This window comes from Kitasatospora sp. LaBMicrA B282, from assembly GCF_050325825.1.
Classification (GTDB): domain Bacteria; phylum Actinomycetota; class Actinomycetes; order Streptomycetales; family Streptomycetaceae; genus Kitasatospora.
In genome coordinates this window covers 1-55172 of sequence record NZ_JBNQTI010000039.1, presented here as the reverse complement: position 1 = coordinate 55172, position 55172 = coordinate 1, and the positions used below count along the sequence as shown (strand labels likewise).

The 55172-nt window shown below is 75.1% G+C and carries 54 protein-coding genes (1 of these 54 running past the window's edge); 29 read left to right on the top strand and 25 right to left on the bottom strand.

Translation table 11 applies throughout. The features are described from left to right. The 8 genes from ACQRUO_RS13975 to ACQRUO_RS13940 all read right to left on the bottom strand — a co-directional run. Positions 1–604, bottom strand: part of the annotated coding region (locus ACQRUO_RS13975; protein ID WP_428316188.1) for a protein kinase domain-containing protein (this coding region is incomplete at its 3' end). Its footprint begins 290 nt before the window's first position; 604 of its 894 annotated nt are in view. Positions 605–770: 166 nt separating this feature from the next. After that, positions 771–1850 (bottom strand): Zn-dependent alcohol dehydrogenase, encoded by a 1080-nt coding sequence (locus ACQRUO_RS13970; protein WP_428316189.1) that lies wholly within the window; start codon positions 1848–1850, stop codon positions 771–773. Positions 1851–1923: 73 nt separating this feature from the next. Next, positions 1924–3342 (bottom strand): aldehyde dehydrogenase family protein, encoded by a 1419-nt coding sequence (locus ACQRUO_RS13965; RefSeq protein WP_428316187.1) that lies wholly within the window; start codon positions 3340–3342, stop codon positions 1924–1926. A 93-nt stretch (positions 3343–3435) separates the two neighbouring features. Next, positions 3436–4203, bottom strand: a complete 768-nt coding sequence (locus ACQRUO_RS13960; RefSeq protein ID WP_428316186.1) for a 3-oxoacyl-ACP reductase — start codon at positions 4201–4203, stop codon at positions 3436–3438. Between the two features lie 2 nt (positions 4204–4205). Continuing rightward, positions 4206–5600 carry an aldehyde dehydrogenase family protein gene (locus tag ACQRUO_RS13955; protein ID WP_428316185.1) on the bottom strand — a complete coding sequence of 465 codons (1395 nt, stop codon included), beginning with the start codon at positions 5598–5600 and terminating at the stop codon, positions 4206–4208. Then, the gene (locus tag ACQRUO_RS13950; RefSeq protein WP_428316184.1) at positions 5597–6310 is read right to left on the bottom strand and encodes a gamma-glutamyl-gamma-aminobutyrate hydrolase family protein; all 714 of its coding nucleotides are present in this window, start codon (positions 6308–6310) and stop codon (positions 5597–5599) included. Before ACQRUO_RS13950 ends, ACQRUO_RS13955 begins: the two co-directional genes overlap by 4 nt. Further along, positions 6307–7668 carry a glutamine synthetase family protein gene (locus ACQRUO_RS13945; protein WP_428316183.1) on the bottom strand — a complete coding sequence of 454 codons (1362 nt, stop codon included), beginning with the start codon at positions 7666–7668 and terminating at the stop codon, positions 6307–6309. The genes ACQRUO_RS13950 and ACQRUO_RS13945 overlap by 4 nt, the downstream gene beginning before the upstream one ends. Then, positions 7665–9257, bottom strand: a complete 1593-nt coding sequence (locus ACQRUO_RS13940; RefSeq protein ID WP_428316182.1) for an amino acid permease — start codon at positions 9255–9257, stop codon at positions 7665–7667. Before ACQRUO_RS13940 ends, ACQRUO_RS13945 begins: the two co-directional genes overlap by 4 nt. A gap of 173 nt (positions 9258–9430) precedes the next feature. Between ACQRUO_RS13940 and ACQRUO_RS13935 the strand changes: the two genes are divergently transcribed. Continuing rightward, a complete protein-coding gene (locus ACQRUO_RS13935) occupies positions 9431–10177 on the top strand; it encodes a FadR/GntR family transcriptional regulator (RefSeq protein ID WP_428316181.1) in 747 nt (248 codons plus the stop codon). 29 nt (positions 10178–10206) lie between these two features. Here the strand turns inward: ACQRUO_RS13935 and ACQRUO_RS13930 are convergent, their stop codons facing one another. After that, on the bottom strand, positions 10207–11007 hold the full coding sequence (locus ACQRUO_RS13930) for a DUF4389 domain-containing protein (RefSeq protein ID WP_428316180.1): 801 nt from the start codon (positions 11005–11007) through the stop codon (positions 10207–10209). Positions 11008–11208: 201 nt separating this feature from the next. Between ACQRUO_RS13930 and ACQRUO_RS13925 the strand changes: the two genes are divergently transcribed. Both ACQRUO_RS13925 and ACQRUO_RS13920 read left to right on the top strand, forming a co-directional pair. After that, positions 11209–11649, top strand: coding sequence for an RrF2 family transcriptional regulator (locus ACQRUO_RS13925; RefSeq protein ID WP_428316179.1), 441 nt, complete (start codon positions 11209–11211; stop codon positions 11647–11649). Positions 11650–11775: 126 nt separating this feature from the next. Then, positions 11776–13005 carry a globin domain-containing protein gene (locus tag ACQRUO_RS13920; protein WP_428316178.1) on the top strand — a complete coding sequence of 410 codons (1230 nt, stop codon included), beginning with the start codon at positions 11776–11778 and terminating at the stop codon, positions 13003–13005. A 34-nt stretch (positions 13006–13039) separates the two neighbouring features. On the opposite strand, the gene ACQRUO_RS13915 is transcribed toward ACQRUO_RS13920, so the two are convergent. Further along, entirely contained in the window at positions 13040–13462 is a 423-nt protein-coding gene (locus tag ACQRUO_RS13915) for a (2Fe-2S) ferredoxin domain-containing protein (RefSeq protein WP_428316177.1), read from the bottom strand. A 93-nt stretch (positions 13463–13555) separates the two neighbouring features. Here ACQRUO_RS13915 and ACQRUO_RS13910 point away from each other — a divergent pair, with 93 nt between their 5' ends. Next, positions 13556–13939: an ArsR/SmtB family transcription factor gene (locus ACQRUO_RS13910; protein ID WP_428316176.1), complete on the top strand. Its 384-nt coding sequence runs from the start codon at positions 13556–13558 to the stop codon at positions 13937–13939. A 33-nt stretch (positions 13940–13972) separates the two neighbouring features. Here the strand turns inward: ACQRUO_RS13910 and ACQRUO_RS13905 are convergent, their stop codons facing one another. Further along, a complete protein-coding gene (locus ACQRUO_RS13905) occupies positions 13973–14230 on the bottom strand; it encodes a hypothetical protein (protein ID WP_428316175.1) in 258 nt (85 codons plus the stop codon). A 139-nt stretch (positions 14231–14369) separates the two neighbouring features. Between ACQRUO_RS13905 and ACQRUO_RS13900 the strand changes: the two genes are divergently transcribed. Then, positions 14370–14696: a nuclear transport factor 2 family protein gene (locus tag ACQRUO_RS13900; RefSeq protein ID WP_428316174.1), complete on the top strand. Its 327-nt coding sequence runs from the start codon at positions 14370–14372 to the stop codon at positions 14694–14696. 82 nt (positions 14697–14778) lie between these two features. On the opposite strand, the gene ACQRUO_RS13895 is transcribed toward ACQRUO_RS13900, so the two are convergent. Both ACQRUO_RS13895 and ACQRUO_RS13890 read right to left on the bottom strand, forming a co-directional pair. Continuing rightward, positions 14779–15183: a DUF4259 domain-containing protein gene (locus ACQRUO_RS13895; protein WP_428316173.1), complete on the bottom strand. Its 405-nt coding sequence runs from the start codon at positions 15181–15183 to the stop codon at positions 14779–14781. Between the two features lie 111 nt (positions 15184–15294). Next, positions 15295–16149: a LysR family transcriptional regulator gene (locus ACQRUO_RS13890; RefSeq protein WP_428316172.1), complete on the bottom strand. Its 855-nt coding sequence runs from the start codon at positions 16147–16149 to the stop codon at positions 15295–15297. A gap of 95 nt (positions 16150–16244) precedes the next feature. Here ACQRUO_RS13890 and ACQRUO_RS13885 point away from each other — a divergent pair, with 95 nt between their 5' ends. Further along, positions 16245–16976: an SDR family oxidoreductase gene (locus ACQRUO_RS13885; protein ID WP_428316171.1), complete on the top strand. Its 732-nt coding sequence runs from the start codon at positions 16245–16247 to the stop codon at positions 16974–16976. A gap of 56 nt (positions 16977–17032) precedes the next feature. Here the strand turns inward: ACQRUO_RS13885 and ACQRUO_RS13880 are convergent, their stop codons facing one another. Next, positions 17033–18340 carry a saccharopine dehydrogenase family protein gene (locus ACQRUO_RS13880; protein WP_428316170.1) on the bottom strand — a complete coding sequence of 436 codons (1308 nt, stop codon included), beginning with the start codon at positions 18338–18340 and terminating at the stop codon, positions 17033–17035. Between the two features lie 444 nt (positions 18341–18784). Here ACQRUO_RS13880 and ACQRUO_RS13875 point away from each other — a divergent pair, with 444 nt between their 5' ends. Continuing rightward, entirely contained in the window at positions 18785–19747 is a 963-nt protein-coding gene (locus ACQRUO_RS13875; RefSeq protein WP_428316169.1) for a hypothetical protein, read from the top strand. 210 nt (positions 19748–19957) lie between these two features. Here the strand turns inward: ACQRUO_RS13875 and ACQRUO_RS13870 are convergent, their stop codons facing one another. Then, positions 19958–21001 carry a PHP domain-containing protein gene (locus ACQRUO_RS13870; RefSeq protein WP_428316168.1) on the bottom strand — a complete coding sequence of 348 codons (1044 nt, stop codon included), beginning with the start codon at positions 20999–21001 and terminating at the stop codon, positions 19958–19960. Positions 21002–21071: 70 nt separating this feature from the next. On the opposite strand from ACQRUO_RS13870, the gene ligD (ACQRUO_RS13865) reads away from it, so the two are divergent. After that, positions 21072–21971, top strand: coding sequence for a non-homologous end-joining DNA ligase (gene ligD, locus ACQRUO_RS13865; RefSeq protein WP_428316167.1), 900 nt, complete (start codon positions 21072–21074; stop codon positions 21969–21971). A gap of 12 nt (positions 21972–21983) precedes the next feature. On the opposite strand, the gene ACQRUO_RS13860 is transcribed toward ligD (ACQRUO_RS13865), so the two are convergent. Continuing rightward, on the bottom strand, positions 21984–23042 hold the full coding sequence (locus tag ACQRUO_RS13860) for a Ku protein (RefSeq protein ID WP_428316166.1): 1059 nt from the start codon (positions 23040–23042) through the stop codon (positions 21984–21986). A gap of 123 nt (positions 23043–23165) precedes the next feature. Between ACQRUO_RS13860 and ACQRUO_RS13855 the strand changes: the two genes are divergently transcribed. Beyond that, positions 23166–24161 carry an acyltransferase domain-containing protein gene (locus ACQRUO_RS13855; protein WP_428316165.1) on the top strand — a complete coding sequence of 332 codons (996 nt, stop codon included), beginning with the start codon at positions 23166–23168 and terminating at the stop codon, positions 24159–24161. A gap of 22 nt (positions 24162–24183) precedes the next feature. Here ACQRUO_RS13855 and ACQRUO_RS13850 read toward each other — a convergent pair whose 3' ends face one another. Further along, on the bottom strand, positions 24184–25350 hold the full coding sequence (locus tag ACQRUO_RS13850) for an FAD-dependent monooxygenase (RefSeq protein ID WP_428316164.1): 1167 nt from the start codon (positions 25348–25350) through the stop codon (positions 24184–24186). A gap of 84 nt (positions 25351–25434) precedes the next feature. On the opposite strand from ACQRUO_RS13850, the gene ACQRUO_RS13845 reads away from it, so the two are divergent. The 3 genes from ACQRUO_RS13845 to ACQRUO_RS13835 all read left to right on the top strand — a co-directional run bounded on the left by ACQRUO_RS13845 (position 25435) and on the right by ACQRUO_RS13835 (position 27571). Further along, on the top strand, positions 25435–26010 hold the full coding sequence (locus tag ACQRUO_RS13845) for a TetR/AcrR family transcriptional regulator (RefSeq protein WP_428316163.1): 576 nt from the start codon (positions 25435–25437) through the stop codon (positions 26008–26010). Between the two features lie 68 nt (positions 26011–26078). Next, positions 26079–26792, top strand: coding sequence for a (2Fe-2S)-binding protein (locus ACQRUO_RS13840; protein WP_428316162.1), 714 nt, complete (start codon positions 26079–26081; stop codon positions 26790–26792). After that, positions 26789–27571: a helical backbone metal receptor gene (locus ACQRUO_RS13835; RefSeq protein ID WP_428316161.1), complete on the top strand. Its 783-nt coding sequence runs from the start codon at positions 26789–26791 to the stop codon at positions 27569–27571. The genes ACQRUO_RS13840 and ACQRUO_RS13835 overlap by 4 nt, the downstream gene beginning before the upstream one ends. Before the next feature lie 7 nt (positions 27572–27578). On the opposite strand, the gene ACQRUO_RS13830 is transcribed toward ACQRUO_RS13835, so the two are convergent. Continuing rightward, complete coding sequence (locus ACQRUO_RS13830; protein ID WP_428316160.1) at positions 27579–28322, bottom strand: (2Fe-2S)-binding protein; 744 nt, start codon at positions 28320–28322, stop codon at positions 27579–27581. Between the two features lie 143 nt (positions 28323–28465). Here ACQRUO_RS13830 and ACQRUO_RS13825 point away from each other — a divergent pair, with 143 nt between their 5' ends. The 10 genes from ACQRUO_RS13825 (at position 28466) to ACQRUO_RS13780 (ending at position 40379) form a co-directional block, all read left to right on the top strand. Further along, on the top strand, positions 28466–29515 hold the full coding sequence (locus ACQRUO_RS13825) for a FecCD family ABC transporter permease (protein WP_428316159.1): 1050 nt from the start codon (positions 28466–28468) through the stop codon (positions 29513–29515). After that, positions 29512–30546, top strand: coding sequence for a FecCD family ABC transporter permease (locus tag ACQRUO_RS13820; protein WP_428316158.1), 1035 nt, complete (start codon positions 29512–29514; stop codon positions 30544–30546). The genes ACQRUO_RS13825 and ACQRUO_RS13820 overlap by 4 nt, the downstream gene beginning before the upstream one ends. Next, positions 30543–31364: an ABC transporter ATP-binding protein gene (locus ACQRUO_RS13815; RefSeq protein ID WP_428316157.1), complete on the top strand. Its 822-nt coding sequence runs from the start codon at positions 30543–30545 to the stop codon at positions 31362–31364. The genes ACQRUO_RS13820 and ACQRUO_RS13815 overlap by 4 nt, the downstream gene beginning before the upstream one ends. A 43-nt stretch (positions 31365–31407) precedes the next feature. Beyond that, entirely contained in the window at positions 31408–32412 is a 1005-nt protein-coding gene (locus ACQRUO_RS13810; protein ID WP_428316156.1) for an ABC transporter substrate-binding protein, read from the top strand. A gap of 89 nt (positions 32413–32501) precedes the next feature. Beyond that, positions 32502–33713 carry an ATP-grasp domain-containing protein gene (locus tag ACQRUO_RS13805; protein ID WP_428316155.1) on the top strand — a complete coding sequence of 404 codons (1212 nt, stop codon included), beginning with the start codon at positions 32502–32504 and terminating at the stop codon, positions 33711–33713. Continuing rightward, positions 33710–35452: an IucA/IucC family protein gene (locus ACQRUO_RS13800; RefSeq protein ID WP_428316154.1), complete on the top strand. Its 1743-nt coding sequence runs from the start codon at positions 33710–33712 to the stop codon at positions 35450–35452. The genes ACQRUO_RS13805 and ACQRUO_RS13800 overlap by 4 nt, the downstream gene beginning before the upstream one ends. Further along, the gene (locus ACQRUO_RS13795) at positions 35449–36702 is read left to right on the top strand and encodes an MFS transporter (RefSeq protein WP_428316153.1); all 1254 of its coding nucleotides are present in this window, start codon (positions 35449–35451) and stop codon (positions 36700–36702) included. Before ACQRUO_RS13800 ends, ACQRUO_RS13795 begins: the two co-directional genes overlap by 4 nt. Then, positions 36702–38459 carry an IucA/IucC family protein gene (locus tag ACQRUO_RS13790; protein ID WP_428316152.1) on the top strand — a complete coding sequence of 586 codons (1758 nt, stop codon included), beginning with the start codon at positions 36702–36704 and terminating at the stop codon, positions 38457–38459. Before ACQRUO_RS13795 ends, ACQRUO_RS13790 begins: the two co-directional genes overlap by 1 nt. Continuing rightward, the gene (locus ACQRUO_RS13785; RefSeq protein ID WP_428316151.1) at positions 38456–39652 is read left to right on the top strand and encodes a type III PLP-dependent enzyme; all 1197 of its coding nucleotides are present in this window, start codon (positions 38456–38458) and stop codon (positions 39650–39652) included. Before ACQRUO_RS13790 ends, ACQRUO_RS13785 begins: the two co-directional genes overlap by 4 nt. Before the next feature lie 199 nt (positions 39653–39851). Further along, positions 39852–40379: a hypothetical protein gene (locus ACQRUO_RS13780; RefSeq protein ID WP_428316150.1), complete on the top strand. Its 528-nt coding sequence runs from the start codon at positions 39852–39854 to the stop codon at positions 40377–40379. A 125-nt stretch (positions 40380–40504) separates the two neighbouring features. Here ACQRUO_RS13780 and ACQRUO_RS13775 read toward each other — a convergent pair whose 3' ends face one another. Continuing rightward, positions 40505–41200 (bottom strand): hypothetical protein, encoded by a 696-nt coding sequence (locus ACQRUO_RS13775; protein WP_428316149.1) that lies wholly within the window; start codon positions 41198–41200, stop codon positions 40505–40507. Positions 41201–41250: 50 nt separating this feature from the next. Further along, complete coding sequence (locus ACQRUO_RS13770) at positions 41251–41754, bottom strand: hypothetical protein (RefSeq protein WP_428316148.1); 504 nt, start codon at positions 41752–41754, stop codon at positions 41251–41253. Between the two features lie 56 nt (positions 41755–41810). On the opposite strand from ACQRUO_RS13770, the gene ACQRUO_RS13765 reads away from it, so the two are divergent. Both ACQRUO_RS13765 and ACQRUO_RS13760 read left to right on the top strand, forming a co-directional pair. Continuing rightward, on the top strand, positions 41811–42482 hold the full coding sequence (locus ACQRUO_RS13765) for a CGNR zinc finger domain-containing protein (protein WP_428316147.1): 672 nt from the start codon (positions 41811–41813) through the stop codon (positions 42480–42482). Positions 42483–42733: 251 nt separating this feature from the next. Further along, positions 42734–44020, top strand: a complete 1287-nt coding sequence (locus ACQRUO_RS13760; RefSeq protein ID WP_428316146.1) for a recombinase family protein — start codon at positions 42734–42736, stop codon at positions 44018–44020. Positions 44021–44095: 75 nt separating this feature from the next. Here ACQRUO_RS13760 and ACQRUO_RS13755 read toward each other — a convergent pair whose 3' ends face one another. Beyond that, positions 44096–44440, bottom strand: a complete 345-nt coding sequence (locus ACQRUO_RS13755) for an SHOCT domain-containing protein (protein ID WP_428316145.1) — start codon at positions 44438–44440, stop codon at positions 44096–44098. 202 nt (positions 44441–44642) lie between these two features. Between ACQRUO_RS13755 and ACQRUO_RS13750 the strand changes: the two genes are divergently transcribed. Beyond that, entirely contained in the window at positions 44643–46418 is a 1776-nt protein-coding gene (locus ACQRUO_RS13750) for a SpoIIE family protein phosphatase (protein WP_428316144.1), read from the top strand. A 26-nt stretch (positions 46419–46444) separates the two neighbouring features. On the opposite strand, the gene ACQRUO_RS13745 is transcribed toward ACQRUO_RS13750, so the two are convergent. Next, entirely contained in the window at positions 46445–46675 is a 231-nt protein-coding gene (locus tag ACQRUO_RS13745; RefSeq protein ID WP_428316143.1) for a hypothetical protein, read from the bottom strand. Between the two features lie 414 nt (positions 46676–47089). Between ACQRUO_RS13745 and ACQRUO_RS13740 the strand changes: the two genes are divergently transcribed. Together ACQRUO_RS13740 and ACQRUO_RS13735 are read left to right on the top strand one after the other, a co-directional pair. Next, positions 47090–48019, top strand: a complete 930-nt coding sequence (locus tag ACQRUO_RS13740) for a pseudouridine-5'-phosphate glycosidase (protein ID WP_428316142.1) — start codon at positions 47090–47092, stop codon at positions 48017–48019. After that, positions 48016–48915, top strand: a complete 900-nt coding sequence (locus tag ACQRUO_RS13735; RefSeq protein WP_428316141.1) for a carbohydrate kinase family protein — start codon at positions 48016–48018, stop codon at positions 48913–48915. The genes ACQRUO_RS13740 and ACQRUO_RS13735 overlap by 4 nt, the downstream gene beginning before the upstream one ends. Before the next feature lie 7 nt (positions 48916–48922). On the opposite strand, the gene ACQRUO_RS13730 is transcribed toward ACQRUO_RS13735, so the two are convergent. Further along, on the bottom strand, positions 48923–50437 hold the full coding sequence (locus tag ACQRUO_RS13730; RefSeq protein ID WP_428316140.1) for a N,N-dimethylformamidase beta subunit family domain-containing protein: 1515 nt from the start codon (positions 50435–50437) through the stop codon (positions 48923–48925). Between the two features lie 102 nt (positions 50438–50539). Between ACQRUO_RS13730 and ACQRUO_RS13725 the strand changes: the two genes are divergently transcribed. After that, positions 50540–51319 carry a class I SAM-dependent methyltransferase gene (locus ACQRUO_RS13725; protein ID WP_428316139.1) on the top strand — a complete coding sequence of 260 codons (780 nt, stop codon included), beginning with the start codon at positions 50540–50542 and terminating at the stop codon, positions 51317–51319. Positions 51320–51426: 107 nt separating this feature from the next. Here the strand turns inward: ACQRUO_RS13725 and ACQRUO_RS13720 are convergent, their stop codons facing one another. After that, positions 51427–51936, bottom strand: coding sequence for a histidine kinase (locus ACQRUO_RS13720; protein ID WP_428316138.1), 510 nt, complete (start codon positions 51934–51936; stop codon positions 51427–51429). Positions 51937–52134: 198 nt separating this feature from the next. On the opposite strand from ACQRUO_RS13720, the gene lnt reads away from it, so the two are divergent. Next, a complete protein-coding gene (gene lnt / locus ACQRUO_RS13715; RefSeq protein ID WP_428316137.1) occupies positions 52135–53697 on the top strand; it encodes an apolipoprotein N-acyltransferase in 1563 nt (520 codons plus the stop codon). Positions 53698–53755: 58 nt separating this feature from the next. Here the strand turns inward: lnt and ligD (ACQRUO_RS13710) are convergent, their stop codons facing one another. Further along, positions 53756–54763, bottom strand: a complete 1008-nt coding sequence (ligD, locus tag ACQRUO_RS13710; protein ID WP_428316136.1) for a non-homologous end-joining DNA ligase — start codon at positions 54761–54763, stop codon at positions 53756–53758. Between the last annotated feature and the right edge of the window lie 409 nt (positions 54764–55172).

Below are 55172 nucleotides of genomic sequence, written 5' to 3'. Positions count from 1 at the left end.
TCGAGTAGAGGTCGGAGGCCGGTACCGAGGCCTTGCCCTCGGCCCGCTCGGGGGCCACGTAGAGCGCGGTGCCGAGCACCGCCTGGGAGGAGGTGAGCTTGGTCCCGGCCATCGCCCGGGCGATCCCGAAGTCGGTGACCACCACCCGGCCGTCGTCGCGCAGCATCAGGTTGGAGGGCTTGATGTCGCGGTGCACGACGCCGCGCCGGTGGGCGGTGTGCAGCGCGTCCAGCGCTTGGGCCAGGATGTCGAGGCCGCGCTCGACCGGCAGCGGGCCGCTCTCGGCCAGGGCCTCGTCCAGCGGCCGGCCGGTGATCAGCTCCATCACGATGTAGGCCAGCCGGGTGTCGGGGTCCGCCTCGCCCTCGCCGTAGTCGTGCACCTCGACGATGCCGGGGTGGCTGAGCGAGGCGAGCAGCTTGGCCTCGCGGCGGAACCGCTCCATGAAGGTGCGGTCCTCCAGCAGCGCCGGCAGCAGGATCTTGACCGCCACCGCGCGCTCCAGCACCTCGTCCTCGGCGCGCCAGACCTCGCCCATCGCGCCGCCGCCGAGCCGCTCGGCCAGCGTGTAGCGGCCCCCGAGGACCGTCCCCCGTCCCCACATGCCCCGTCTCCCCTGTCAGGCGCGCCGTTGACTGAACGTCAGTCAACGAAGCCAGTCTGCCAGAGCCCTCCCCACGGTCCAAGCTGGACTATGGCCAGATGTTCTACGGTCAGGCGTTCGATGGGGGACGCGGTCCATCCGCCCGGGACCCAGGACGCGACGACGATCAGAACACCACCAGCGACCGCGCCCCCCGCCCCGCGCGCATCTGCTCGAACGCGGCCGGGATCTCCTCCAACGTGATCCGGTCGCTGACCAGCGCCTCCAGGTCCAGCCGGCCGGCCCGGACGTGCTCGGCCAGCACCGGCAGGTCCTTCGCCGGGTCGCTGTTGCCGTAGACGCACGCGGTCAGGGTGCGGGCGAAGTGGAAGAGCTCCAGGGCGGAGAAGGAGACCTGGTCGTCCTTGCCGCCGATGCCGACCACCGTGGTCCGCCCGCCGCGCCGGGTGCTGGACCAGGCGGTGCGGATGGTGCTGCCCCGCCCGACGCACTCGATCGCGTGGTCGGCGCCGTGCCCGTCGGTCAGCTTCCGCACCGTGCGGGCCACCTGGTCGTCGGCCACCACGAAGTCGGTGGCGCCGTGGCGGCGGGCCAGCTCCTCCTTCTCCGGGCTGACGTCGACCGCGATGATCTGCCCCGCCCCGGCGATCCGGGCCGCCTGGAGCACCGCGAGGCCCACCCCGCCGAGCCCGACGACCAGCACCGACTCGCCGGCCCGGACCCCGGCGGCGTGGTGCACCGCGCCGTAGCCGGTGAGCACCGCGCAGCCGAGCAGCGCGGCCGAGGTGAGCGGGATGCCGGCCGGCAGCGGCAGCAGGGCGCGCTCGGGCACCACGGTCTCCTCGGCGAAGGCGGCCACGCCCAGGCCCGGGTGCACGGCGGTGCCGTCGGCCAGCGTGCCGTAGGGCTCCAGGTAGCCGTCGGCGGCCCGCTCGCACAGCCACGGTTCGCCCAGCCCGCACAGGTGGCAGCCGCCGCAGGCCGGTGCCCAGTTGAGCACCACCTGGTCGCCGACCCGGTAGCCGGTGACGCCCTCGCCGACCGCCGTCACGGTGCCCGCGCCCTCGTGGCCGAGCACCACCGGCACCGGCGCCCGCAGGATGCCGGTGGCCAGCGACAGGTCGGAGTGGCAGACGCCGGCCGCGGCGAGCTTGACCCGGACCCGGCCGGGGCCCGGCTCGGGCAGCTCGATCTCGGTCAGCTCCAGCGGAGCGCCCACGGCGGTGAGCAGGGCGGCGCGAACCATGGCCATGCCTTTCAGTGGTCGGAGCGGCCGTTCCGCTCGGTGGTCGGAGCGGCCGTTCGGCGGGCGGAAGGGATCAGAACTGGAGCGACTTGGTCTGCAGGAACTCCTCCAGGCCGTGTCGCCCGAGCTCCCGTCCGACCCCGGAGGACTTGTAGCCGCCGAACGGCGCCAGCGGGTTGAAGGCGCCGCCGTTGATGTGCACCTGGCCGGTGTCCATCCGGCGGGCGAAGGCCACCGCGGTCGCCTCGTCGGCCGCCCAGACCCCGCCGGCCAGGCCGTACTCGGTGCCGTTGGCGATCTCCAGGGCGTGCTCCTCGTCCCGGTAGGCGAGGATCGACAGCACCGGGCCGAAGATCTCCTCCTGGGCCACCGTCATCCCGGGGGTGACGTCGGCCAGCACGGTCGGCTGCACGTAGTAGCCAATGGGCAGGTCGGCGGGGGCCTCGGCGCCGCCGGCCGCCAGCCGGGCGCCCTGGGCCAGGCCGCTCTCGATGTAGCCGCGCACCCGGTCGCGCTGCTTGGCGTTGACCACCGGGCCCATCCGGGTCCCGACCGCGCCCGGGTCGCCCGGCCGGTACTTGGCGGCGGCCTTGGCGGCCAGCTCGACGGCCTCCTCGTACTGGTCCTGGTGCACCAGCAGCCGGGACCAGGCGGTGCAGGTCTGGCCCGAGTTGGTGAAGACGTTGGCGGCGTTGACGTTCACCGCGCGGGCCAGGTCGGCGCCGGGGAGCACCACGTTGGCGCTCTTGCCGCCCAGCTCCAGGGCGACCTTCTTGATCCCGCGCCCGGCCGCCTCGCCGATCGCCCGGCCGACCGCGGTGGAGCCGGTGAAGGAGACCAGGTCGACCTCCGGGTGCGCGGCCAGCGCCGCGCCGGCCACCGCGCCGACGCCGGTGACCAGGTTGAAGACGCCCGCCGGGAAGCCGGCGGCGGCCACCAGCTCGGCGAAGAGCCGGGCCACCAGCGGGGTGTCCTCGGCGGGCTTGAGCACCACCGTGCAGCCGGCCGCCAGTGCCGGCACCACCTTGGCGACGATCTGGTGCAGCGGGTAGTTCCACGGGGTGATCGCGGCGACCACACCGGCCGGCTCGGCGAGGACGGTGGAGTTGCCGACCGTCTCCTGGAACTCGTAGCCGGCCAACAGCTCCACGTAGGAGGAGGCGACGGCGACCGGCAGCCCGGCCTGCACGGTGCGCGCGAAGCCGATCGGGCTGCCCTGCTCGGCGCTGATCAGCGCGGCGATCTCCTCCTGCCGCTCGACCAGGCCGTCGCGCAGCCGGGTCAGCGGGGCCAGCCGCTGCTCGCGGGTGGTGGTGCCCCAGCCGCGGGCGGCGGCCCGGGCGGCGGCCACCGCCGCGTCGACGTCCGCGGCGGTGCCGGCCGGCACGGTGGCGATCGGCTGCTCCGTGGCGGGGTTGAACACCGTCAGCGCTTCGCCGCCCAGGCTGGGCCGCCAGCTGCCGTCGATGTACTGGTCCGCATGCTGCTGCACGGGATGGTCCTCTCTTCGCCGAGCTACCGGGGAGTTAACTACCACTGCTAGTCAACGCCCCGGCTGCCGTCCCGCGCAAGCATGCCACCCGGCCTACATCGGGGTGACGTAGGCCCCCGAGATGCCGCCGTCCACCAGGAAGGTGTTGGCCGTCATGAACGAGGAGTCGTCGCTGGCCAGGAAGGCGACCGCGGCGGCGATCTCGCTCGGCTCGGCGAACCGGCCCAGCGGGATGTGCACCAGCCGGCGGGCGGCCCGCTCCGGGTCCTTGGCGAACAGCTCCTGCAGCAGCGGGGTGTTCACCGGCCCCGGGCAGAGCGCGTTCACCCGGATCCCCTCCCGGGCGAACTGCACGCCCAGCTCGCGCGACATCGACAGCACCCCGCCCTTGGAGGCCGAGTAGGAGATCTGCGAGGTGGCCGCGCCCATCACCGCGACGAACGAGGCGGTGTTGATGATCGAGCCCTTGCCCTGCCGCTGCATGTGCGGGATGGCGTACTTGCAGCAGAGGTACACGCTGGTCAGGTTGACGTCCTGGACCCGCTTCCAGGCCTCCAGGCCGGTGGTGAGGATCGAGTCGTCGTCCGGCGGCGAGATGCCGGCGTTGTTGAAGGCGATGTCCAGGCGGCCGTACTCGGCCACCGCCGCCTCGAACATCCCCTGCACCGCGGCCTCGTCGGTGACGTCGGCGCGCACGAAGAGCCCGCCCACCTCCGCGGCGGCCGCCTTGCCCGTGGTCTCGTCCAGGTCGACGCAGACCACCTTGGCACCCTCGCTCGCCAGCCGCCGGGCGCTGGCCAGCCCGATGCCGCTGCCGGCTCCGGTGATCACGGCCACCCGGCCGTCCAGACGGTTGGTCATCGCTACTCCTCCGTGGAGATGAAGACGTTCTTGGTGTCGGTGAAGGCGGCCAGCGCGTCCGGGCCGAGCTCGCGGCCCAGGCCCGACTGCTTGAAGCCGCCGAAGGGCGTGGTGTAGCGGACCGAGGAGTGCGAGTTGACCGACAGGTTGCCGGCCTCCACGCCGCGCGCCACCCGCAGCGCGCGGCCCACGTCCCGGGTCCAGATCGAGCCGGACAGGCCGTACTCGGTGGCGTTGGCGATCCGCACCGCGTCCGCCTCGTCGGTGAACGGGACCACGGCCAGCACCGGCCCGAACACCTCCTCGGTGAACACCCGCGAGCGCGGGTCGACCGGGGCGACCACGGTGGGCGGGAACCAGAAGCCCTTGCCGCCGGGGACCTGGCCCTGCAGGTGGATGGAGACCTCGTCGGTCAGGTACCCGGCCACCCGGGCGTGCTGCGCGGCCGAGATCAGCGGTCCCATCTCGGTGGCCTCGTCCAGCGGGTCGCCCACCTTGACCCCGAGCACCGCCGGCTCCAGCAGCGCCAGGAACTCGTCCAGCACGCTCTCCTGCACCAGCAGCCGGGACCGTGCGCAGCAGTCCTGCCCGGCGTTGTCGAAGGCCGCGTACGGCGCGGTGGCGGCGGCCTTGGCCAGGTCGGCGTCGGCGAAGACGATGTTGGCGCTCTTGCCGCCGAGTTCCAGGGTGACCGGCTTGACCTGCTCGGCGCAGCCGGCCGCGATCTCCTTGCCCACCCGGGTGGAGCCGGTGAAGACCACCTTGCGCACGTCCGGGTGGGTGACGAAGCGCCGGCCGACCACCGGACCGCGCCCGGGCAGCACCTGGAAGACGCCCTCGGGCAGCCCGGCGGCCAGCGCGAGTTCGGCCAGCCGCAGCGCGGTGAGCGGGGTCAGCTCGGCCGGCTTGAGCACCACGGTGTTGCCGGCGGCCAGCGCCGGGGCCAGCGCCCAGGCGGCGATCGGCATCGGGAAGTTCCACGGCACGATCACCCCGACCACGCCGAGCGGCTCCTGGAAGGTGACGTCGATGCCGCCGGCCACCGGGATCTGCCGGCCGAACAGGCGCTCCGGCGCGGCGGCGTAGTACTCCAGCACGTCGCGCGCGTTGCCCGCCTCCCAGCGGGCGTTGCCGATGGTGTGGCCGGCGTTGGTCACCTCCAGCTGCGCCAGGTTCTCCCGGTCGGCGTCCACCGCGGCCGCGAAGGCGCGCAGCAGCCGGGCCCGGTCGGCGGGGGCGACGGCGCGCCACCGCTCGAAGGCGGCCCGGGCCCGGGCGATCGCGGCGTCGGTGGCGGCCGGGCCGGCCAGCTCGACGGTGTCGATCACTTCCTCGGTGGCCGGGTTGACCACCTCGAAGAGGTCGCCGTCCTCCTCGATCGTCGATGGTTGGGTCACGCGGGCTTCTCCTCGAGGGCGTTGACGAAGGATCGGAAGATTCTCGGGTCGGCCGGGTCGGCTTCGGGGTGCCACTGCAGGCCGATCGCGAAGCGCGCGCCCGGCACCTCTATCGCCTCCACCATCCCGTCGCTGCTGTGCGCCACCGCGCGCAGGCCCGCGCCGAGCTCGTCCACCGCCTGGTGGTGGTAGCAGAGCACCTCGGCGCGCGGGCCGAGGATCCTGCCGACCAGGCTGTCGGTGGCGATCCGCACCTCGCGGCGGTGGAAGGTGGCCCGGGCGATCTGGTGGGTCCGGTCGCCGGTGCGGTCCGGCAGGTGCTGCACCAGGGTGCCGCCGCGCAGCACGTTGAGCACCTGCAGGCCGCGGCAGATGCCGAGCACCGGCAGGTCGCGCACCAGCGCGGCCTCGGTCAGGGCGAGCTCCCAGGCGTCGCGCTGCGGGCGCGCGGTGCCGGTGTGCGGGTCCGGCGCGGCGGCGTAGCGGGCCGGCTCGATGTCCGGTCCGCCGGCCAGCACCAGGCCGTCCAGCCGGGCCAGCAGCGCGTGCGGGTCGCCGACCGGCTGCGGCGGGAGCAGCACCGGCACCGCACCCGCGGCGCTGACCGCGGTCACGTACAACGCCGGGAGCACCGCGGCCGGTTGGTCCCAGACCCCCCAGGCGCTCTGCTCCAGATAGGTGGTGATCCCCACCACCGGCCGCCCGGTCACAGCCGCTCGAATCCGCGCCGCCGCTCCCAGTCGGTCACCGCCGCCTCGAAGGCGGCCAGTTCGACCCGGCCGGCGTGGCTGTAGTGGCGCACCACGTCCTTGCCGAAGGCGAGCGCGGCCACCTCGCTGGCCTCGAAGGCGGCTACCGCGTCGCGCAGCGTGGCGGGCACCCGGGGCGCGTCGGAGGCGTACGCGTTGCCGGTGAACTCCGGTTCCAGCGGCAGCTGTTGTTCGATGCCGTGCAGTCCGGCGGCGATCAGCGCGGCGACCGCCAGGTAGGGGTTGACGTCGCCGCCGGGCACCCGGTTCTCGAACCGCAGCGAGGCGCCGTGGCCGACCACCCGCAGCGCGCAGGTGCGGTTGTCCCGGCCCCAGGCGATCGCGGTGGGCGCGAAGCTGCCCGGCACGTAGCGCTTGTAGGAGTTGACGGTGGGGGCGAGCAGCAGCGCGAAGTCGGACAGGCAGGCGAGTTGGCCGGCCAGGAAGTGCTCCATCACCCGGGAGAAGCCGTGCGGCCCCTCCCCCGCGAAGGCCGGGGCGCCGTCGGCCTCCCGCAGACTGAGGTGGATGTGGCAGGAGTTGCCCTCGCGCTCGTCGTACTTGGCCATGAAGGTGAGGCTGACGCCCTCCTGGGCGGCGATCTCCTTGGCGCCGGTCTTGTAGACCGCGTGGTCGTCGCAGGTGCGCAGCGCGGTGGCGTACTTGAAGGCGATCTCGTGCTGGCCGAGGTTGCACTCGCCCTTGGCCGACTCCACGGTCAGCCCGGCGCCGGCCATCTGGTTGCGCAGCCGGCGCAGCAGCGGCTCGATCCGCGCGGTGCCGAGCAGCGAGTAGTCGACGTTGTACTGGTTGGCCGGGGTCAGCTTCCGGTAGTCCTGGTCCCAGGCCTGCTCGTAGCTGTCCTTGAAGACGATGAACTCCAACTCGGTGCCCACGTGGGCCTGCCAGCCGTAGCCGGCCAGCCGGTCCAGCTGCCGTTGCAGCACCTGGCGCGGCGAGACCGCCACCGGGGTGCCGTCCGCGCGGGCCACGTCGCACTGCACCATCGCGGTGCCGGGGTGCCAGGGCAGCAGGCGCAACGTGTCCAGGTCGGGCACCAGCTCGAGGTCGCCGTAGCCGTTCTCCCAGGAGGAGACCTCGTAGCCGTCCACCGTGTTCATCTCGACGTCCACGGCCAGCAGGTAGCCGCAGCCCTCGGCGTGCCGGCCGAGCACGTCGGTCAGGAAGTAGTCGGCGGCCAGCCTCTTGCCCTGCAGGCGGCCCTGCATGTCGGTCATGGCGAGCACCACGGTGTCGATGCTGCCGTCGGCGACGCCGGCCTTGAGCTGGTCGACGGTCAGCCGGGCGCTGCTGCTCATCCGTTCTCCTCCCGGGGAGTTCCGTCCTGCAGGTCGTGGATGCGCGGGCCGGTGAACCAGCGCCGCGCCGAGGCGAACCACCAGAGGGCCGCGAAGCCGAGCACCACCGCGATGGCGACGCTGGTGTAGTTGAAGTTCTGGGCGGTGATCGGGTCGAGCGTGGGGAGCATGAAGAGCACGGTGATCAGCGCGGTCCAGCCGACCGCGATGCCCCCGATCACCCGGCTGTACCGGCCCAGGTGCCAGGGGCCGCGCTGGAACGCCTCGCCCTGGCGCAGCCGCAGGTAGACCGGGATCACGTAGGCGAGGTAGAGGCCGATCACCGAGACCGAGGTGACGGCGTTGAACGCGGTGGTGTTCCACAGGGCGGGCAGGCCGAGCAGGAAGGCGCCGCCGGTGGCCAGCCAGATCGCGTTGGTGGGGGTCTGGGTGCGGGCGTCGATCCGGTGCCAGAGCCGGGAGCCGGGCAGCGCGCCGTCGCGCGAGAAGGCGTAGATCATCCGGGAGTTGGCGGTGACCGAGGCCATGCCGCAGAAGAACTGCGCGCCGATCACGATGACCAGCAGGAACTCGGCGCCGTGCCGGCCGATCGCGTCGAGGAAGATCTGTGCGGGCGGCTCGCCGGTGCTGCTGTTCACCTCGCCGTTGTAGTCCTGGATCGCGAAGGTGAGGCCGATCAGCAGGATCCAGCCGGCCACCAGCGAGACCAGGATCGAGTTGACGATCCCGCGCGGGCCGGAGCGGGCGGCGTCCCGGGTCTCCTCGGTCATGTGGGCCGAGGCGTCGTACCCGGTGAGGGTGTACTGGGCGAGCAGCAGGCCGAGCAGGGCCACGTAGAAGGAGCTGTGGAAGCCGGTCTGGTTGACGAACTTCCCGAGCACGAAGGAGACCGAGGCGTGGTGCTGCGGCAGCACCGCGAGCGCACCGACGATGATCGCCACGCCGAGCAGGTGCCACCAGACGCTGACCGTGTTGAAGAGCGCGACCAGGCGCACCCCGAAGCTGTTCAGCACCCCGTGCAGCAGCAGGATCACCGCGAAGATCTCCACGGTGTGCACGGTGCTGGCCTGGAGGCCGAAGGTGAGGTCGAGCAGGGCGTTGGTGAAGGTGGCCGCGCCGTAGTCGACGCTCGCGGTGACCGCGACCTGGCCCATGAAGTTGCACCAGCCGGTGAACCAACTCGCCGCCGGGGCGTTGCCGCGGGCGAGTTTGGCGGCCCAGTAGTAGAGGCCGCCGGCGGTCGGGTAGGCGGAGCAGATCTCGGCCATCGCCAGGCCGACGCAGAGGGTCATGGCGCCGACCAGCGGCCAGCCCCAGGTGATCAGTGCGGGGCCGCCGGTCACCATGCCGAAGCCGTAGAGGGTCAGGCAGCCGGAGAGGATCGAGACGATCGAGAAGGAGACGGCGAAGTTGGAGAAGCCGGAGAGCGAGCGGGCCAGTTCCTGGGTGTAGCCGAGTTCACGCAGCCGCCGTTCGTCGTCGGTGAGCTCGGCGGAACCCGTGGTGGAGACCCTACTGGTAACACTGCCGGAAACGGACGGCAACGCAGGCGGGGGAACCTGGTCGACCGGGTACTGCTCGGAGGACATGCGCACCCCTTGGGGGTTCGGTGGGGGATCCGAAACGTGCGCCCACAGCACTGTGGCGGTCAATGGCCCGGAAACAGACCTTTGGCGTACCGCGCATGCTTCCGCCTCCGCCCGCACCACGTCAAGAGGGGCATGCCCGCCGGCGCCAGCTCGTACCTCGGTACGATTTCCGGATGGCACGAGTAGCCGAGGGCGACCCGCGGTTCGACTGGCAGGGCGGCGCGATCTTCCGCCCCGTCCGGACCGGCAACGCTTTCGAGGAGACCGTCGAGCGGATCCTGGAGGCGGTGAAGCTCGGCGTCTTCGGGTACGGGGACCGACTGCCGGCCGAGCGCGACCTGGCCGTCCGGCTCGGGATCAGCCGCGAGACGCTGCGCGAGGCGATCCGCTCGCTGCAGGAGGCCGGCTGCGTGGAGTCGCGCCGCGGGCGCTACGGCGGCACCTTCGTCACCTACCGGCTGCCGGCCCCCGACCTCGGTGAACTGCGCCGCGCGGTCCGGGACATGGGCGCCGAGCTGGAGGACGCCCTGACCTTCCGGATGGTGCTGGAGACCGGCGCCGCCGAGCAGGCCGCCCGGCGCGAGCTGACCGAGGAGCAGCGCAGCTACCTGGAGCACCGGCTGGCCGAACTGGAGGGCGCCGACACCGAGGAGTACCGCCGGCTGGACTCGCGCTTCCACCTGGCGATCGCCGAACTGACCGGCTCCCCCTCACTGGCGGCCGGGGTGGCCGAGAGCCGGATGCGGCTCAACGACCTGCTGAACGCGATACCCGTGCTGGACCGCAACATCGAGCACGCCTCGCACCAGCACCGGGCGATGGTGGCGGCGATCCTGGCCGGCGACGTGGCGGGCGCGCGGCGCTCCACCGAGGAGCACCTGGCGGCGACGGCGGCACTGCTGCGGGCCTTCCTCCGCTGATCCGACCCGTCCGGGCCGGCCCCCGACAGCTACCGCGGGGCGGTGTTGGTGGTGTCGCTCGAGGTGTGGCCGTCGGTGTTCACGTACTCGTTGGTCAGGTCGGCTGCCAGCCCCAGCACCAGGAAGGCCACCAGCAGCACCTTGCCCCAGGTGCCCAGCACCAGCGGCCGGCTGGCCGAGGCGGGCAGCTCGCCGCCGGGCACCGGCGGCTCCTCGCCGAACAGGCCCTTGGGGTAGGCGCTGGTGACCAGCAGCGCGTAGGCGCCGAACCGCATCCGGTACCGGACGAAGGCGGCCGTCGCCTCGAAGACCGGCCGCGGCAGCCGGCCGGTGACCAGCACCCAGAGCCAGAGGAAGAAGGCGAGCACGAACCAGCCGGAGCCGAGCAGGCTGTTGATCACCGCGGCCGGGATCAGCAGGACCAGCCGGAAGAAGACCGCCGCGCGGTTCAGCCGCCCCGGCCGGAGCTCCACCTGGACCGGGTAGTCCGGCCGCGGGCGCAGCGAGAACGGCGGGTAGCGGTCGACCAGCAGCGTGGCACTGGCCATCACCCGACTGTCGTAGCCCACGTAGTGGACCAGGTAGCGGGCGATCGGGCCGGGCAGCTGCGCGGTGAAGAGCGCCGCGAACCAGCCGATCACCACCGCGACGACGGCCCCGACGGAGAGCACCCAGAGCACGATCAGCTGCGGGACCAGCAGCAGCCAGCGGAACAGCACGGTCAGCCGCCGCTGGCGGCCGGGGGCGGGCAGGTCGAGGATCGGCAGGAACTCCGGCGGGCCGGGTTCCACCGGCATCGTCCACCCGCCCGGGACCGGCGTCTGCGCCATGACCTGCTCCTTCGGCTCGCTCTTCCCTGACGACGCTCGCAGGCGCACCGCGCTCCGGCATCTCCACGGGGTCCGGACGGGGCGGGGCCAGTGCGGTGGGGCCGCGGTAGGGCCACGGCGGCGCCCGACCGGCCGTCCGACTGCCGCACCAACTGCACCCCCTGAATTGGATTCCAAAATGCCAATTGCTAGAGTCGAGCCGTGCGCCTGACCAAGGGAACCGACATCGCCCTGCGGATCGCCATGCGACTGGCGGTCCTGGAGGGCCAGAGTCCGACCACCCGGGAGGTGGCCGCAGCGGTGGACGTCCCGTACACCCACGCGGCCAAGGTGGTCAGCCGGCTGCAGCACCTCGGCGTGGTGTCGGCCCGCCGCGGTGCCGGTGGCGGGCTGTCACTCACCACCGCCGGGCGGACCGGCTCGCTCGGCCAGCTCGTCCGCGACCTGGAAGGCGCGGGTGACGTGGTCGGCTGCGAGGACGATCCGCCCTGCCCGCTGCGGGCCGCCTGCCGGCTGCGCGGCGCGCTGCGCACCGCCCAGGAGGCCTTCTTCCAGGCGCTGGATCCGCTCTCGATCCAGGACCTGGTGGCCCCGCCGACCGGTCCGGTGCTGCTCGCACTGAGCGCCCGACCGGCCGACTGAGCGGAGCCACCCCGCCCCGCCCCGCTCCGCCCCACCCCGTCCCACCCGAAGCCCGCACGACCGTGGCCGTGCGGGCTCCCCCCCGGCGCGCAAATACGAATCTGATCTACCAGTTAGGAGTCCGACATGCTCTCGTCGCAGTCGGCAGTCCTCATCCGAGCCACCCTGCCCGCGGTCGGCGGCGCGATCGGGGAGATCACCCCGCTCTTCTACCGCAGGCTCTTCGCCGCCCACCCGGAGCTGCTGCGCGACCTGTTCAACCGGGGCAACCAGGCCACCGGCACCCAGCAGCAGGCGCTGGCCGGCTCGATCGCCGCCTTCGCCACCATGCTGGTCGAGCACCCCGAGCAGCGCCCGGACGCGATGCTGAGCCGGATAGCCCACAAGCACGCCTCACTGGGCATCCGGCGCGAGCAGTACCCGATCGTGCAGGAGCACCTGTTCGCCGCGATCGTCGAGGTGCTCGGCGCGGCGGTCACCCCCGAGGTGGCGGCGGCCTGGGACGAGGTCTACTGGCTGATGGCCAATGCACTCATCGCCCTCGAGGACCGGCTGCGCACGCAGGCGGAGGCGACGGCCGGCCCTGCGACGGGCGCGCAGGCGGCGGCCGGGCACTGGCGCAGCTGGCGGGTGATCGGGCGGCAGCAGGAGACGGCCGAGGTGGTCAGCTTCCTGGTCCGCCCGGTGGACGGCGGCCCGCTGCCCACGGTGCGGCCCGGCCAGTACGTCTCGGTGCAGGTCGAACTCCCGGACGGCGCCCGGCAGATCCGCCAGTACAGCCTCTCCGGACAGAGCGACGAGGCGCTCCGCTTCACCGTCAAGCGCGAGGCCGGCACGCCGGGCCCGGCGGGCGAGGTCTCCGCGTTCCTGCACCGGCACGCGCAGGTGGACAGCGAGCTGCGGCTGAGCCCGCCGTTCGGCGACGTGCACCTGGACGAGGCCGGCGAGGGCCCGGTGCTGCTGGTCTCGGCCGGGATCGGCTGCACCCCGATGATCGGCATGCTCGGTCACCTGGCCGCCACCGGGTCGACCCGCAAGGTGATCACCGCGCACGCCGACCGGACCGAGCAGAGCCACGCCTTCCGGAGCGAACTGGCCCAGCTGACCGAGAAGTTGGCCGCTGCCGAGGCGCACGTCTGGTACGAGCAGCCGGCCGATCCCGACTGGCCCGCCGAGCGCACCGGACTGATCGACCTCACCGCCCTGGAGCTGCCCGCCGGCACCACCGCCTACCTCTGCGGCCCGCTGCCCTTCCTCCGCGCCGCCCGCAGCCAGCTGCTGACCGCCGGCCTGCCGGCCTCGGCGATCCACTACGAGGTCTTCGGCCCCGACCTCTGGCTCGCCACCACGGTCTGAGCAGGGCCCGCCCCCGGGGGATCACCCCTGGGGATCAGCCGGGGCTCAGGGCCTCGCGGATCCGGCGGGACGGGCTGAAGGAGTACAGCTCCAGGATGTCCGGCGGGTCCACCAGGCCCGGGCCGCCGGCCGCGACCCAGGCGGTGATGTCGCGGGCCGCGTCCGCGTCGTTGACGAAGCCCAGCCAGACCGGCCGGCCGCCGGCCCGCCGGCCCTGCGGGGAGGGCTGGACCACGATCACGTTAGCCCGGTCGCAGGCGTCCAGGCAGTCGACCGGGCGCACCTCGGCGACGCCGGCCAGGCCGGCCCGCAGGTCGACGAGCTGGGCGGCGTGGTCGATGCCCGAGACCTTCGGGGTGCCGCAGCAGCAGCCCCGACAGACGCTCACCGTGCAGCGGCCCTCCCGCCGTTCGTCCGCCCGCCCGTCCTGCTTCGCCCCGCCACGCCCCTTGGTCACCGGGGCACCGTACCCCACCCGCGCCGGACCTGGTGACATGAACAGCTATTCATGCAGGCAGCCGTCCGACCAGTGATCAGTATGATGGTCCGCATGGGTCATGGAGGAGCCGCCGCAGCGGCCGCCGAGCGCACCACCCCGCGCGTCCGGCTGGACGCGGCCAACGCCGCCAAGGTGGCCGCCACCCTGCAGGCCCTGGCCACCCCGTCCCGGCTGCTGATCCTGGCCCGGCTGCGCGAAGGGCCGTGCCCGGCCACCGAGTTGGCAAAGGCGGTGGGGCTGGAGCAGTCCGCCTGCTCGCACCAGCTGCGCCTGCTGCGCAACCTCGGCCTGGTGGTCGGCGAGCGCAACGGCCGCTCGATCGTCTACGCGCTGCACGACGACCACGTCGCCGCCCTGCTCGACCAGGCCGTCTACCACGTCGAGCACCTGCGGCTCGGAATCACCGATGCGGAACGCGGTGAGCCGACGGGCTGAGGCCGGCGCACACCGCTCGCCACTCGGTGCCGGTCAGGGTCGACGACGCCAGCGACTGCGGCGCACCCGGCTCCAGAACCACCCCGCCGGCGGCCGGTCCGAACGCCACGGCTCCGGCTGCGGCGGCTCGCGCCGCCAGCGCGCGGCCAGCATCCGGGCCCGCCCCGAGGGCTCGACCACCGGCGCGGCCCGGACGAAGGCCTCGTCCAGCACCACCTGGTCCCAGTCGCCGCCCGACCCGCCGCCCGCCGCCGCGCCGAACCCGTCGGACGGCGCGTTCGCGCTGCTCATCGACCCACCACCCGTCCTGCCGACCGTCCCGTGCACCACCGCCGCCCCACCGGCCGCGGCTGCCCGGTACAACGCACACCGACGCGCCACCGTGCCCGGGCCGCTGGACGAACCCCAGCCCGCCCTGGATGATCAACCGATGATCATCCCCGAGCATGTCGTCGAAGCCCAGCTCACCGCCTACAACGGCCACGACCTCGAAGCCTTCGCGGCGACCTACGCACCCGACGTCCGCATCAACCGCCGGGACGGCAGCCACCTGGCCGGACGCGAGGCGCTGCGGGCGGCGTACGCCGACATGTTCGCGAAGGGCCGCTGCCGGGCCGAGATCGTCGGCCGGCTCACCGAGGGCGACTGGGTGGTGGACCACGAGATCGCCCACGGCATCGCGGACGACCCCGTCCGGGTCCTGGTCGCCTACCGGGTCCGCGACGGCCTGATCGACCGGGTCGACTTCCTGGGCTGACCGTCCGCGGGGGTGACCGAACTCCCCCAGCCGGCCGCCGCCGAACGGGCTCGCCAGCCGGCCGCCGGCCCGACCGGAGCGGTCAGGCCGCCGCCTTGAGCACCAGGCGCAGGCGCTCCAGCACGGCGACCCAGCGGGCCTGTTCGCCCGAGTCCGCCCAGAGCTCGGCCAGTTCGCTCTCCGCGCCGGCCACCCGGTCCAGCACGTCCAGCGCGAGGCCGGCGTACTCGGGACCGAGGAGCGGGATCGCGGATCGCGGCGCGTAGGCCGGATCGATCGGCTCGCCGCCCGGGCACTGCGCGGCGACCAGCGCGGCGGCGGCCACCGCCTGCGCACCGTCCTCGCCGTCCAGGTAGCCCCCGGCCAGGGCCCGGTCCAGTGCGGCCCGCAGCAGGGCGGGGCGCTGGTCGGGCGCGACCTCGTCCAACTGGCAGGAGAAGTCGGCGGCGGTGTCGTTGTCGAAGGGTCCGGCATCCCAGGTGCCCATGACGGCTCTCCTCGTCCGATCAAATGTTCGATTCGGATCCAGCCTTGCACCGATCACTGACAATCGCACGTTTGATCGAACGAGACGCCTGTCACCTGGGCGGGCAGACCGTCACGACGAGAGGCGGGTCGCGATCCGGACGAGGTCGGCGACGGCCCTGGAGCGGCTCTGCGGCGGCCAGGCGATCACGGTGGTGACCTTCGGCGCGTCCAGCACCGGCACGGCGGCGAGGTCGTCGTGCAGCTGGGAGCGGCACGACTCCGGCGCGACCGAGCAGGCCCGGCCGAGCGCGACGAGCTGCAACAACTGCGCGTGGTCGCGGACCCGGGGGCCGGGGCCGGGCGGGTAGCTGCCGTCGGGCCTGGGCCAACGGGGCAGGGGCAGCCCCGGGAGCCCGGCGAGGTCGGCCATCCGCACCTGGGCCCGGGCGGTCAGCGGATGCCCGGCCGGCAGGACCACCACCTGACCCTCGGTGCCGAGCTCCTCCACGTGGAGCCCGGCCGTCGAGTCGAACGGCCGGTGCAGCAGCGCCACGTCGGCCTGGCCCTGGCGCAGGAACCGCTCCTGCTCGCCCGGGCCGCACAGGATGACCTCCACGGGCACCGCGCCGGGTTCGGCGGCGTACGCGTCGAGCAGGTTCGCCAGCAGTTCACGGGACGTGCTGGCCTTGGTGACCAGGACCAGGCCGGGGCCGTCGGTCGTGGCGAGGGCCGCACGCCGGGTCCGGCGTTCGGCGGCCTCGACCGCTTCCAGGGCCGCCCGGCCCTCGACCAGCAGCACCGCGCCGGCCTCGGTCAGCGTGACGGTGCGGCTGGTCCGATCCAGAAGCGGTACCCCGAGCCGCCGTTCGAGCTGCTGGATCGCCCGTGACAGGGGCGGCTGGGCGATCCCGAGGCGCTGCGCGGCGCGCCCGAAGTGCAGTTCCTCGGCGACAGCGACGAAGTACCGCAGTTCCCGCGTCTCCATGCGGCCACGCTATCCCGGATCAATACCCGGACGGTATCGATGGCCACCCGATCGGTCTTGGACGACGACCCGGGGCCGGGAGCAGCATGATCCCCATGAGCGAACGAACGATCGCGCTGGTGACCGGCGCGAACAAGGGAATCGGCTACGAGATCGCCGCAGGCCTGGGGGCCCTCGGCTGGAGCGTCGGCGTCGGCGCCCGCGACACCGAGCGCCGCCAGGCCGCGGTGGAGCGACTGCGCGCGGCCGGCGTCGACGCGTTCGGCGTACCCCTGGACGTGACCGACGACGCGAGCGTGACCGCTGCCGCACGGCTGATCGAGGACCGGGCCGGACGCCTCGACGTGCTCGTCAACAACGCCGCCATCGCCGGCGGCGTGCCGCAGGAGCCCACCCGGGTCGATCCCGCCACCATCCGCACGGTCGTGGAGACCAACGTGATCGGCGTCATCCGCGTCACCAACGCGATGCTGCCACTGCTGCGCCGTTCCGCCGCACCGCGGATCGTGAACATGTCCAGCAGCGTCGGCTCCCTCACCCGGCAGTCCGGAGCCACCGGCGAGCAGGCAGCCGGTCCGGTGGCCGTGGCCTACGCGCCGTCGAAGACGTTCCTGAACGCCGTCACACTCCAGTACGCCCGGGAGCTGAGCGGGACGAACATCCTGATCAACCTCGGCTGCCCCGGCTACGTCGCGACCGACCTCAACGGCTTCACCGGGGTGCGCACCCCCGAACAGGGCGCGGCGATCGCCATCACCCTCGCAACACTGCCCGACGACGGCCCGACCGGTCAGTTCTTCGAGGACACCGGCGTCGTGCCCTGGTGATGGACACGGCGGCCGGCTGACTCAGCCACAGCACTCCGGCCCGCCCGCCGCCGGCGTCACACGGCGCGCCCGGGCGGGCCGGCCGGGCGGCCCTCCAGCACGGTGAACCGGATCCCCGCCGCCCGCAGCCGTTCGATCAGCGGCTCGCCCATCGCCACGGCGGGGGTCAGCTGGCCCGCGGTCGGTGGCAGGTCGTCGAAGGCCAGGCAGAGCGCGGACTCGGCGAGCATCTTCGCCGTCTCGCCGTACCCCGGATCGCCGCCGGAGACCTCCGTCCGGATCCGGGCGCCGCCGCTGCGCGCCACGAACCGCACGGTGAACCAGCTGCGCGCCCGGGCCGCCGCGTCCGGCCCCTGGCCCGGCTGCCAGATCCTGGACAGCGCCTTGCGCAGCACCGGGAGTTGGGCCGCGCCGAGCAGCACGGAAAGGCCGACGGTGGCCCCGAGGGCGACCGGCAGGCGCTTGACCGCGGCGTAGTGGCCGTAGCGGAAGTCGGGGCCGTACTCGGAGAGCGCCGCGGCCGAGCGGCCGACGATCTGCGGGTCGATGGTCGGCAGCGGCAGCGCCCAGGCCCGGGCCTCGCCGGACCAGCGCGGCCGGTCCGGCGAGAGCCGGATCCGCCGCCCGGCCGGCCGCTGCTCCACCGCGCGCCGCTCCCGACCCGCCCGCAGCGCCGCCCGCGGCCGGCCGACCGCGGTCAGCATGGTGGCGACGGTGCCGCCGGAGGGCCGGCCGCCGGCCCGCACGTAGCCGTGCACCTCGACCGGCTGCTCACGGTGCTCGGCCGGCAGCGCGCCGACGGTGAAGAGCACCCCGAGGTCGTGCGGGATCGAGTCGAAGCCGCAGGCGTGCACCAGCCGGGCGCCGGTGGCGCGGGCCCGCTCGTGGTGCAGCAGGTACATCCGGTCGACGAACTCGGGCTCACCGGTGAGGTCGACGTAGTCGGTGCCGGCCGCCGCGCAGGCACCCACCAGCGGCTCGCCGTAGCGCAGGTAGGGGCCGACGGTGGAGATCACCACCCGGGCCGCCCCGGCCACCTCGTGCAGTGCCGCGCGGTCGGCGGCGTCGGCGGTGAGCAGCGGGAGGTCGGCGAGGTGCGGGTGCTCGGCGGCCAGCGCCCGGCGCACCTCGGCCAACTTCGCCGGGTTGCGGCCGGCCAGCGCCCAGCGGCAGTCGGCGGGGGCGGTGCGGGCCAGGTACTCGGCGGTCAGCCGGCCGGTGAAGCCGGTGGCCCCGAAGAGCACGAGGTCGAACCGGCGCCCCTCGGCGGGGGCGGAGTCCGAGCCGGAGGCCGAGTCCGAGTCCGGGCCGGAGCCGGGGCCCGCGGGGTCGGTCGAGTCGTTGCTGCCGGGCGCGTCGTCCATGGTGATCCCTACTGGCCGGTACAAGGAGCGCCCACGCTAAGGAGCACACAACAGGGGTGTCAACGCCCCGCGCCTGCACACCTTTTCCGCCGCCGTCCCGGAACCTGCAGCGCCGCCCGGCCGCCGGTCAACTGTTCGCCAAATCTGCCAACTGTCGCTTCTCATGGTATTGCTGACGAACCCGGCGATGCGCTTTGATGAGCAGCGGTCAAACGGCCCTCCGGAAGCAGCCCCCCGGCAACCCCACGACGCCGGCCCCGGTACACCGGACCTGCCCCGACCACGCTCGTGCGCTGCCGCCCGGCACTGCGGCGCGGACACGCACCGGTGCACGCCCAGCACCTGCACCGGTCCACCCCGACTCGACGACCTCGGTCGGCCGGCGACCGGCTGTGCTGCCCCTTTTGTCCCCCACTGCACCAAAAGGAGCCAGGGATGCGCGACATGCGCGAAAACCGTACCCCCACCGCCCGCCGGTCCCGCCGGCTGCGGCACCTCGCCGTGGTGGCCGCACTCGGCCTCGGCGGCCTGGTCGGCACCGCCACCAGCAGCAGCGCCGCCACCACCGCCCCGCTCGACCCGAGCGTCCACCTGGTCCGCACCCACGGCCAGGTGATGAAGGTACAGACCCACGGCCGGCACGGTGTGGTCCCGATGCGCGGCGCGCACACCGCCATGCCGCAGAGCCGGACCACCCCCGCCGCTGCCGGCAACCTGGTCTACGGCGGTGGCCCGGTCCAGCACCAGGTCAGCGTCTACCTGGTCTTCTGGGGTAACCAGTGGGACAGTGACGGCAACGGCGTCCAGCAGTACGAGACCAACCTGTTCAGCGGCCTCGGCACCTCGCAGGACACCTGGTCCACCGTCACCTCGCAGTACACCGACAACAGCGGCGCCGGCCCCTCCTTCAACGGCGCGGTGCTCGGCGGCACCTGGGTGGACGACTCGGGCTCCGCCCCGGCCTCCGCCCAGCAGGCCGACATCGCCGCCGAGGCCAACGTCGGCGCCCAGCACTTCGGGGTCTCCGGCCCGGACGTGCAGATCGTGGTGATGAGCCCGAGCGGCACCTCGCCCGACGGCTTCCCCAACTCCGGCTTCTGCGCCTGGCACGACTACAACGGCAGCGTCTCCTACACCAACATGCCGTACGTGCTGGACGCCGGCTCGAGCTGCGGCGCCAGCTCGGTCGGCAACCAGCTCGACGGCTTCAGCATCGTCGAGGGCCACGAGTACGCCGAGTCGATGACCGACCCGCAGCCGTCCAGCGGCTGGGTGGCCTCGGACGGCGAGGAGGACGGCGACCTGTGCGCCTGGCAGAACCTGGGCGACATCTCGCTGCCCAGCGGCAGCTTCGCGATGCAGCCGACCTGGAGCAACGCGGCCGGCGGCTGCGCGATGTCGAGCTGAGCCGGAGCCGGAACCGCACTGACGTCGAGTCGACGTCCGGCCGGTGCCGGAGCGCGGGCCGCTGACCGACCTCCGGGCCGGTGGCGACCGGGCGGGCGGCGGCCGGGGCACAGCCGGGCCGGTGGTCGGGACCTTGGGGCCGGGGTCCCGCCCGCCGGCCCTTCGGCCTGCCCCTCGGCCCAGCTACCCGTCGACTGACCGCGCCCCCGGTCAGCCGGCCGTCCACGCCAGCAGCCGCTCCACCTCCCAGGTGGTCACCACCCGCTCGACCGGCACCCCCGCCTCGGCGGCCCGGGCGCAGCCGTAGTCCTGCCAGGTGAGCTGCCCCGGCGCGTGCGCATCGGTGTCGAGCGCGAACAGGCAGCCCGCCGCCACCGCCTCGCGCACCAGCGGGACCGGCGGATCCTGGCGGTCCAGCCGGGAGTTGATCTCGACCGCGGTGCCGTGCTCGGCGCAGGCCGCGAACACCGCGGCGGCGTCGAAGGCGGACTCCAGGCGCGGCTTCTCCCCCAGCCGCCGCCCGGTGCAGTGGCCGAGCACGTCCACCAGCGGATTGCGCACCGCCGCGAGCAGCCGCCGGGTCATCGGCCCGGCCGGCATCCGCAGCTTGCTGTGCACCGAGGCCACCACCACGTCCAACTCGGCCAGCAGCTCCTCCTCCTGGTCCAGCGAGCCGTCCTCCAGGATGTCGCACTCGATCCCGGTGAGCAGCCGGAACGGCGCCAGCTCGCGGTTGAGTGCGGCCACCACGCCCAGTTGCTCACGCAGCCGCTCGGCACTCAGTCCGCGGGCCACGGTCAGCCGCGGCGAGTGGTCGGTGAGCACCGCCCACTCGTGCCCGATCGCCCGGGCGGTGCGGGCCATCAGCTCGATCGGACTGCCGCCGTCCGACCAGTCGGAGTGCAGGTGGCAGTCGCCGCGCAGGGCGGCGCGCAGCGCGCGGCCGGCCGGGTCGAGTTCGGCCAGCGGCGCGGCGGCGCGCTGTTCCAGCTCGGCCAGGTAGTCGGGCACCCGGCCGTCGCGGGCCTCGGCGACGACCGCGGCGGTCACCGGTCCGAGCCCGGGCAGCGCGGCCAGGCCGGCGGTGGTGCGGGGCAGCTCGGTGCGGCCGCGCAGCGCGCCGGCCGCGGTGCGGAAGGCCTGCACCCGGTAGGTCGAGGCCTGCTCGCGCTCCAGCAGGAAGGCGATCCGCTCCAGCGCCTCGATCGGCGTCGGCGGGGCCGCCGCGCCCGACTGCTCCGGCGAGTCCGTCACCCGCCCATCATCGGGCAGCCGCCCGGGCGCGCCGCCCGCGACTCGCCGACCGGGCTGCGACCATCGGGGCATGCCCGACCCCACCGCCACCGTCACCGAGGTGGCCGGCCGCCGGCTGCGGCTCACCCACCTGGACCGGGTGCTCTACCCGGAGACCGGCTTCACCAAGGCCGCCGTGCTGCGCTACTACACGCTGGTGGCGCCCGCGATGCTGCCGCACCTGGCCGGGCGCCCGGCCAGCTTCCTGCGGCTGCCGGACGGGGTGACCGGGCAGCGGTTCTGGGCCAAGCGGGTGCCGCCGGGGGCGCCGGCCTGGGTCACCGGGCTTGATGTGACGCACCGTCAGGAGACCATGCGGCAGACCGTGGTGGCCGATCTGCCGACCCTGCTCTGGGCGGCCAACCTGGGCTGCCTGGAGTTCCACGTGCCGCAGTGGCGCGAGCGGCCGGAGCTGCACGACCGGCTGATCGTCGACCTCGACCCCGGCGAGGGCGCCGGGGTGGTGGAGTGCTGCGCGGTGGCCCTGGTGGCGCGCGAGCTGCTGGCCGCGGACGGGCTGCCCTGCTGGCCCAAGACCACCGGGAGCAAGGGCCTGCACCTGACCGTGCCGCTGCTGCCGGCCCCCGCGGAACGGGTCGCCGAGTACGCCCGACAGCTGGCCCGGCGCCTGCGGCAGCAGCTGCCGGAACTGGTGGTGGACCAGATGGCCAAGCAGCTGCGGCCGGGCCGGGTCTTCGTCGACTGGTCGCAGAACAACAGCGCCAAGACCACGGTGGCCGCCTACTCGCTGCGGGCCCGCCCGGAGCCGACCGCCTCGGCGCCGCTGGACTGGTCCGAGGTGGCCGGCTGCCGGCGGCCCGAGCAGCTGGTCTTCGACGCCGACGCGGTGGCCGAGCGGGTGCAGGCCGCCGGCGACCAACAGGCGGCCCTGGCCGACCCCGAGCAGGCCGCCGCACTGCCCGACAGCTGAATTGAGTCGGCGTCAGGAGACCGCCCGCAGCGAGCGCTTGCGGCCCGGCTTGGCCGGCGCCGGGCGCAGCGCGGCGAGCAGCTGCTCGCGGGTCATCGAGGAGCGTCCGCTGATGTCGCGCTCGGTGGCCAGCCGGTAGAGCTCGGCCTTGTTCAGCGCGTCGAGGTCCGCCGTCGGCTCCGGCGGCGCCGCCGGCTCCCGGTCCGGGTGCCTATCCGGTTGGGCGGCTGCCGCGGGTCGCGCGGCCCGCCGCTTGCCACCGCCGGCGCGGGCCGGCTCGTCGGCCCCCGCGCCGGCCTGCTGCAGGCTGCGCTCCAGCACCGCCATCAGGTCCACCACGTTGGTCGACTCCGGCGCGGGCGCGGCGCTGACCACCTCCTGGCCGTTCAGCTTCGCCTCGACCAGCTCGCGCACCTGCTCGGTGTAGGTGTCGTGGTAGGCCGCCGGGTCCCACTCGGCGCTCAGCATCTCGATCAGCTGCCGAGCCGCCGCCAGCTCCTTGGCCGAGGGCTCGACCGGCTGCTCGGGCAGGTTGTCGACCTCCTGCCGCGGGTCGCGCACCTCCTCGGCGTAGTGCATGGTCTGCAGCACCAGCACCTCGCCCTCCACCCGGACCGCCGCCAGGTACTGCTTGCCGCGCATCACGAAGCTGGCCAGCCCCGCCCGGTCGGTGTCCGCCAGCGCCCGGTGCAGCAGCCCGTAGACCTTGGCGTACTCCTTGCCGCGCGGACCCAGGTAGTAGGTCTTGTCGAAGTAGATCGGGTCGATCTCGCCCAGCTCGACGAAGCCGCTGATCTCGATCGACTTGGACCGTCCGGGCGAGATCTGCTCCAGCTCGGCGGGCTCCACCACCACGTACTCGCCCTCGGCCAGCTCGAAGCCCTTGACCAGGTCGCGGTACTCGACCTCCTCGCCGGTGCGCTCGTTCACCCGTTGGTTGCGCACCCGGTCGGAGGTGCCGCGCTGGAGCTGGCGGAAGTGCACGGAGTGGTCCTCCGTGGCCGAGTACAGGCCCACCGGCACGGCGACCAGCCCAAAACTCAGGGTGCCGGTCCAGATCGGTCGGGCCATCGCCACCACCTCCTCGCGGAGCTTTCAAGTATTTCACCGGGCGCCCCCAGCTGCCCGAGTAGCCTGTTCCGGGGCCGTGGGGCCCCGGGGTGCGGTGCCGGACGGGTAGAGGAGAGCGCGGCCGTGGGCGAGCTGAGCCGCTGGCTGGGGTCGGATGCGGGCCTGGGGGCCTGGTGGGACCGGCAGCAGCCGCTCGGCGGCAGCCCGGTGGCGCTGCCCGAGCCGACGCCGGAGGAGCTGCTGGAGCTCGCGGTGCCGCACGAGGACATCGGCCCGCTGCTCACCGCCGCCGCGGCGGCGGGTGCCGAGCCGGCGGCCGGCCGGCTGGTCGAACGCTGCGCCCGGCTGCTGCGCCGCGAGGTGGGCACGGTCGGCCGGCCGCCGCTCCAACTGCCGGTGCTGCCCGCCGCGCTCGGTCCGTTCGCGAGCTACTTCCCGGTGCTGGTGCACCTGGCGGTGCTGCCCGCCACCCGGGCCTTCCACGCCGAGCGGCGGATCCCGGCCGAGGTCACCCGGCTCACCCTGACCGACCTCGGCCGGACCATGGCGCTGCACCGCCGCCGGTACGGGCAGGGCGGCATGCTGCACCCGTACTGGCTGGCCCACCACGTGCGCGGCGAGCTCTACCAGCTGGGCCGGCTGCAGTTCCAGCGGGCCCGGCTGGGCAGCCGCACCGGGCTGGCGGTGGCCGGGGCCGGTGCGCCGTACGGGCCGGGCTCGCCCTGCCTCGGCGTGCACATCCCCGACTTCTGCGGGCCGCTCACCCCGGCGGCCTGCGACCGGTCGGTGGCCTGGGCCCGGGAGTTCTTCACCCGGCACTTCCCGGCCGAGTACCCGGCCGACCGGCCCACCGTGGCCACCTGCCACTCCTGGCTGCTCGACCCGCAGCTGCGCGAGTACCTGCCGGGCGACGCCAACCTGATCCGCTTCCAGCGGCGCTTCCGCCCCGGCTACCGGCCCGAGGAGCCGGAGGACACGGTCGCGGTGGACTTCGTCTTCGGGGACCCGACCCTCACGCTGACCGCGCTGCCCCGCCGCACCACGCTGGAGCGCGCCATCGGCGACCACCTGCGCGCGGGGCGGCACTGGTACGGCGGGAACGGCTGGTTCGAACTCTGACCGCCTGCCCGGGCGTGTCGCGTCACCCCACCCGCGGCGCCGTCCAGTCCGCGTGTCGCAGGATCGCCTGCACCGCCACGCCCGACGGTGCCAGCCGCAGCACCGCGTTGCGCACCGCCACCGCCGCCGGGTGCGCCAGCTGCTGGCCCAGCCGTCCCGCCTGCCGCGCCGCCCGGGCCACCGCCTGGGTGCGCGGGCGCCGCTCGGCGTCATAGCGCAGCAGCGCCCGCTCCACGCTCGGCGCGCCGGCCACGGCGGCGGCCAGCACGGCGGCGTCCTCCAGCGCCTGGCAGGCGCCCTGGCCCAGGTTGGGGGTCATCGCGTGCGCCGCGTCGCCGAGCAGTGCGACCCGCCCACGCACGTAACCGGGCAGCGGGGTGGCGAGTTCGTTGACGTCGTGGTGCAGCACGGCCTCCGGGGCGGTGGCCGCGAGCAGCGCCGGGATCGGGTGGTGCCAGTCGCGGAACCGGTGGCGCAGCTCGGCCAGCGGGTCGGGGTAGCGGTGCCCGGCCGGAGCGTTGAGCACGGCGTGCCACTCGGCGCGGCCGTCGGCGAACATGATGTGGCCGAACTCGGCGCCGCGGCCCCAGGTCAGCTCGAAGTCGCCGGCCGCCTCGACCGGGCGCTCGGTGATCGCCCGCAGCACGGTGGAACCGCTGTAGGCGGGCCCGGGATGGCTGGGGAAGAGCACCCGGCGGGTCCGGCTGTGCAGGCCGTCGGCGGCCACCACCAGGTCCGCGGGCAGCTCCCGGCCGCCCGCGCGCACCAGCAGCGGGCCGCCGCCGGAGCGGGCGGGTTCGACCGCGCTCGCCTCCACCCCGACCAGCAGGGCCGCCGCGGGCAGCTCGGCGCGCAGCAGCCGGTGCAGGTCGGCGCGCGGGATGCCGACGATCGGGGTGCCGAGCGCGCGTTCCAGTGCCGCGCCGTCCATCCGGGCCAGCCAGCGGCCGTCGGGGGTGCGGGTCCCACCGGTGTACTGGCCGCGGGCGGCGCCCCGGACCGCCGCGCCCACGCCGAGCGCGTCCAGCGCGCGCAGCCCGTTGGCGGCCAGCGAGATGCCGGCGCCGGCGTCGTCCAGCACCGGGGCCCGCTCCACCACGGTCACCGTCCACCCGATCCGCCGCAGGCCGATCGCCGCCGCCAGGCCGCCGATCCCGCCGCCGATGACCACCGCAGTACCGCTGTCCATACCCGTGCCCTCCCGACTCTCCTTCTACATCTGTAGAAGCCAGCGGCAGCTTAACCATCCCGGCTACAGGTGTAGAAAAGGGGGGTGACCTCCGACCGCCGCACCCTGCTCGCCGACACCGCGATCGACGTGCTCGCCGACGCCGGCCTGCGCGGGCTGACCCACCGCGCGGTGGACGCCGCGGCCCACCTCCCCACCGGCACCACCTCCGCCTACTTCCGCACCCGGGAAGCCCTGCTCGCGGCCCTGGTCCGGCGACTGGTCGAGCTCGACCAGGCCGAGCTGCAGGCCGCCGGCGAGCAGCTGCCGACGCCCCGCAGTGAGCGCGAACTGGCCGAGCGGCTCGCCGAGTTCATCGCCGCCCGGACCACCGGAGCGGCCCGCCGCCGGTCGCTGGCCCGGTTCGCCTGCGCCGTCGAGAGCACCCGGCACCCGGAGCTGCGCGAGATCCTGACGCCCCGTCAGAACGCCGCCCGGGCCGCCGTCGAGGCCTTCCTCGCCGAGCGCGGGACGGTCGACCCGGCCGGGCGCACCGTCACCCTGCTGGCCTGCGTCGACGGACTGGTCTTCGACCGGCTGGTGAACGGCGGCGAGGTGCCCCGGGCCGCGGTCCGCACCCTGGTCGCGGCGGCCCTGGGCTCCGCGACGGAGCCCGCGTGAGCACCACAGTTCCCGCCGCCTCACACGCCGCGGCCGCACACCCCGCCGCCGACCCCCGAGGACCCGCCATGACCGCCCCCGACCCGCTGCGCGCCGTCGGCAGCCTCGGCCCGTACTTCGCGCTGGCCGTCGGCGGCACGCCGGACAGCGCGCCGCCGCCCGGCTTCCGCCCGCTCGCCGAGCTGTACCGGACCGGACCGGACGCGCCGCTGGCGGAGCGGGTCCGCCAGGTCGCCGACCGACTGCACACCCGCGAGCCGCGGCTGGCCGCCTCGACCCTGCAGCTCGGCCTGGCCGCCCGGTTCTGGTCGGTGGCCATCGGCGCGGCCCTGCTCGGCGACGCGCTGCCGGACCTGGACCCGGACACCACCCACTGGTGGCAGCCCGCCGAGGGCCCGCTGGAGCTCTGGGTCCCGCACCCGGCCACCCGCCCGCCCAGGCCGGCGACCGCCGAGGAGCTGCACCGCCAGGTGGTCACGGGCGTCCTCGCCCCGCTCGGCGCCGCGCTGCGCACCGTGACACCGGTCGCCGAACCGCTGCTCTGGGGCAACGCCGCCTCGGCGCTGCTCGGCACCCTGCGCGTGCTGCCGACCCGGCTCGGGGCCCGCCGCGCGGTGGCCGCCGAGCTGGCCGGGCACCTGCTGGCCCGCGCGCCGCTGGCCGGCGCCCTCGAGGGCCCGCCCGGGTTCAAGCGCCGCAGCTGCTGCCTCTTCTACCGGATCCCGGGCGGCGGGCTGTGCGGCGACTGCACCTTCAGCACCCCGCCGGGGGCCCGCCGATGACCGCCCGCAGCGTGCTGGACGACCTCGGCCGCCCGGTCCGACTGGGCCCGGTCCGCCGGGTGGTCTCGCTGGTGCCCTCGCTCACCGAGGCGGTGGCAGCCACCGCCCCCGGGCTGCTGGTCGGCGCCACCGACTGGTGCAGCCACCCCGCCGACCTGGCGGTGCCCCGGGTCCGCGGCACCAAGAACCCCGACCTGACCGCGATCCGCGCCCTCGCCCCCGACCTGGTGATCGCCAACGAGGAGGAGAACCGGGCACCCGACCTCGCCGCACTGCGGGGGGCCGGCCTCCCGGTGTACGTCACCGAGGTCCGCACCCTGCCGCAGGCCCTCGCCTCACTGGACCGGCTGCTGACGGCGGCCTGCGGGCTGGACCGGCCGGCCTGGCTGGACGCGGCCCGGGAGGCCTGGCAGCAGTTGCCGCCGCCCGACCGACTGAAGCCCGCGGTGGTGCCGATCTGGCGCCGGCCGTGGATGGTGCTCGGCCGGGACACCTTCGCCGGCGACCTGCTGCGCCGCCTCGGCGTCCGGCAGCTCCACGCCGACCACGCCGAGCGCTACCCGGCGATTCCGCTCCCCGAGCTGCGGGCGAGCGGGGCGGAGCTGGTGGTGCTGCCGGACGAGCCGTACCGGTTCACCGCGACGGACGGGCCCGAGGCCTTCCCCGGCCTGCCGGCGGCCCTGCTGAGCGGCCGTCACCTCACCTGGTACGGCCCGTCGTTGGTCGAGGCACCGGCGGTGCTCGCGGCCCAGCTGGCCGCGGCGCGGAGCTTCGAGTAGGCGCCGGCTACTCGGACTCCAGTCGGCACACCCGCTCCGCGTCCGGGGTGCGCGGGCAGGTCAGGCAGGCCTCGGCCGGGCGGATCGCGTAGAAGAGGCAGCATCCGGCCCGGGTGCGGGTCAGGTGCTCGCGCCCTGCCGTCCCCGGTAGGCGGCGGAAGCCCGCGCCGCCGGGGAGCAGGCGCTCGGCGCGGGCCACCGCCGCCTCCTCCTGGTCCAGCATCCGGCCCAGGTACCAGAGGGCGGAGACCAGGTCGTCCGTCACCATCCCCCACAGCGCCCGCGCGCCGCGCTTGGCCACCGGGCGGAACGCCGCCAGCACCGGCGCCACGTGCGCCGCGACCACCTCGTACGGGTCGCCCCCCGCCGCACCCGCGCTCGAACCCGACTCCAGGGCCGGCCGGAAGGCGATCGACCCGCTGCGCGGCGCCAGCCAGACCTGCTCGCCGCCCAGCCGCGGCACCCGGCCCGTCAGGTACCACGGCCCGCCGACCAGCAGGCCGACCGACCAGAGGTAGTGGTGCAGCAGCCGCGCGGCCGCCACGTGCGGCGGCACCGCGCAGCCGTACCGCTCCCGGATCCGCGTCGTCTCCCCCGCGATCAGCTCGGGCATCCGCTGCTCGAACTGCGCGGGCGCGACCCACTCCTGAGGGTCGATCGCCTCGTCGGCCGCGAGCAGCCGCACGTCCAGCGCCGGGCAGCGGTCGACCAGCCGGCGGTAGGTCTCCGACAGCGGCGGCGGGTGTGACATCGCGCAAACTCCCCGTCAGGTCGTTCCCGAACAGCTAAGGTTAGGCTCACCTTATACGCGCGAGGATGATCCTCGCCAAAACACCATCAAACCGGCGCTCGCAACTTGACGAACTTAGGTTTGCCTAACCTAATATCGATCACGTGCTCACCACTGCCCACCCGACCGCCGACCCGCCGCCCACCGCCGCGGCGCGGCGCCCCCGCGCCGCCCGGCAGGCCCTGCTGCTCGGCCTCGGGCTCGCCCTGCTGCTGCTCTGCCTGGCACTGAGCCTGGCGCTCGGCTCCCGCTCCGTCCCGCTCCCGACCGTGCTCCGCGCGCTGCTCGGCACCGGCCGTCACGACGACCCGGGCGTCCAGGTGGTGACGGGCCTGCGGGTGCCGCGCACGGTGCTCGGCCTGGTGGTCGGCGCCGCGCTCGGCGCCGCCGGGGCCGTCGCCCAGGGCGCCACCCGCAACCCGCTGGCCTCGCCCACCACCCTCGGGGTCAACGCCGGCGCGAGCTTCGCCGTGGTCACCGCGATCTACGCGCTCCACCTCGACCAGCCAGTGCAGTACGTCTGGTTCGCGGTCGCCGGCGCCGCCCTGGCCGCCTGCGCCGCCCACGCGATGGCCCGGCGCACCGGCGACCTGGACCCGACCCGACTGGCCCTCGGCGGCACCGTGCTGGCCGCCGTGCTCACCTCCTGGACCTCCGCACTGATGCTGGCCAGCCGCCGCACCCTGGACGAGGCCCGGTTCTGGCTGGTCGGCTCGCTCGACGGGCGGGGGCTCGACGTCCTCACCCCCGTGCTCCCGCTGCTGCTGGTCGGCCTGCTGCTGGCCCTCGCCGTGGCGCCCGCGCTCAACGCGCTGGCGCTGGGCGACGAGGCGGCGCAGGCACTCGGCGTGCCGGTGGCGCGGATCCGGGTGGCCGCCGGGCTCGCCGTGGTGCTGCTGGCGGCGGCCGCGGTCGCGGTGGCCGGCCCGATCGCCTTCGTCGGCCTGGCCGCGCCGCACCTGTGCCGGGTGCTGCTCGGCGACGACCACCGGCTGTTGCTGCCCGGCTGCCTGATCGGCGGTCCGATCCTGCTGCTGACCGCCGACGTGCTGGGCCGTCTGGTGGTGCGGCCCGCCGAACTGGAGGTCGGCATCGTCACCGCCTTCCTCGGTGCCCCGCTGCTCGCGGTGCTGGCCCGGAGGGCGACCCGATGACGCTCGCGATCCACCCCGGCGGCCTGGCCCGGCGACGGCGCCGCACCCTGCTGCTCTGCCTGCTCGCCCTGGCCCTGCTGGTCGCGCTCACCGCCGCCGGCCTGAGCACCGGCGAGGTGTCGATCCCACCGCTGACCGCGCTGCGCGCGCTGTTCGGCGCCGGCGACGGCGGCGACGTGCTGGTGGTGCAGCAGTTCCGGGCGCCCCGGGTGCTGGCCGCGCTGATCGCCGGCGCCGGCCTGGCGGTCTCCGGCGCGCTGCTGCAGCGGCTCTTCCGCAACCCGCTGGCCTCGCCCGACGTGGTCGGGGTGACCGGCGGCGCCTCGTTCGGCGCGGTGCTGCTGCTCGCCCTCGGCGCCTCCCAACTGCTGGTGCCGCTGGCCGCGTTGGCCGGCGGACTGGTGGCCGCCGGGCTGCTCGGCGCCTTCGCCTGGCGGTCCCGGGCGGCGGTCGGACGGCTGGTGCTGGTCGGGCTGGCCGTGCAGTCCGGGCTGGCCGCGGCCGTCAACCTGATGATCGTGCGGTTCCCGGCCGAACTGGCCTCCTCCGCGCTGCAGTGGACCACCGGCTCGCTCTACGGCCGCAGTTGGACCGAGGTCCAGCTCGGCGGCGGGGCGATCGGCCTGGTGCTGGCCGTGGTGCTGCTGCTGGACCGCCGGGTGGCGGTGCTGGACCTGGGCGACGAGTCGGCCGGTGGGCTCGGCCTGCGCCCCGATCGGGACCGGCTGCGACTGCTGCTGCTCGCCATCGTGCTGGCCTCGCTGGCCGCCGCGCTGACCGGCCCGGTCGGGTTCGTGGCGCTGGCCGTGCCGCACCTGGTGCGCTTCCTGGCCGGGCCGCCCACGCCCGCCACCCTGGTGCTCTGCGCGCTGCTCGGCGGCGCACTGCTGCTGGCCGCCGACCTGACCGTGCTGCACCTGCTGCCGGTCCCCGGCCTGCCGGTCGGCGCGATGACCGCCACCCTCGGCGCCCCCTGGCTGCTGGTGCTGATGATCCGTCAGCACCGCCCGACGAACCGGAGTCCCCGATGACCGCGCCCGCCGCCGCGCGCACCGCGCAGCGCAACCGCCTGGCGACCCACGGCCTGCGCCTGGGCTACCGCGACCGGGCGATCGTCGAGGACCTCGACCTGGAACTGCCCGGCGGCGCGGTGACCGCCGTGGTCGGCCCGAACGCCTGCGGCAAGTCGACCCTGCTGCGCGGCCTGGCCCGGCTGCTCGACCCGGCCGCCGGCACCGTCACGCTGGACGGCGCCGACCTGCACCGGATCCCGGCCCGAGCACTGGCCAAGCGGCTCGGCCTGCTCCCGCAGCAGCCGGTCACCCCGGAGGCGATCACCGTGGAGGCCCTGGTCCGGCTCGGTCGCTACCCGCACCAGCGGCTGCTCAGCCCGTGGTCGGCCACCGACCAGGCGGCGGTGGAGGAGGCCCTGACCCGCACCGGCACCGCCGAGCTGCGCGACCGCCCGGTCGACCAGCTCTCCGGCGGCCAGCGCCAGCGCGCCTGGATCGCCCTCACCCTGGCCCAGCAGACCGACCTGCTGCTGCTCGACGAGCCCACCACCTTCCTGGACCTGCGCCACCAGCTCGACGTCCTCGACCTGGTCGCGGAGCTGCACCGGGAGCTCGGACGCACCGTGGTGATGGTGCTGCACGACCTGGGGCAGGCCGCCCGCTACGCCGACCACCTGGTGGTGCTGCACCAGGGCCGGCTGGCCGCCGCCGGGCCGCCCGCCGAGGTGCTGGACGCCGAGCTGGTCGAGCGGGTCTTCCAGGTGCCCTGCCGGGTGATCGCCGACCCGGAGACCGGCACCCCGCTGGTCATCCCCCGGGCCCGCCGCACTTCCTGACTGTTCATCAATTCCCTTTCACTGAGAGAAAGAAGCCCCACCCATGTCCAAGCTCCGCCGCCTGCCCGTCGCCGTCCTGGCCGTCGCCCTCGGCAGCACCCTGCTCGCCGGCTGCAACGACGGCGCGAGCAGCGACAGCGCCAAGCCCGCCGCCGCGAGCCCCGGCAGCAGCTCGGCCGCGAGCTTCCCGGTCACTGTCAAGCACGCCATGGGCAGCACCGTGATCAAGAGCCAGCCGAAGCGCGTGGTGGTGCTGGACAGCGGAGAGCTGGACGACGTGACGCTGCTCGGCATCACGCCGGTGGGCGCGGTCTCCCCCCACCTGAAGACCGAGGGCGGCTTCCCGACCTACCTGAAGAGCGAGATCCAGGGAACCAAGGACGTGGGCCCGATGGCCGAGCCCAACCTGGAGCTGATCGCCTCGCTCAAGCCGGACCTGATCCTCTCCTCCAAGGTCCGGCACGAGAAGATCTACGACAAGCTGAACGCGATCGCCCCGACCGTCTTCGCCGAGACCACCGGCGTGACCTGGAAGGACAACCTGGCGCTCTACGCCCAGGCGCTCGGCAAGGAGAGCGAGGCCAAGCAGGCGCTGGCCGACTACCAGGCGCGGGCGGCCAAGCTGGGCGCGGAGATCAAGGAGAAGAACGGCGGCACCGTGCCGACCGCCTCGGTGGTGCGCTTCGTGGCCGGCCCGACCCGGCTGTACCAGAAGGCCTCGTTCAGCGGCACCGTGCTGAAGGACGTCGGCCTGGGCCGCCCGGCCTCGCAGGACGTGGACGCCGCGATGCTGGATGTCAGCCCCGAGCAGATCGACAAGGCCGACGCCGACCTGGTCTTCGTCACGGTCGCCGACGACCCGAACAAGACCCAGCAGAGCCAGGTGCAGTCGACCCCGCTGTGGCAGAACCTCAAGGCGGTCAAGGCCGGCAAGGTCTTCAACGTGCCGGACGAGACCTGGATGTCGGGCATCGGTGTGCAGGCCGCCGACCAGATGCTGAACGACATCGCCAAGGCCACCGGGGTCGCGCCGGTCACCCAGGGCTGAGCCGCCCGCGGCCGCGTCCCCCGGCCTCGCGCCCCCCTGTACCGCCCCTGTACTGCCCCCGCACCGCCCCCGCACCGAGGAGTCCCGCCTTGCGGCTCTACCTGCTCGCCCACAACCCCACCGACTCGGTCACCCAGGGCTTCCTGCCCGCCGCCGCCCGGCTCGGCCTGGCCGTCACCGTGCTGACCGACCAGAGCGAGGCCCACCACCGCGCCTACGCCACGGCCGCCGGCCTGCCCGCGGACCTGCTGGTACTGGACTGCGCGGTGGCCGACTTCCGCGAGGTGATCGGCCTGATCGCCCGCCACCAGGTGCCCACCGCCGTGTTCAGCAACAGCGACCACCTCCAGGTCCAGACCGCGCTGGCCGCCGGGTACTTCGGCCTGCCGGCCAAGGACTGGCGGGCCGCCTTCCGGGCCAAGAACAAGGCCGAGCTGCGCCGCCACCTCGCCGCCACCGGCCTGGACACCGTGCGCAGCACCGAACTTCCCCCCGGCCAGCTGGACTTCGCCGCGCTGGAGCTGCCGCCCTTCCCCTGCGTGCTGAAGCCGCGCGAGGGGGTGGCCAGCGAGGACGTGGTGCTGGTCGCCGACGCCGCCGAGCTCGCCACCCGGTGCGCCGAGATCCGGCACCGCCGGCCGGGTGCGGTGCTGGTGGCCGAGGAGTTCCTGGCCGGCGAGCTGCACACGTTGGAGACCCTGGGCGACGGCGAACGGCGGCTGGTGCTCGGTGGCTTCCGCACCCGGCTGTCGCCGCCGCCGCACTTCGTCGAGGAGGTGCTGGAGTTCGTCCCGGCCCACCCGCAACCCGTCGTGGACCAGCTGCTGGCCCAACTGGACGCGCTCGGCGTGGGACTGGGCGCCTGCCACACCGAGTTCGTGCTCCAACCGGACGGCCGGGCGCGGATCATCGAGGTCAACTACCGGGCGATCGGCGACCAGTGCGACCTGATGCTGGCGCAGCTCCTGGAGATCCCGTACTTCGAGCACGTGCTGCGGGTGCACCTCGGCGAGCCGCTGCCCGCGGAGCTCGGCGCCCGCAGCGACCTGCGGGCCCGCAACGAGGTGGTCTGCGCCGACCGCGCCGGCACCCTGACCGCCGCGCCGCCGGCCTGCGACCTCCACCTGGACGGCGTCAGGCTCAGCTACCGCCCGCTGCGCGCCCTCGGCGAGCGGCACGAGCACTACCGCACCAACCGCGACTACCTGGGCGTGGTCTGGGCGATCGGCCCCGACCAGGCCGCCGTGGACCGCGAGGTCGCCGCCTTCCTCACCGCCAATCGCTGGGAGATCACCGGATGACCGCCACGACCACCGCGACCGCCGGGACCGCCACGACCGCCGCCGAGCAGCTGACCCTGCGGGTGCTCGACGCCCTGCTGCGCGAGGACGTCCTCGGCCTGCGCACCGGCTCGCGCCTCGAACGGCGGGAAGACGGCGACTGGTTGGCGGGCCGGATGTTCGCCCTGCCGGTCCGCCCGGACGGCTTCCAGTGCGAACTCGCGGCCAGGCTTCCCCTGCTGGAGGTGGCCGGCCGACCCGTGACCGAGCTGGCGGAGATCCTCGCCGCACTCGGTGCGCAGGCCGAGGCGCCGGACCGCGCGGGCTACCGGGCGTTCGCCGCCGAGTGCCGCCAGACGCTGGCCACCATGGAGTGGCACCAGGACGAACAGCCCCTCGCCCTCGCCGCGTTGCAGCAGGCCTACGGCGCCGACCCGGCCCACTGGGGCGGGGCCCGGGCCAGTGTCGGCTTCGACGCCCTGGCCGCCTACCAGGACCACCCCGTCTACCCGACCGCCCGTGGCCGCGCCGGGCTCGACACCGCACAGCTGCGGCAGTACGCGCCCGAGTGCCACCCGGCCTTCCTGTTGCGCTGGTTGGTGCTGCCGGCCGACGCGCTGACCGTGCACGGCACCGCCCCGCTGCCGTCCTGGTGGCCGACCCCGGCCGCGCTCGGTCTGCCGGAGCTGACGGAGGGTCACCTCACGCTGCCGGTCCACCCGTTGTCGGTCGGCGAGCCGCTGACCGCCGCGCTGCTCGAGCGGGGACTGGCCGATCGGGCGGTGCTCGCCGAGCGCCCGTACCTGGAGGTGGTGCCGACGCTGTCGATGCGCACCGTCGCAGTCGCCGTCGACCCTCGCCACCACCTCAAGCTGCCGCTGGCCACCGCCACCCTGGGCCTGCGCAACCGGCGCACCATCAAGCCGGGCACGCTGGCCGACGGCGCCGCCGGGCAGCGGCTGCTGGGCGAGGTGCTGGAGCACGAGCCCCGGTTCGCCGAGACGATCCTGCTGGCCGACGAGCAGTGCTACGCGCACGCCGGGCACGAGCTGCTGGCCGTCCTGCTGCGCCGCCTCCCGGCCGCCTGCGCGGACCGGGAGACCGTCACCGTCCCGCTGGCCGCCCTGCCGGCCACCGCCCCCGACGGCCGGCTGGTGCTGGACGCACTCGCCGACCGGTTCTTCGCCGGCGACCCGCTCGCGCTCTACGACGCGCTGCTCACCCTGCTGCTGGACTGGCAGGTCACCCTCTTCGGCCACGGCGTGGCGTTGGAGTCGCACCAGCAGAACACCTCGCTGCTGCTCGACCGCACCCCCACCGGCGCGCCCCGACTGCGCCTGCTCTACAAGGACAACGACGGCCCCCGGATCCACCGGGAACGCGCCGCGGCGACGATCGACCAGGAGACCCTGGCCGCCTTCGACGACCTGCGCACCTTCGCCCCGAGCGACCGGGCACTGACCGACCTGTTCAGCACCATCACCGGCCACCTGTGCACCGCCGCCCTCGCCTTCGCCCTGGCCGAACACGGTCGGGCCCCGCTCGCCGACGGCCTCGCCCTGCTGCGCAAGCGGCTCACCGAGGCGCTCGACCGGCTCGGCCCGGCCGGCGAACCGCTGCGCGCGGCGCTGCTGTCCGCCGAGCGGCTGCCGGTCAAGGCGATGGTCAGCGCCGGCACCCTGCTCAGCAAGGAGCGCTCCGGCGCGGCGGACGTCAACAAGCACTACACCAGCGGCCCCAACTACCTGGCGGGCGCGTGAGGACGGCAGCGGCGCCCCTGTCGCCACCGACCGCCCCCGCGCCGGCGGCCGGGCTGGCCCGCCGCCAGGTGCACGCGGTGGCCGGCTGCTACTTCGTCGCCTCCTTCGCCGCGCTCGGCCTGCCGCCCTACCTGACCGCGATCCTGCCCGGGCTCGGCGACCCGCACGGCCACTGGGCCGGCCTGCTCTACATTGTGCCGACCGTCTTCAGCGCGCTGGGCGCCCCGCTCTGGGGACGCCTGGCCGACCGCTTCGGCCGCAAGCGCCTGCTGCTGCGGGCCCAACTCGGGCTCAGCGTCTCCTTCCTCTGCGCCGGGCTGGCGGGCAGCCTGCCGCTGTTCACGCTCGCGCTGGTGCTCCAGGGCTTCCTCGGCGGCACCTTCGCCGCCACCAACGGCTACCTGGCCGCCGCCCTGGAGGGCCCCGGCCTCTCCCGCGCCCTCACCCTGATGCAGGGCAGCGCGCGGGCCGCCCTGGTGGCCGCGCCGATCCTGGTGGGAGCGCTCTCGCCGTGGCTCTCCCCGCACCGGCAGTACCTGGTGATGGCGGTGCTGCCGCTGGCCGCCGCCGCCCTGCTGAGCCGACTGCCCGAGCCGGGGAGCGCCACCCCGTCGGACGCCGCGGCAGCGGCGCCGGGCGGCCCGGTGGCCCCGCCCGCCGGCCTGCGCGCGCTCTACGCCTACGAGTTCACCTTCGTCTTCGCCACCATCGTCTCCTACCCGTACCTGATCACCCTGGTCGACCAGCGCGTCCCCGGGCTCGACGGCACCGTCTCCGGAGTCCTCTTCGCACTGCCGCACCTGGTCTACCTGGCGCTGGCCGGCCGCACGCACCGCGCGGTGCTGCACCGCCCGCGCAGGTGGCTGGCGCTCGGCTTCGCCCTGGTCGCGGCCGGGCTGGCCGGGCACGGCCCGGCGCACTCGGTGGCCGCCTTCGTCGCGGCCCGCCTGCTGCTCGGTGCCGGGATGACCCTGGGCCTGGTCTGCCTGTCGGTGCTGGCCGCCGACGCCGCCCGCGGCCGGCCGCCGGGCCGGATGTTCGGCACCCTCGAACTGGTCTCCAAGGGCGGCGCGGTGGTCGCCGGCCTGCTCGCCACCCTGGCCAACTCGGCCTACGGCGCGGGCTCACCGATCCTGCTCGGCACCGCCGCCGCGCTCGTCGCCGCCCTCGCCCTCTGCACCGTCCGCACCCGGACCCCTAGCCCTAGCACCCGCACCCGCACCCGCACCCGCACTCGCCGGAGCCGCTGATGTCGCTCGCCCTCTCCCCCGCCCGCACCGAACTCCCCTCCGCAGCCGACGTGGTGGCCCACACCCTGGTCAACTGCCTGCTGCGCGAGGTCTCCGGCCCGGAACACCAGACCGCGGTGCACGACGGCCGCCTGCTGCTCCGGCTGCCCCGGCGCGGCGAGCTGCTGCGGGTCACGCTGCGCCGCACCTCGCTGCTCGGCGCGCACCGCTTCACCGGGCCCGTGCAGCGCCGCGACCCGGGCGGCGGCTGGACGGACCTCGACTGGCCGCAGCTGGCCGAGCTGGTGCAGGCCGAGCTGAGCCTGCGCACCGGCGTGCACAACGAGGAGTTCCTGGACCAGCTGGCCTCCAGCCACCAGGGCGTGCTGGCCGCCCTGGCCGACCGCCCGGCGCCCGGCACCGACCGCTACCTGGAGTCGGAGCAGGCGCTGCTCTTCGGCCACCGCTTCCACCCCGCGCCCAAGTCCCGCTCCGCCCACGGCGCCGACCGGGCCACCTGGGCGGCCTACGCGCCCGAGGCGCGGGCCGCCTTCCCGCTGCGCTACCTGGCGGTGCGCGCCGACCTGCTCGCCGAGCAGAGCGTGGACCCGGCGGCGGGCGCGCTGCTGGACGGCCTGCTGGACGGAGTGCGCGAGGTCCCGGCGGGCTACCGGCTGCTGCCCGCACACCCCTGGCAGTACCGGCTGCTGCGCGACCACCCGCGCCTGCGGGCCGCGCTGGCGTCCGGCGAGGTGCTCGATCTCGGCTGCGGCGGACCCGAGTTCGCCGCCACCGCCTCGGTCCGCACGTTGCACGGCGCCGGCGCCTTCCTCAAGTTCAGCCTCAACGTGCGGATCACCAACTGCCTGCGGAAGAACGCCGCCTACGAGCTGACCGGCGCCGTCGAGCTGACCGGCCTGCTGGACGACGCGCTGACCGACCTCGCCGAACGGTTCCCGGACGCCGCGGTGCTGCGTGAGCCGGCCTACCGCACCCTCGCGCTGCCCGGCCCCGACGGCCGCCCCGACACCGAACTCCTGGAGGGCTTCGGCCTGATCGTCCGCGAGGACCTGAGCGCCCGGCTGCGCCCGGGCCTGATTCCGCTGCTGGCCGCGGCGGTGGCCGACGAGTACCCCACCAGCTCGGCCCAACTGCCCTCGCTGCTGGGCCCGGTGGCGGCACCGGAGCTGCTCGACTGGTGGACCCGTTACCTGCGCCTGCTGCTGCCCCCGGTGCTGGCCGCCTACTTCGACCACGGCCTGGTGCTCGAACCGCACCTGCAGAACGTGCTGGTCGCGGTCGACGAGGCCGGCCACCCGGCCCAGCTGCTCTTCCGCGACCTGGAGGGCACCAAGCTGGTCCCCGAACTGCTGCCCGTGGCGACCGCAGCCCGGCTGGCCGCCCTGTCGCCCGAGGTGGCGGATCCGATGAGCTACGACGCGCAGCGCGGCTGGGACCGGGTGGTGTACTGCCTGCTGGTCAACCACGTGGCCGAGCTGCTGGCCGTGATCGCCGACCAGGAACCGCAGCTGGAGGCCCGGCTGTGGGAGCGGGTGCGCGCCGTGCTGGCCGAGTACGGCGAGCGGCACGGCTGCCCGCCGCGGCTGCGCGCCCTGCTCGCCGGGGTGCCGCTGCCGGCCAAGGCCAACCTGCTGACCCGCTGGGAGCGCAGGGCGGACCGCGCGGCCGGGTACGTCCGACTGCCCTCACCGCTGGCCGCCGAAGTGCTGGCGCAGGCCGCCGGCACGCCCGACTCCCCCCTCCGGAGCGCCCGTTGAACACCACCGTCGCCGCCCGCCCGACCCTGCCGGACGCCGTTGCCGCCCGGGCCGCCGCGCTGCCCGCCGACGCCCTGCCCGGCTACCTCTACGACCTGCCCGCGCTGCGCACCCACGCCGCCGCGATCCGCGCCGCGCTGCCGGCCCGGGTCGAGCTGTACTACGCGGCCAAGGCCAACCCCGACCCGGCCCTGCTGACCGCGCTGCGCGACGCGGTCGACGGCTACGAGGTCTCCTCCGGCGGCGAGTTGGCGCACGTCCGGGCCGCTGTACCGGGCGCCCGGCTGGCCTTCGGCGGCCCCGGCAAGACGCCCGCCGAAACGGCCGCCGCGCTGGCCGCCGGGGTACACCGCTGGCACGTGGAGAGCGTGGCCGAGCTGCACCGGCTGGCCGCGCTGGCCACCGCGCCGGTCGACCTGCTGCTGCGGGTCAACCTGCCGGTGGCACCGGACGCCCTGGCCGGCGTGCCGCTCGCCATGGGCGGCCGTCCCAGCCCGTTCGGCCTGGACCCCGAGCAACTGGCCGAGTGCCTGCGGCTGCTGGCCACCCCGGCCTTCGCCCGGCTGCGGCTGCGCGGCATCCACGCCCACCTGGCCAGCGGCCTCGCCCCGGCCGAGCACCTGGCCCTCGCCGAACGGGTGCTGGCCTGGGCGAGCGCGCTCCCGGTGCCCGTCGAGGAGGTCAACCTGGGCGGCGGCATGGCGGTGGACTACGTGGACCCGGCCACCCGGTTCGACTGGCCCGGGTACGGCGCGGGGCTGGAGCGGCTGCTGGCCCGGTACCCCGGGGTGCGGCTGCGGATCGAGCCGGGACGGGCGGTGAGCGCCTACTGCGGCTGGTACGCCACCGAGGTGCTGGACGTCAAGCGCAGCCACGGCGAGGAGTTCGCGGTGCTCCGCGGCGGCACCCACCACCTGCGCACCCCGGCCGCCCGCGGGCACGACCAGCCGTTCACCGTGCTGCCGGTCGACTCCTGGCCGCACCCCTGGCCCCGCCCGGCGGCGACCGGCGGCCGGGTCACCCTGGTCGGGCAACTGTGCACGCCGAAGGACGTACTGGCCCGCCAGGCGCCCGTCCCGACGCTGCGGGCCGGCGACCGGGTGGTGTTCGGCATGGCGGGGGCGTACGCCTGGAACATCTCGCACCACGCCTTCCTGATGCACCCGGCGCCCGGCTTCCACCTGCTGGACTGAGTGCTCCTGCTCGTGGGGCCTCTCCTACGGATCTTGCGCCAGGCTGGGGGCGATGCCCGGCGTCGCGCGCCCGGCAGGATCCGTAGGAGAGACCTTCGGCCCCGGGCTTCTCCACCCGCGGGTGGAGGTCCCGGTTCAACCCCCCCTGCCCACCCCGGGGCCGAGGTACCGCAGGGCCCGCGCGAGGAGTCTTGGGGACATGAACACCACCGAGTGGGGCGTGCAGATCGCCCTGATCCTCCTCGTGATCCGCCAGATGCGCGGCGGCAAGCTCGACCTGGCCAGCCTGGTGCTGCCGATCGTGCTGATCGGTGCCACCGCCGCGATCTACCTGAAGTCGGTACCGACCGCCGGCGGCGATCTCGGCCTGGAGCTCGGGCTGGCCGCCCTCGGCATCCTGCTCGGCACCGCGGCCGGCCTGACCACCCGGGTCTGGACCACCACGGAGGGTGCCTTCGCCAAGGCGGGCCTGCTCGCCGCGGCCCTCTGGGTGGGCGGCATCGGCACCCGGATCGCCTTCGTCCTGGCGACCGAGCACACCGGCTTCGCCCAGCAGGTCGCGAACTTCAGCCGCGACCAGCACATCAACGGCTCGCAGGCCTGGGTCGCCGCCTTCGTCATGATGGCCCTCGGCGAGGCCATCGCCCGGCTGGTCACCATCCGCCTGCGCGCCATCCGCCTGCGCACCGCCACCCCGGCCCGCCCGGTCCCCGCCAAGGCGGCCTGACCGCCAGGTGCTCCCGGAGTGCCCGGAGCTCCCGCCCGATCCAGCCGATCGGGCGGGAGCTCCGCGTTCCGTCCGAGCCCGAGGGGGCACGGCGTAGCGCACCCGGCAGGATCCGAAGAGCAGGCCTACCGACGGCCCCACGCCTCCCCCACCCCAGCGCGCACCTCCGCCCCACTGCACACCCGAGCCGGCCCGCCGCCGACACCCAGCGCCACCCCCAGCGCCGGTAGCGCGGCCGCGGCCAGCAGTGTCCCGTCGAGGGACCAGGCGCCCAGCCGACCGCCCAGTGCGACGCCGAGGGCGAAGCCGGTCAGCTTGAGACTCGCCCCGGTGGTGAAGACCTGGCCGCGGAGCCGCTCCGGTGCCTCCTGGTGCCGGAGCGTGAAGAGTGCGGTGAGCTGCGGCCCGTCCGCCGCGCCGAGCAGCAGCGACCCGGCGAGCAGCGACGGCGCGCGGCCCGTGGCGGCGAGCAGCAGGGCGAGGCTCTGCGCGGCCAGCGTCCAGCGGAGCACCCGCAGCGGGGCGGGGCGCTGCGGGAGGCGGGGCAGCAGTGCGTTGGCCGCCAGGCCGGCCGCGGCGACCAGGGCGAGCAGCAGGGGCCCGCGCCCGGCCGCGCCCAGCACCCGGGTGCCGAGCTGGGGCAGGCAGGCGACCAGCATCCCCTGCGCGGCGGCGGCGCAGACGGAGCCGGCCGTTGCCCGGGCCAGCGGCCGGCTGCGCAGCACAGCCCGGGCACCGGCCCCGAGGTCGGCGCGCAACCCCTGGAGCCCCCGCAGCCCCCGGAGCGCCCGCGCGTCCGCGCCCGCACCGGCGCGCGCCACCACCCTCACCCCCGCCGGGAGCTGCCACGCCACCGGTACCGCGCCCGCGATCAGCCCGACGGCCACCAGGACCGCCGCCCGCGCCCCGCACCCCGCGGCGACCGCGCCGGCCAGGGCGGGCCCGACCAGGGCTGCACGTCGAAGGTCGCCGCGTCCAGCGCCGTGGCCCGGGCCAGTGCGTCCGCCGGGACCAGGCGCGGCAGTTGCGCGGTCCAGCCGCCGGAGAGCGCGGGCCCGAGCAGGCCGCCGGCCGCGGCGAGCAGCGCGACCGCGGGCAGCGGGAGCCGGCCCAGGCCGACCAGCACGGCGGTCAGCGTCGCGGCGTAGCCGGCGAGTGCGGCGGCCAGCAGCCGGCCGGGGCGGGCCGCCCGGTCCAGCAGCGCGCCGACCACCGGACCGCCCACGGCGGCGGCCGCGGTGAGGGCGGCCGGCAGGGTGGCGGCGGCCGAGGTCGATCCGGTGGCCGCAAGTGCCGCGAGCAGCAGGGCGGGTATGGACATCTCGTCACCGGTGCGGGCAGCCGCGGCGCCGAGGAGGTAACTCCGTTCGGTCACCCGACGAACCTTACGCATGTAACGCAAATCTGCGCCAGATGCGTTACATTGCCACCATGGCTCCGTCAAACCACCCCACCGGGCACTCCGCCAGGCCGCCCGCCGACCTGCCGCCCACCCACGTGCCGCCGTTCCGCCGGCCGCCCACCCCGCAGCCGGTCACGAGCCCCACCCCCGCCCCCGACGACTGGTCCACCCGCCACTCGGTCAGCACCGCCGCGCAGCGCACCGTCGCCCTGGTCAACGCGCTCACCGCCGACGCGCCCAGCGCCGACCAGGTCGCCCAGGTGCTGCGCGAGTACGGCGAGCCGGACCCGATCGCCCTCACCGACCAGGACCTCGTCGAACTGCGGGACGCCGCAGGGCTGTTGCGCGAGGTCTTCACGGCCGAGGACACCGACGCGGCCGCCGCGGCGCTGAACCGGCTGTTGACCGAGCACACCGGCCGACTGCGGCTGACCTCGCACCGCGGCGCCACCCCCTGGCACCCGCACCTCGACGCGGACGACGACGGACCGTGGGGCGCCTGGCTGTTGGCCGCCTCCTGCCTGGCGCTGACCGTGCTGCTCTGGGACCGCCAGCGCCCGCCGGGCGGGGTGTGCGCCTCACCGAGCTGCGGGCAGGTCTACCTCGCCCAGGGCAGCGGCCCGACGCGCCGTTACTGCTCGCGCCGCTGCGCCACCCGCGAGCGGGTCGCCGCCCACCGCCGCGCCGGTTCGGCGAGTTGACCCCGGGACGCCGGGCGGTAGCACCCGACCCGCGCCGCCCGGCGCCCGACCGTCAACCCGACACACCCCAGATCACCCGTCAGGTCCCATCACCCGTCAGGTCTCCCTCTTCCCGGCACCATTAGGCTAGGCTAGCCTTCCTTAGGTACTCCTTGCCTGACCGCCTCGGGCTCTCCCCCACGTGCGCCGCGACGGCCGGCCCGGCCGGACACCGTCCGCGGACGTGCCATGCCCAGACCCGAGGAACGACCGTGCCCGTTGCCCCTGCCACCGACGCCCCCGAGCGCCACGCCGCGGTGTACTGCTGGCCGCTCCCCGGCCGCGACCTCCGGGACGGCCTCGACCTCCAGGAGTCGGTGGCCCGCGAGCAGGCCGCCGCCCGCGGACTGCCGCTGGCACCCCGGCACGTCTTCGCCGACACCCGGCCGCCCGCCACCCCGCAGCCCGCAGCCTTCGCACCCGGCTGGGCGGCGCTGGTCGAGGCCGTCCGGGCCGAGGAGTTCGGCCACCTCTGGCTGTACCGCGCCGAGCGCCTGGCGGACCACCCGTGCGCGCTGGCCGAGTTACTCGTCCTGGCCGACCGGCACCGGCTGCGCCTGTACGGCCATCCGCGTGACCTGAACGACCCCGCCGAGCGCGCGGCGCTGCTGCGCCCGGCCGAGCGGGCCTGTCGGGCGGCCCGGCAGACCTCGGAACGGGCCCGCACCGCCCACCGCGCGGCCGCCGAGGCGGGCCGCACCCACGGCGGCGGGCTGCGCCGCTTCGGCTACACCCCGGGGATGACCGAACTGGTCGAGCACGAGGCCACGGTGGTCCGCGAGCTCTTCACCCGGTACCTGGGCGGCGAGTCGCTGCGCTCGCTGGCCGTGGACCTGAACACCCGTCAGGTCCCCACCGCCTACGGCAACAAGTGGACGGTCAGCGGCGTCGGCCGGCTGCTCGAGGCTCCCCGCTACGCCGGGCTGCGGCTGCTCGGCGGCGGCATCCTGCGCTCCCCCGAGGGCGGCTACCTGCGGGCCGGCTGGCCCGCCTGCGTCAGCGTGGCCGACTGGGAGGCCGCCCAGGCCCTGCGCGTCCGGCGGATCCGGGAACAGGCCGAGACCCGCAAGCCGCGCCGCGCCTACCCGTTGACCTCGCTGGTCCGCTGCACCCGGTGCGAGCGGCACATGGTGGGCTCGATGGTCGGCAGCTACCCGACCTACGCCTGCACCTCCAACAGCAGCCTGGAGGCCGAACACTGCTCGCGCCACATCGGCGCCGAGTCATTGGAGGCGCACGTCGCCGAGCGGGCGATCACCCTGCTGGAGGCGCTGCCGCCGGAACCGGCCGACCCGACGGGGGTGTTCGGCCGGCACCGGGCGCTGGACGGGGTGCCGACCGGCACCGCGGCGCGGTTCGGCTGGCCACGGCTGACCCCGGCCCGCCGGGCCGCGGTCTTCCGGCACTTCTTCAGCGCGGTGCGGATCTCGGCCTCCTCGACCAGCCGCAGCGTCTTCGACCCGGGCCGGATCGAGATCCTGCCGCGCGCCCGCTGCTGAGCCTGCCCGGCCCGCCGCCGACCCGCGCCACCCACCGCGCGCCGCCGCCGGGCCGCTCACCGCACCGCCCGGCGCTCACCCGCCGCCCGGCGCCCCACCCGCGCCACCACCGCCGCCCCCGGGATCGCGCAGCATCCGCAACCGCTGCTGGTACTCCGTCTCGTCGATCTCCCCGCGCGCGTAGCGCTCCCCCAGGATCCGCTCGGCCTCACCCGCCGCGGGCGGGTGGTGCCAGCCGCCGGGCGCCGGCGCACCGCCGACCGCCGAGGCGTGCTGGTGACGGCTCGCCAACAGCCGGTACACCAGCACGATCAGCACCACCAGCAGCACGAGCAAGAGGAACCCGCCGATCGTGAAGATCCAGAACCCGGCGTGCCAGCCGCCGGCTCCGCCCCCATGGTGAAAGCGGTGGAAGTACATCCCACACCACCTCTCCGACCTCGGCCCCGAGGCCGTCCGTGCCGCACCCCCGGTTGTCGAATTCCCTCCAGTGTGCGCCCCGAAGATGAGGGCTTCGTAAGCGTCCGAACGGCCCGGTCCCGCCCCGCCCACGGCGCGGCGCTCGCCCGGCATCGATGGGATGATCCAGGAAGGACTGCCCCCGGCCAGGCAGGAGGGATTCATGGTCGACCCGGTCGCCCCGCTCCCGATCCTCGACGACACCCAGGCCCGCGCCCTGCTGGCCACCCTGGACGCCGCGCTCGCCGACCAGCCCGAGCTGGACGCGCTGCTGGCCGACTACCAGCTGGTCCGGCAGGTGCTGGACCGCGCCACGGTGGGGGTCGCCGTGCTCGACCTGGAGCTGCGCTTCCGCTACGTGAACCGGGCGCTGGCCGAGATCAACGGGGTGCCGGCCGACCGGCACACCGGGCGGTGCCTCGCCGAGGTGGTCCCGGAGATCGACGTGCCCGCCGCCGAGACCGCGCTGAACGCGGTGCTGGCCGACGGCGTCGCCCGGACCCACACGGTCGAGGGCACCACCCCGTCCGGCCCGGCCGACGAGACGCGCTGGTGGCACAACGCCTACCACCGGCTGGAGTCCACCGCCGGGATCCCGGTGGGCCTGGTGGCGATCGTGCTGGAGATCACCGAGGACCGCCGGATCCGCCACGCCCTGGACCGGGCCCGCACCCGCCTGGCGCTGCTGGACGAGGCGGCGACCCGAATCGGCACCACCCTCGACGTCGACCAGGCCTCCAAGGAGCTGACCCGGCTGCTGGTCCCCCGGCTGGCCGACGCCGCCGTGGTGGACGTCGTGGTGCCGGACCGGCACAGCGGCGCGGCCGGCGAGCTGCTGACCATGCAGCGCCTGGCCCTGAGCACCACCGCGGAACTGGTCGGCACCGGCGCCTCGATCGGCGGCGCCGGCGCGTTGATCCGCCCGCAGGTCGGCTCGGCGGCCGAGCGGTGCGTCACCGGCCAGGCACCGGTGGTGCTCAACTTCCCCTCCGACGAGGAGCTGCGCGCCGCCGCGACCAACGCGGCCAGGGTGGCCGGGTACCGCCGGCTCGGCCTGCACTCGGCGGTCTACGTGCCGCTCACGGCCGGCGGGCAGGTGATCGGCGTGGTGATCGTGGCCCGGGGCGGCGAGTCGCCCGGCTTCACGCCGGACGAGGTGGCGCTGATGGTCGAGCTGGCCGGCCGGGCCGGCTCCGGGATCAGCAACGCGCAGCGCTACGCGCACGAGCACGAGTCCGCGCTGGCCCTGCAGCGGGCGCTGCTGGCCGAGCCGATGTCCCCGCACCCGGACGTCGAGTGCGCCGGCCGCTACCTGCCGGCCGGCGCCAGCGCGGAGGTCGGCGGCGACTGGTACGACTCGGTGGCGCTGCCCGGCGGGCGCTCCCTGCTGGTGGTGGGCGACGTGATGGGCCACGGGCTGGACGCGGCCGCCACCATGAGCGAGTACCGCTCGCTGATCCGTGCGCTCGCCCTGCAGCGGCGCTCACCGGCCGGGATCCTGCGGGAGGCGGAGCGGATCACCGGCGCGCTCGGGCAGGAGCGGGTGGCCACCTGCGTGCTGGCCCTGCTCGACCCGGCGGCCCGCAGCTGCACCTTCGCCACCGCCGGCCACCTGCCGCCGTTCCAACTGGACCGGCCGCACCGGCGCGGCCGGCTGCTGCGGCTGCCGGTCGGCCCGCCGCTGGGCAGTGCCTGGGGCGGGCACGAGCAGCTGACCCTGCCGTTCGCCCCCGGCAGCACCCTGCTGCTCTACACCGACGGCCTGGTGGAGCGGCGCCACCGCGACATCGAGGAGTCACTGGCCGCCCTCGGCGGGCTCGACTTCGACGCCGCCGCGCCGCTGGAGCACCTGATCGACACCGCCCTGACCGGCCTGGCCGCCGGCCACGGCGAGGACGACGTGGCCATCCTCGCCACCCGCCTGGCCGAGGCCGACTGACGACCTGGGCTTCCTCTCCCCTCCCGTCACGCCTCGCCCGGGTGCCAGTTCGGCCACTCCCAGGGGTGGTCCTGCCAGCTGACCTGCTCCGGGTCGTCGAGGTCGAGCTGGGGGAAGAGGCGCGCCGCCTCGGCCCGGAACTCCTGCTGGTCCACCGGTTCCCAGGCGTGCCCGCGGAACCGGACCAGGCGGTAGCGGCTGTCGCTGCCCAGCGGGGCGACCTCGACCAGCGGCTCGTGACTCGCGTAACTGTTCATACCCCCAGGCTCGCCGCCCGGGCTGCCGCACGCCAACGGTCGGGAGCTGCCGTTGGGCCGATGGGGAAAGCGGCCACATCCGACCACGCGGAACCTCTTGACCCCGGGAGAATTAGGGGCAAACTGGTCTGTACACCGGAAAACCGGAGAGAGCCACACCGCCCGCTGAGACGTCCGGCGAGCCGTCCGAGTGACCCAGATCCAGGCTCTGGCCAGGCCCCCGAGCGGCCCGCCCGACACCGGAGCGCACAGCGACGGCTGAACGCCCACGGACCCCGCGAACTCCCCGGGGGCCGCCGCATGCCCGGCGCCCTTCCGCTGCCTCGCCGTTCGCGACGCACCCGCCGCACCGTGCGCCCCGCCCCCGGTGCCCACCGACGTTTGAAGCGCCTGCCCGCACGCCAGTCATCATGCATGACCGACTCTCCGCTTCCCCTGCTGCTCGCCGCCGAGGTCCGCGAGGCGCTCGCCCACCGCCGTCCGGTGGTCGCCCTGGAGTCCACGATCATCTCGCACGGCCTGCCGCGGCCCCGGAACCTCGCCGTGGCCCAGGAGTTGGAGGCCCTGGTGCGGGCCGGCGGCGCGGTGCCGGCCACCGTCGCGGTGCTGGACGGCGTGGCCCACGTCGGCCTCGGCAAGGCCGAACTGGAGCGGATCGCCGACGACCCCGCGGTCCGCAAGCTCAGCTTCCGCGACCTCGCCCCCGCGCTGGCCACCGGCGCCAGCGGGGCGACCACCGTCTCCGCCACCGCCTTCCTGGCCGCCCGCGCCGGCATCCGGGTCTTCGCCACCGGCGGGCTCGGCGGCGTGCACCGCGGCTGGGCCACCACCCTGGACGAGTCCGCCGACCTGCCGCTGCTCGCCCGCACCCGGATCACCGTGGTCTGCGCCGGCGTGAAGTCGATCCTGGACGTGCCCGCCACCCTGGAGCGGCTGGAGACGCTCGGGATCACCGTGCTCGGCTACCGCACCGACTCCTTCCCCGGCTTCTACCTGACCAGTTCGGGGCACCCGGTGGACTGGACGGTGACCGACCCCGCCGAGGTGGTCGCGGTGATGCGGCAGCAGGACCGGCTCGGCGGCCTCTCCTCCGCCCTGCTGGTGACCAACCCGGTGCCGCCCGAGCAGCAGTTGGACCAGGCGCTGCACGACCGGGTGCTGGCCGAGGCGCTGGCCGCGGCCGAGGCGGCCGGCGCCACCGGACAGGCGGCCACCCCGTTCCTGCTCGGCTACCTCACCGAGCACACCGCGGGCGCCTCGCTGGAGGCCAACCTGGCGGCGGTGCGCGGCAACGTGCGGTTGGGTGCCGAGATCGCCACCGCCTGGGCGGAGCACCCGGCGTGACCGGCCCGGGCGGCGTGCTGCTGGTGATCGGCGACGTCGCCACCGACATCGTCGCGCTGCTGGGCGGCCCGCTCGCCCCGGCCACCGACACGGCCGCCCGGATCTCGCTGCGGCCGGGCGGCTCGGCGGCCAACACCGCTGCCTGGGCGGCGCGTTCGGGGGCCGAGGTGCGGCTGCTGGCCCGGGTCGGGGCCGACTTCGCCGACTGGCACCGGGCCGAGTTGCTGGCCTGCGGCGTCCACCCGGTGCTCACGGTCGACCCGCAAGCCGCCACCGCCACGGTGATCGCCCTGGTGGACGCGGCGGCCGAGCGCAGCTTCCTGACCGACAGCGGCGCCGCCCACCACCTCGGCCCGGCCGACTGGGATCCGGCGCTGCTGGCCGGAGTCGGCCGGCTGCACCTCTCCGGCTACCTGCTCTTCAGCGCGCCGGGCCGGGCACTGGCCCGGGTGGCGATCACCGCCGCCCGGGCCGCCGGGGTGCCGGTCAGCGTGGATCCGGCCTCCACCGGCTTCCTCGCCGAGCTGGGTCCGGCGGCCTTCCTGGCCGCGGTCGCCGGCGCCCAGCTGCTGCTCCCCAACCTGGCGGAGGCCCGGTTGCTGAGCGGCACCGCCGATCCGGCCCGGGCGGCCGAGCGACTCAGCGCCGACTTCGGCCAGGCGGTGGTGACCCTCGGCGCGGCCGGCGCGCTGGCCGCCGAGCGCGGCGAACTGCGCGCCGTGGTACCGGGGGTGGCCACGGCCGCGGTCGACTCCACCGGCGCGGGCGACGCCTTCACCGGCGCCTTCCTGGCCGCCCGGCTGGCCGGCGCCGACCTGGCCGCCGCCACCGCGGCCGGCTGCCGCACCGGCGCCACGGCGGTCACCGTGATCGGCGGCCGCCCGGCAAGGAACTGAGACACCGTCAATCACTGGGCCCGGCAGCGAACTTCCGCAGCAGGTTCGCCGTCGCCATCTGCACCGCCTGCCGGTCCCCGTCCGGCACGCCCGGGCAACTGTCGCTGCGCAGCGCGCAGATCCAGTTCTCGGTCCCGGCGTCGAAGACCCCGGCCCGGCTCGGCGCGGTGTAGTAGGTGGTGTCGGCGGTGGTGGCCGGACCGAAGGCGCAGGCGAGCGGCGAGTGGGCGAGCACCGCGAGCGGCGCCGGCGCCGGGTTGCCGGCGTCGAGGTGGTCCGCCTCCGGCCCGACCAGCCCGGCGAGCTGCTGCCCGGCCCGCACCCCGGTGCCGGCCCAGATCCAGTGCGTCGGATCGGCCACCACCAGCGGCCCGTCGGTGGCGGTGTAGCAGGCGTAGGCCTGGCCGGTCAGGGCGCTCTGCGGGTCGGCGTCCGGCGGGTCCGGCCAGTTGCCGGTGACCCGGGCGTCGTCCTTGCCGTAGAGCGGATCCTCCTGCGGCACCTTGTAGTTGACCTCCACCCGGTCGGCACCCAGTGCGGAGCCCTCGAACCGGATCCGGCGGTAGATCGCGTTGGCGCCGAGGAAGGCCAGGTTGCTCCCGTGGTCGCGGGCCGCGGTGAGGGTGGCGCGCATGGCCGGCGACCAGTACTCGTCGTGGCCCTCGCTGACCACCGCGGCGGCGCCCGCCAGCGACTGCGGGTCCTGGTCCAGGTCGAGTCCGGTCCGGTAGCCGAGCGGCAGGCCGAGCCGTTCGGCGAAGGCCACCAGCGGCTGCTCCAGGGTGAAGTAGTCGGCGGCCCCGTCCTGGTCCTGGTACGGCCGGTCGAAGCTGACCGCGCGGGCCCGGGTGGCCGCGCTGCCGTCCGGACCGGTGTAGAGGTTGGCCCCGCCCCAGGTGTTGTAGGCCTGGTAGGAGGTCACCGCCTGGAGCAGCACCACCGTGCCGGCCACTGAGGGCGACTCGACGGTGAGCGGCACCCAGCGGTGGCCGCCGGAGGCCGCGTCCAGCCGCAGCAGGTAGGAGCCGGGCGGCCAGCCGTCGGTCGGCACGCTCAGGCTCCGCTGCCAGGGCGCCACCGCCGTGCCGCGCGCGTGGACCACCGCGGCCGGCTGCCGCACCCCGGGCACCGGCGGCGAGCTCCAGACCAGCCGCGCCCGGGCGCCGCCGTACCAGCCGAACCGGTAGGCCCGCACGGTGAAGGAGCTCGCCGTGGTGGAGACGAACATGCCGACCGGCGCACCCGGGCGGACCCCGGCGTGGTCGGCGAAGCCCTGGATCTCCTCGGTGGCACCCGGCGCGCTGATCGGCCAGTCGGGACTGCCGGGCAGCGCGTTCTCGGCGGCCACGGTCCACGGGCCGGCAGCGCCGCCCGGGCGCCCCGCGGACCCGGGCGGCGACGAGGACGGGAGCAGGGACGAGGCCGGACCGGACCCGCCCGGCGCGCCCGCACCGGAGCAGGCGGCGAGCAGCAGCGCGAGCCCGGCCGACAGGGCTCGCCAACGGACGCCGGTAATAGCCACTTCTGCCTCTTGTCACTTACTCGATTCTGAGTACAGTGGACTCCGCCAGCCCGGCAGTAACACCTGATCTCCAACTAAGACCATTACATCAGGGGGACCTCCATGCCCGACACCCGCCTCACCGCCCCGGACACCGACCGCGCCTTCTGGACCGACTGGCAGCGCAGTTGGGACCGCCAGCAGCAGTGGTACCTGCCCGACCGCGAGGAGCGCTTCCGGGTCATGCTCGACCTGGTCGAGGCGGTCACCGGCCCCGCCCCGCGGATCCTCGACCTCGCCTGCGGCACCGCCAGCATCAGCGGCCGCCTGCTGGCCCGGCTGCCCGGGGCACGGAGCGTCGGGGTGGACCTGGACCCCGCGCTGCTCGACATCGCCCGCGGCAGCCACGGCGACGAACCGCGGCTGACCCTGGTCACCGCCGACCTGCGCGACCCGCAGTGGACCGCCGCACTGCCCGCCGGCCCGTTCGACGCCGTGGTCACCGCGACCGCGCTGCACTGGCTGGACACCGAGGTGCTGCGCCGCGTCTACCGCGACCTGGCCGGCCTGCTCCGCCCCGGCGGGCTCTTCCTGAACGCCGACCACAGCCCGCAGCCAGCCACCCCGCTGCTGAACGCGGCCCTGCGCGCGCACGAGCAGCTGCGGCAGCAGCGCGAGCAGGCCGACGGCGTGCTGGACTGGCAGCAGTGGTGGCAGGCCGCGGCGGCCGAACCGCGGCTGGCCGAGTCGGTGGCCGCCCGCTCGGCGATCTACCGCGACCACCGGGACGGCGCCATCCACCCCGTCGAGTGGCACACCGCCGAGCTGCTCGCCGCCGGCTTCCGCGAGGCGGGCCTGGGCTGGCGCTCGGTCTCCGACGCCATGGTGGCCGCCGTCCGCTGACAGGCCACCCGCCGACCGGCCGAGCGACTGCGGCCGCGACAGCAACAACAGCGACAGCGACAGCGACAGCGACAGCGACAACGGCCCACCGGTCCCCACCGGCGGGCTCAGTCCTCCGCCGAACGGGTCTGCTCGGCCGCCCGCTCGGCGGCCCGCACCTCGGCGGCCACCTCCGCGGCCGGGCGGCGCAGCAGGGTGCCGCCGTGCCGGGCGGCCAGCTCGTCGGCCGGTTCGGGCTGCCGCTCGTGCAGTTCGACGATCAGCATCGCGTGCCCCTCGGCCAGGTCCCGGCTGTACACCAGCAGGCCCTCGGCGCCGTCCTGGAACTGCCTCAGCTCGGCCGCGCCACCCAGCACGGTGCCCGCCGTCCAGCCGAGCAGCACCCCGACCGGGCCGCCGAACAGCCCGAGCAGGCCGCCGACGATCCCGGTCGCCACGGTCGGCGCGCCCGCGCCGCGCACCCAGCTCTCCGGGGTGTCCAGCAGCCCCTCGGCCGAGCGCCGCAGCACCGCCGCCTGCCGGGCGCCGGGCAGCTCCTTCGCCTCGCCGAACGCGACGTGCGCGGCCACCGGATCGCCGAAGGTGATGAAGAGCATGCTGTGCGTCTCGTCCGCCATCGTTTCTCCCTCTCGGCTGCCCGCCCACGCGGCCCACTCCTGTTGAGCACGTTAGGCTCCGCAGGCTGAACCGGCGTCAACTCGGCGGCCATCCGGGGGGTCACCGGCACGGGCGATGCCGGAGCGCAGCGTGCGACACGCGCGAGCGCAGGTGACGGTGTCATGGTGCGGACCGGCCTGGACGCGGACAATCGGCCCATGTCGCTCCGCACCGCGCTCGCCGTCCCCGCCCGCTACGGTTCCCTGGCAGCCGGCATGCTCCCGGTGCTCGCCTTCCCGTCGCTGAACCTGGAGCCCCTGGCCTGGGTCGGGCTGATCCCCGCCCTGCTGCTCTTCCGCGCCGCCCCGACGGCCCGGGAGGCCGCCGTGCGCGGCTGGTGGTTCGGCACCGGCTACGTGCTGGCCGCCATGTACTGGCTGCTGCCCTCGGTGGGCCCGGCGCTGCCGCTGATCGCGATCGTCTTCGGCACCCTGCAGACCGGGCTCGGGGCGGCCGCCCGGGCCCTGCTGCGCCCACCGCTGACGGTGCGCCGGGCCCTGGCCGCCCTGGTGGTGCTGCCTTCGCTCTGGGTGGTGGCCGAGTTCGCCCGCTCCTGGCAGGCGCTGGGCGGCCCGTGGGCGCTGCTCGGCGCCACCCAGTGGCAGCACCCGGCGCTGCTGGCGCTGGCCTCGCTCGGCGGGATCTGGCTGCTCAGCGCCGCCGTGGTCGCGGTCAACACCGGTGTGCTGCTGGCGCTGCTGGCCGCGCACACCCCGGTGCGGGCGCTCGGCGCGCTGGCGGCGACCGCCGTCCTGGTGACCGGCCCCGCCGCGTTCGCGCTCACCCCGGCACCGCGCCCGGTCCGCACCGCCACCATCGACCTGGTCCAGCCCGGCTTGACCCCCGACGGAGCCGCCCGGCTGGACGCCTCGGCCGCGCTCACCGCCGCCCTGGCCGCGCCCGGCGCCCAACGCCCCGACCTGATCGTCTGGGGCGAGAGCAGCGTCACCACCGACCTGGCCCGGGACACCGCCACGCTGGCCCGGCTGCGCGCCCTGTCGGCCGCCACCGGCAGCGAACTGCTGGTCAACGAGGACGCCCGGAAGGGCGACGGGCACATCTCCAAGGACGCGGTGCTGCTGGACGCGAGCGGCGTCCAGGCCCGCTACGCCAAGATGCGGCTGGTCCCGTTCGGCGAGTACATCCCGTTCCGGGGGGCGCTCGGCTGGCTGACCGGGATCAGCAAGGCGGCCGCCGAGAACCGCACCCCGGGCCACAGCTTCCACCTCTTCGAGCCGACCGACCACACCGGGCGCCCACTGCCCGCCGGGGTGCTGATCTGCTTCGAGTCCGCCTTCCCCGACCTGTCCCGCACCGCCACGCTGCAGGGCGCCCAGTTGCTCGTCTACCAGTCCGCCACCTCGACCTTCCAGGACAGCTGGGCCCCCGAGCAGCACGCCTCGCTGGCCGCGCTGCGGGCCGCCGAGACCGGGCGCCCGGTGGTGCAGGCCGCGCTCACCGGCGTCTCGGTCGCGTTCGACCCGCAGGGCCGCGAGCTGGCGGCGTACGGCACCGGGCAGCGCGGGGTGCTCACCGTCCGGCTGTCGCTGCCCTCCCCCGACGCCCGCACCGTCTACGACCGGATCGGCGACGTGGTGCCCTGGACCGCGCTGGCCGTCACCGCCGCAGCAGCCGGCGCCGCGCTGCACCGCTCCCGCCGCCGGACCACCACCCAGCGCCCCGACCGCGCGGCCCGTCCCCAGCCCGCCGCGCGCCGCTGACGCCGGTCCGGCACCCCCCGGACACCGGCGGGGCACCACCCGCGCACCGGCCGGGCCCTCACTCCTTGCGGGCCCGGCTGGGCTGCACCCGCGGCGGCTCGCCGGGCATCTTCGGGTGGTCCGGCGGGTACGGCAGCTCGCCCAGGCCCTCGTCCTGCTCCTGCCGCTCGGCCAGCTCCAGCACCGCCTCCAGCCCGAACGCCTGCCCGGCCATCCCGGCGTACGGGTCGCCCCGCTCGGCCAGCCGCGCGGGCACCGTGCGCAGCGTGAAGTCCCCGGGTGCGGCGTCGTCCAGTTCGTTCCACTCCAGCGGGGTGGAGACGGTGGCCTCGGGACGGGCGCGCAGCGAGTAGGGCGAGGCGATGGTGCGGTCGCGGGCCATCTGGTTGTAGTCCACGAAGACCTTCACCCCGCGCTCCTCCTTCCACCAGTGGGTGGTCACCCGGTCGGGCATCCGCCGCTCCAGCGCCCGGCCGAGCGCGATCGCGCAGCGCCGCACCTCGGGGAAGTGCCAGTCCGGCCGGATCGGCACGTAGACGTGCAGGCCGCGGCCGCCGGAGGTCTTCGGCCACCCGGTCAGCCCGCACCCGGCGAGCACCTCGCGCAGCTGGTGGGCGGCGCGGACGGCGTCGGTGAAGTCGGTGCCGGGCTGCGGGTCCAGGTCCAGGCGCAGCTCGTCGGGGCGGTCGGTGTCGGTGCGGCGCACCGGCCAGGGGTGGAAGGTGAGGCAGCCCAGGTTGGCGGCCCAGAGCACGGCGGCCGGCTCGCCCGGACAGATCTCGTCGGCGAACCGTCCGCTGGGGAAGGCGATCCGGGCGGTGGGCAGCCACTCCGGCGTGTTCTTCGGGGCCCGCTTCTGGTAGAAGAACTCGCCCTCGACCCCGTCCGGGAACCGCTGCAGCGTGGTAGGCCGGTCCCGCAGCCCGCGCAGCACCGCCTCGGCCACCGCCTGGTAGTACTGCGCCACGTCCAGCTTGGTGTAGCCGGGGCCCGGGTAGTACACCTTGCCCGGGTTGGAGAGCTTCACGGTCCGCTCCCCGACCACCAGCTCGACCGCCTCCGCCATCGCCGTCACCTGCCTCAGCCGGCATCCGTCCCGACCGGCATCCGATTGCCGTCCCAGCTGCCGTCCCTCCCAACGCTAGGGCCTGTCTTCAACCTCCCGCCTGCGGGGCGACGCCGGGGCACGCACCTCGACGGCTTCTCGTCAGTCGCCAATGCTCCGCATGGACTCCCTCCTCGGCACCGCCGATGCACGCACCCGTGGGGGCACCTCCCAGCCGCCAGGCTGGGGGAGCCGCCCCGCCCGCCCTTCGGGCGGACGACGGGAGTCTGAAGACAGGCCCTAGGGGCAATACCGGTGACTTTGGTGGGGTTCGCTCGTTGAGCGGGTTGTGCCAAGGCCTGGACAGGTGAAGTCGCCGGCGAGCGACCGGTTGTCGGATCGGATCGCGTTGGGGGTGTTGACGCGTGCC

Coding starts and splice junctions, on each gene's coding strand:
- ACQRUO_RS13970 (WP_428316189.1), bottom strand. CDS start 1,850: ATGGTTCGCGCCGCCCTGCTCACCGCCGTGGGCGCTCCGCTGGAGCTG.
- ACQRUO_RS13960 (WP_428316186.1), bottom strand. CDS start 4,203: ATGACCAACCGTCTGGACGGCCGGGTGGCCGTGATCACCGGAGCCGGC.
- ACQRUO_RS13945 (WP_428316183.1), bottom strand. CDS start 7,668: ATGAGCAGCAGCGCCCGGCTGACCGTCGACCAGCTCAAGGCCGGCGTC.
- ACQRUO_RS13940 (WP_428316182.1), bottom strand. CDS start 9,257: ATGTCCTCCGAGCAGTACCCGGTCGACCAGGTTCCCCCGCCTGCGTTG.
- ACQRUO_RS13935 (WP_428316181.1), top strand. CDS start 9,431: ATGGCACGAGTAGCCGAGGGCGACCCGCGGTTCGACTGGCAGGGCGGC.
- ACQRUO_RS13930 (WP_428316180.1), bottom strand. CDS start 11,007: ATGGCGCAGACGCCGGTCCCGGGCGGGTGGACGATGCCGGTGGAACCC.
- ACQRUO_RS13920 (WP_428316178.1), top strand. CDS start 11,776: ATGCTCTCGTCGCAGTCGGCAGTCCTCATCCGAGCCACCCTGCCCGCG.
- ACQRUO_RS13910 (WP_428316176.1), top strand. CDS start 13,556: ATGGGTCATGGAGGAGCCGCCGCAGCGGCCGCCGAGCGCACCACCCCG.
- ACQRUO_RS13905 (WP_428316175.1), bottom strand. CDS start 14,230: ATGAGCAGCGCGAACGCGCCGTCCGACGGGTTCGGCGCGGCGGCGGGC.
- ACQRUO_RS13900 (WP_428316174.1), top strand. CDS start 14,370: ATGATCATCCCCGAGCATGTCGTCGAAGCCCAGCTCACCGCCTACAAC.
- ACQRUO_RS13895 (WP_428316173.1), bottom strand. CDS start 15,183: ATGGGCACCTGGGATGCCGGACCCTTCGACAACGACACCGCCGCCGAC.
- ACQRUO_RS13890 (WP_428316172.1), bottom strand. CDS start 16,149: ATGGAGACGCGGGAACTGCGGTACTTCGTCGCTGTCGCCGAGGAACTG.
- ACQRUO_RS13885 (WP_428316171.1), top strand. CDS start 16,245: ATGAGCGAACGAACGATCGCGCTGGTGACCGGCGCGAACAAGGGAATC.
- ACQRUO_RS13880 (WP_428316170.1), bottom strand. CDS start 18,340: ATGGACGACGCGCCCGGCAGCAACGACTCGACCGACCCCGCGGGCCCC.
- ACQRUO_RS13875 (WP_428316169.1), top strand. CDS start 18,785: ATGCGCGAAAACCGTACCCCCACCGCCCGCCGGTCCCGCCGGCTGCGG.
- ligD (WP_428316167.1), top strand. CDS start 21,072: ATGCCCGACCCCACCGCCACCGTCACCGAGGTGGCCGGCCGCCGGCTG.
- ACQRUO_RS13860 (WP_428316166.1), bottom strand. CDS start 23,042: ATGGCCCGACCGATCTGGACCGGCACCCTGAGTTTTGGGCTGGTCGCC.
- ACQRUO_RS13850 (WP_428316164.1), bottom strand. CDS start 25,350: ATGGACAGCGGTACTGCGGTGGTCATCGGCGGCGGGATCGGCGGCCTG.
- ACQRUO_RS13840 (WP_428316162.1), top strand. CDS start 26,079: ATGACCGCCCCCGACCCGCTGCGCGCCGTCGGCAGCCTCGGCCCGTAC.
- ACQRUO_RS13835 (WP_428316161.1), top strand. CDS start 26,789: ATGACCGCCCGCAGCGTGCTGGACGACCTCGGCCGCCCGGTCCGACTG.
- ACQRUO_RS13830 (WP_428316160.1), bottom strand. CDS start 28,322: ATGTCACACCCGCCGCCGCTGTCGGAGACCTACCGCCGGCTGGTCGAC.
- ACQRUO_RS13820 (WP_428316158.1), top strand. CDS start 29,512: ATGACGCTCGCGATCCACCCCGGCGGCCTGGCCCGGCGACGGCGCCGC.
- ACQRUO_RS13815 (WP_428316157.1), top strand. CDS start 30,543: ATGACCGCGCCCGCCGCCGCGCGCACCGCGCAGCGCAACCGCCTGGCG.
- ACQRUO_RS13810 (WP_428316156.1), top strand. CDS start 31,408: ATGTCCAAGCTCCGCCGCCTGCCCGTCGCCGTCCTGGCCGTCGCCCTC.
- ACQRUO_RS13800 (WP_428316154.1), top strand. CDS start 33,710: ATGACCGCCACGACCACCGCGACCGCCGGGACCGCCACGACCGCCGCC.
- ACQRUO_RS13790 (WP_428316152.1), top strand. CDS start 36,702: ATGTCGCTCGCCCTCTCCCCCGCCCGCACCGAACTCCCCTCCGCAGCC.
- ACQRUO_RS13780 (WP_428316150.1), top strand. CDS start 39,852: ATGAACACCACCGAGTGGGGCGTGCAGATCGCCCTGATCCTCCTCGTG.
- ACQRUO_RS13765 (WP_428316147.1), top strand. CDS start 41,811: ATGGCTCCGTCAAACCACCCCACCGGGCACTCCGCCAGGCCGCCCGCC.
- ACQRUO_RS13755 (WP_428316145.1), bottom strand. CDS start 44,440: ATGTACTTCCACCGCTTTCACCATGGGGGCGGAGCCGGCGGCTGGCAC.
- ACQRUO_RS13750 (WP_428316144.1), top strand. CDS start 44,643: ATGGTCGACCCGGTCGCCCCGCTCCCGATCCTCGACGACACCCAGGCC.
- ACQRUO_RS13745 (WP_428316143.1), bottom strand. CDS start 46,675: ATGAACAGTTACGCGAGTCACGAGCCGCTGGTCGAGGTCGCCCCGCTG.
- ACQRUO_RS13740 (WP_428316142.1), top strand. CDS start 47,090: ATGACCGACTCTCCGCTTCCCCTGCTGCTCGCCGCCGAGGTCCGCGAG.
- ACQRUO_RS13725 (WP_428316139.1), top strand. CDS start 50,540: ATGCCCGACACCCGCCTCACCGCCCCGGACACCGACCGCGCCTTCTGG.
- ACQRUO_RS13720 (WP_428316138.1), bottom strand. CDS start 51,936: ATGGCGGACGAGACGCACAGCATGCTCTTCATCACCTTCGGCGATCCG.
- lnt (WP_428316137.1), top strand. CDS start 52,135: ATGTCGCTCCGCACCGCGCTCGCCGTCCCCGCCCGCTACGGTTCCCTG.
- ligD (WP_428316136.1), bottom strand. CDS start 54,763: ATGGCGGAGGCGGTCGAGCTGGTGGTCGGGGAGCGGACCGTGAAGCTC.